Below are 57,671 nucleotides of genomic sequence, written 5' to 3'. Positions count from 1 at the left end.
TAAAATTAAAATTAGGTATCCTCGAAGCTTATCAGGGAGACACAGAAACAGCGATCGCCACTTGGTCAAGTTTAAGCAATAATGAAATAGCGACAATTCTCACTGATTTATGGCAAGAAAATAGCGATTATGTAGCAACGGATACAGACGCTCAAAAAGTCCAAGCAGAGTTGTCAGGTTGGTTTGAATATATAACTCTGACTAAACTTTATCAACAAACAGGCAATGAAACAGCTATAGCTAGTTTAGCAGCGACAGAACAAGAAGCCGCCAAGATAGCCCTAATTAAACTCGGTTTAATCGCTTTAACCCCGTTTTTAGGAGTAATTAGCGGTATCCTGTTATTGGTTTTATTACTGATTCAGTGGTTACAACAAGGTAAAGAAGCTTTACTTAGCCAACAACAAGGCTACAGATGGTCAGTCCCCTGGGGAGGAGAAACTATTTGGCAAGTTTTAATCGTTGGCTTTTTCTTCGTTGGTCAATTTATCCTACCATTTGCATTTAGTTTAACAGGATTAAACCCCACTAATGCAAGTGTCGAAATAAAAGCAGTTTATGTGTTGGTTTCTTACCTGAGTATGGCTTTTGCAGGTTTACTAGTACTATACCTTTCTATTCGTCCTTTTCGTCCCTTCCCTGAGAATTGGTTTAACTTCTCCTTACAAGATAATTGGATTCTTTGGGGTATTGGAGGTTATATCGCCGCTTTTCCCCTAGTCTTATTAGTATCTCTGCTTAATCAACAATTATGGCAAGGACAAGGAGGAAGTAACCCTCTAATTTTACTCGCACTAGAATCCCAAAATACCATCGCTTTATTAATCTTTTTTAGCACAGCAGCGATCGCTGCTCCCATTTTTGAAGAAATTATGTTCAGGGGTTTTTTACTAACTTCTTTGACACGCTATCTCAACAGTTGGAGTGCTATCTTATTAAGTGGTTTTATCTTCGCTGCTGTTCATTTAAGCTTATCAGAAGTGTTACCCCTAACTGTATTAGGAATAGTACTAGGTTTTGTCTATACACGTTCTCGTAATCTACTCTCTTCGATTTTACTTCACGCTCTTTGGAATAGTGGGACTTTGTTAAGTTTATATATCTTAGGAAGTTAATAACATGATTCAACAAGCAGTAGCAATTTTAAAACAATATAGCTGTACAAACATTAAACCCGTTGAGACTCCCGAAGCTAAACAAGAATTACAACAAGCAATTCTCCAAGTAGCTAAGTTATCAGAATACCAAAATCTCGGTATCTGTGCTGATAATCTTCAACAGGGTTTAGACGCTTTAGCTAATTATCTACAAGCTTTGGGCTATAATTTCCCCTTACCAAGCTTAGACAAGAAAAGTCTTACTCCGGTTTATCTCAAATTTAACACCAAAAAACAGAACTTTTATCTAGACGATTACGACGGAGACTATCGAGGAGTGTTAATCTCTTATCAAGGAGAAGATTTAGATATCATGGGAACTTATGGTTACTTTCCTTTGGATCTATTCTAAAATGAGTGGATAGAGTATCTGAGTTAAATTTATGACTGACGAAGAAGTAAAAGAAGCGATCGCCCTAGCTAAAAAAACCAGATCCATGGATTTTACCCTCTCTGGTGAAGGTTTAACCTCTCTTCCTCCAGAAATCGGGGAATTAACTCAAATCGCTAAACTTAACCTCAAAGATAATAAACTTACCGAACTACCTCCAGAAATCGGTAAATTAACCAACCTCAAGCGATTATCTCTTAGTAACAACAAGATTGCACAACTACCACCAGAAATTGCTCAACTACAAAATCTAGAGATTATTTACGCGGGTAACAATAAACTCACCACCATCCCTCCAGAAATAGGACAACTAACCAATCTACAAGGACTCTATCTTAACGATAACGGTTTAACTAGTTTACCACCAGAAATTGAAAATCTGACTAATCTGAGAAACTTTGATTTACGTAAAAATCATCTACCTATCCCCAAAGAAATTGTCGAAAAAATCCACCAACCAGCCAGCATAATTAAATACTATCTCGAATATCAATCAGCAGAAGCATCTTATCTCTACGAAAGCAAAATAATTATTATTGGTTCTCTAGGAGTAGGTAAAAGTTCAGTAGTTCAACAATTACTAGAAGGTAAATTTAATCCCTATCATATCAGAACCGTTGGTTTAAATAAACAAAATCTTCCCATAGAATATAACCAAAATCAAGCCAATATTCAACTCTGGGATTTTGGGGGAACAGCAAATATGCACCCTATTTATGATTGTGCTTTTTCGCAAAATTCTCTTTATTTAATAGTAACAGAAGGTGGAGAAGATCCAGCTAAACTAGACTACTGGTTTAAACGTATTGCTAGTATTAATAAAAAAGCACCTCTAGTTTTAGTCATTAATAAAATTGACCAAGGCTTAACTATTTTAGATAAAACTACCATATCGAGAAACTACGCTGAAGTAAAAACAATCAACGAGATATCCTGTAAAAAGCAACAGGGAATAGAATATTTAAAAACAGTAATTACTCAACAAGTAGAAGCCTTAATTAATCTTAATAGCGAAACTCCTCCCAATTGGATTGCTATGAAAGAAAAAATAGCAGCTTTAGAAACACCTTTTATTAGTTACGAAGAATATCAACAACTTTGTAAACAAGAAGTTATTTTAGAAGAAAAAGAACAACAAGACTTAGCTAATTTCTTAGCAGATATCGGGGTAATTATCTATCGACCAAATTATCTGATTAAACCCCAATGGTTTATTAATAATTTAGAGTTGATATTTAACGATATGGACTTTCAACAAGAAACTCTTGGTATCGTTAATGCTAATCACATTCAAACATTATTAGAATTACCCAACCTACAACAAGCTCGTTTTTTCCTAGACATAATCGAGAATCTAGAACTAGGTTTTAGTACAGAAACACCCGATACAATCATTATACCTAATCTGTTAAACCCTCAAGAACCAGCTACAGGAGATTGGGAAAACCCTAGTAAAGTAGAATATCAATACCCCGTCTTTTCTCCGCAAATTATCCCGCGTTTAACCGTAAGGATGAAAAAATATATCGAAGCTAACCTCTATTGGCGCGATGGAGTAGTATTTAATAATAGAGGCGATCGCGTTTTGGTAAAAGCAAATCCACAAACACAAATTATCTCTGTTACCAGTAACCCAGAAACCCAAACAGACTTTCTTAACAATGTTTGTAGTCAATTAGAAAAGGTTAATCAACTCACCCCAGGAATTAAAGCTAATAAACTCAAACCTAAATCTAAACAACAACCAATCAGTCAAACTCCACCACCCCCACCTATTAGGGAAGACAAGGGAGACAAGGGAGACAAGGGAGACAAGGGAGTTAGAGAAGAAAGGAGAGTTACAGAAAACAATAGAGAGAAGAAAAAAGGCAACAAATGGATACTCTATGGAAGCTTATTTGTTGGGACTATTGTCATAATAGTTATCATCTCTACTATACTATCCTGAGGTTTCCTCATCTTCAAAGAGAAGTTCATCAAAACAATCATAACCAACCTCTTCTTTAGCTTCTTGAGAGAGTTGTTCGTATTCCTCAAAGCTATATTGCGCTTGAAACTTATCAATTGTACATTGACAGAGAATATCCGCGTCTTCAGGAAGTAACCCCTCGGCGATCGCCAATTCTCGACAATCAGCTAGATAGTCTGTCACAAAATCCTCGGGATAGACATGGGGTGTAGGTTGACTTTCTTGAGCAAAAACCTTACCTGGAATAAACAGCAAGCAAAAAATACCGATATAGCGCAAGGCCAAAGGTAAAAGGGAGTTAAAAGCTTTGTTCATAGAGTTTTTGGTCATTTTTTCGCGCGCGAGAGTTTGTCAATATCTGACTGCTCATTGGCATGCTTGTATTATTAAACTACATAAGTAACCTTTAGGGTAGCCCTTAGCGCAAGGAAAGAGGGGAATGAGTTCGGAGTTATTCCAAATGCGCGAAAAAATAATTAATTCTTCATTCTTCATTTCCTCTTCCCCATTCCCTCTTCAAGTAGCGCTATAGTATCTAAGCTATTTAAACTAAGGAGCGGGAGCTACAGTATCAATGACTTCTAATGTACCATCTTCATTGACTCGCCAAACATCATAATTACCGATAACATCGCCATTCTCATCGATATCGACATTACCACTAGCACCTTGGTAATTAATTTCTTGTCCATCACGAATCAAGGCGATCGCTTCACAAGGATCGCTCACTTCCACACCAGGTGCATTAGCTACCTCACGGATTTTATCTCTGATACCCTCTCCCGTATTAGACTGAGCAGCTTCTGCGGCTAACATTAACAAGACAGTAGCATCCCAAGTATGGGGAACAAAAGCACTCACTTCCTTACCTGTACTTGCTTGCCAAAGAGCGGTAAAATCATCTAAACCAGTACCACTAGCACCGGGTACAGTTCCTAGAGAACCAGCAATAATTGATTTACCATCAGCAGTTTTACCCACTTGTTCCACAAAATCGGGACTAAACACACCGTCTGTTAAGAAAACGGTGACATTCTCACTCAAACCTTGTTTAAAAGCAGATTGTAATAAAATACTTCCTGTTTCTGCATAAAGTACAGCAGCCACACCCTCAGCATCACCACCAAAAGCCGCCGCCGCTTCTGTATCTAAACTAGTTGCTCTCGGTTCATAACGTACAGGGTTATCACGGTTAACTACTGTTCCCCCTAAACCTTCAAAAGATTCTACAAATTGTCGCTCAAAACCTACACCATAGTCATTATTAATCACTACTGTAGAGACTCGGGTTAAACCCTGTTGATTGACTAAAGCAGCTAAAGCTTGAGCTTGATAAGTATCGGGAGGAGCAGTACGCGCCCAAAAACCGTTAAAATCGCCATTTTGTGCTCTTTCGGTGAATACAGGACTAGTGCTACCAGGTGAAATTAACATTATTTGATTACGTACCGCAGTATCTACCGCAGCTGTAGAAACACTGCTCGCAAATGCACCCACTACCCCAGCGACGCGATCGACTTCAGCTAGTTTAGTCATTGCTGATGCACCAGCGGCTGGATCTGTTTGACTATCTTCGTGAACGATCGTAACTGGTTGTCCGTTAACTCCTCCACAAGCGTTAATCGTTTCAACGGCTAAATCAGCAGCTAAAGGCATATTTTGCCCAATTGAGGATAAATCTCCTGTGGTAGGGACTAATGTACCAATTTTTAAACCTTCTTGAGCTACAGCACTAGCTGTTGTATAAGTAGTTAATAGGCAACTAGTACTTAGGGTAGTTAGGGCTAAACTGACTATTTTTCGGTAATTTCTCTTCATTAACAATGCACTCCTCAACTTTTAACCGATTGAAAACAAATTATAACAATAAAATAAATTTTGGTTATGATTAAGTTAAGGTTACTTTGGATAACAAAAGTGCTTTAAAAAATAGGCTCTTTTAACCTTGGTATGATTGAACATAGTTACAATAGCATTGGTAGGTTAGAGAATCAAAACAGATAAAAATAACTCTTTCCAAATCTTGGTCATTAATTAAAAAATCATTAACTGTTTGAACCGCAATAGAGGTAGCAAATTCTAGCGGGAAACTATAAACACCTGTACTGATCGCCGGAAAAGCGATCGTTTTTAATTGTTTTTCTTTGGCAATAGTTAAACTATTTTTGTAACAACTAGCTAGTAATTCTGGTTCATTTTGTCTTCCCCCTCTCCAAATTGGACCCACTGTGTGTATAACCCATTTAGCTGGTAGTTTATAACCGAAGGTTATCTTAGCGTCTCCTGTATTGCAACCTTTGAGAGTACGACATTCGGCTAGTAAATCTGGTCCGGCAGCACGGTGAATTGCCCCATCTACACCTCCACCCCCTAGAAGAGAGTTATTGGCTGCGTTAACGATCGCATCTACTCTTAGTTGAGTAATATCTCCTTTGGTTACTTCAATCCTTAAATCCATAATTATTTCTTTGGGCTGTTTCCTAATTGGTTGCTTGTTGGGAGTCAAATAGCTCCAGAATTTGATAACATTTAGTAACAGAAAGACTTTTAAAATACACTTGAATTTTAATTAACTTAAATTTATACTAGGTGACAAAAATGAACCCAAAATATTCCTTTATCCTACTTGCGGGGTTAACTGCAATTCAATTATACTCTAGTCTAGCCTTAGCACAAACACCAGTAGATCAGACTAGAGAAGCTGAAGGGAAAAACGCAGTAGCTACCATTAATCGCTCTCAACAAGCTTATCATTTTGAGAGACAAACCTTTGCTACAGACATTAATCAACTTGGTGTAGTTATACCTGATAATCCTTACTACTCTCAACCGATAATTGCTTCAACAGATAATCTAGCTACAGTAATAGTTAATGCTCAACAAGATGATTTAAGAAGTTTCTCAGGTGCAATCACTTATAATGAAGGTACATACAATCAAATTATTTGTCAAAGTGACAATTCTGGTACTACCATTAATGCTCCTTCTCTAGAGAATAGTCAATTGATATGTCCTTCTGGTAGTAGTGAAAGTTTTCTAAATTAATCTTAAACAAGTTATGGCACTGGTTGTTTTATAAGTCATAAATAAGCAATTATTTAGCAATAATAGTTATGCCTGCTCGTGATTATTACCATGATGTTGTCAAAAAAGCCCTGGAAAAAAATGGCTGGACGATTACTCATGATCCTTATCCTATCAAACTAGCAAGGGGAAAGAATCTAGTTGTTGATTTAGATAAAATTATTCGTCTTTTCACCTTTAATGTCAATCAAACGGAGATAGTAACATGGATACCTTAAATAAAACTAATCTTAAACAAGCCATTATCAAAGTTTTAGAAGATTATCGAAATTTTTTAGGTTCAGATTCAGAAACTTAAATTCAATTACTTTTTTTCTCAGATCATATCTATCTTAATGGCGCGAGAGTATCAAAAATCTCAAGTAGAAAATCACATACTCTTTTTAATCATGGCAAAAAGATCACTATACGCCTCTCTAGAGGGCGCAAGATTGGCTAAACAGGCGTTTTCTCGCAAGGGTTGGACTCAAGAAAATTTAGCCTGGGAAATAAATCTCAAGACTCGTCAACCTATTTGGCGGTTTTTCTCTGGTCGTCCTATCGAACGAATTAATTTTATCGAAATTTGTAATATTCTCGACTTAAATTGGCGAGAGATTGCCGCTAACCCTCCTGCTGAAGTAGGAGATCCCATAGAACAAAGTTTACAAGATTTAGACCTCTTGGTCAAGGAAACGCGATCACAACGCCAAGACAAAATTCAGTCTCAATGTGGGACTCTACAACTATTAGATATTAACTATCCAGTAGGAATAGAAAATATTTATATCGATGTCAATTTTTTAGAAGAAATCAGTAGTCAAGAGATATTTAGCTTTAAAACACTCTCAAAGCTGCCACCTTCTGAATTAGACCGTTTCGGTTTAGGTGATGTCTCCCAAAAACAAATACCCGGGGTTGAAGCGGTGGAATCCCTCTTGAAAGTCAGGGTATTGGGTAAAGCAGGTTGTGGTAAGACTACCTTTCTCCAACATTTAGCTATTCAATGCAACCAAGGTGATTTTGCCTCGAATCGAGTTCCTATCTTTATTACCTTGAGAGATTTTGCCGAAGAATCTAGACAGATTCAGAACTATAGCCTATTAAGTTACATTAATGCTGAATTTGTTACTTCCGGCATCACTAATCCCTCCCTGTTAGAAACTTTACTAAGCCAAGGTCGTGTCTTACTATTGCTCGATGGGTTAGATGAAGTACTAGAAATAGATCGTAAAGCGGTTTTAAAAGAAATTCGTCGCTTCTCGGAAAACTATCAAAGTAATTTATTTGTAATAACTTGTCGAACAGCTGCCAAAACATTAACTATTAAGGGATTTACTGATGTTGAAATCGCTGCATTTACCCAAGAGCAAATTACAGCCTTTGCCATCAAGTGGTTTACTGCTTTAACCAAGACTAATGCTAGGGATGGAGGAGAAAAAGCGACTGAGTTTATAGAAAAGTTAAACTTACCTGAAAATTTGTCATTCCGTAAACTAACAGTCAGTCCCTTGTTTTTGCATCTCGCTTGTTGGATCTTTGATCGTCATGGTCAATTTCCCTTCAAAGAAACTGAGTTTTATAAACAATGTCTGGATCTACTTTTAGGTAAATGGGATGAAATTAGAGGTGTAGAAAGAGATGAGGTCTATCGAGGATTTATCTTACCTCAAAAAATTAAGTTGCTGAGTCAGATTGCAGCGGCGACTTTTGAACAGGGTTCTTACTTCTTTAAAAAACTAACCATCCAAGCATATATCGGGGACTACATTCGGTCTTTACCTAATGCTCCCACTGAACCAGAGGAATTAGAAATTGATAGTGAAGCTATTCTGCAAGCGATAGAATTACAGCACGGGATTTTAACGGAAAGAATGCACGGGATTTTCTCTTTCTCCTATTTGGCATTTCAAGAATACTTTACCGCTCGCAAAATTGTAGCTAGTTATAATTTACAACCTTTAGAAAAAGTTCTAGAAAGTTTAGTTGGTCACATTACTGAACCCAGGTGGAGGGAGATTTTTATATTGACATCAAGTATGCTACGCAGTGCTGATTCTTTGGTACAGTTAATGAAACAAAAGGTAGATTCTTTGGTAGCCCAAGACCCCCATCTGCAAGAGTTTTTAAGCTGGGCTAATCAAAAATCTCTGGCAACTCCTCCAACCCCATCGGCTACTCGTGCTTTTTACCTGGCTTTAGCCCGCTATCCTCACCTAACCTCTGACTTTGTCTTAGCTTGTGTCATCGACCAAGGAATATTTTTGGATGTGTTACTGGATAACTTGCTAATCAAGTGTTCTCAATTTGATAGTGATTTCGCTCACGCATATGTTTGTAGTGAGGCTCTTAGTAATGCTCTGAGTATTGTAGTCGATATCGGCTTTAAACAATCTTTGGAAGTGCTTAAAGACGAACTCCCTGAAGCTAAGACAAATCCAGAACAGTTTCAATCTTGGTGGCAGAAGAACCATCAACGCTGGAGTGAGCGGTTAAAAGAGGTGATCACTCAACACCAGAATATTCAACATGATTGGAATTTTAGCTCAGAGCAAGAATTAATTCTACAAAAATACTATAATGCTAATCAGCTATTGATGGATTGCCTAAATGGTGATTCTGAAGTAACTTCAGCTGTACGAGAAGAAATCAAAGCAGCTTTATTATTACCCCAAAAAGAAATAGAAGAGAGAGAGTGGCAATAGTTTAAGTTTTAGCAACTCTTTCTCTTAGGCAGGATTTTCACACATGAACTAACTTAAAGTTCTAGCTAACTGCAAAAGCAATAACTAAGATTGTGACTATAAACACAACTGCTCCTGCCCCCCAGAAAAGATAGCGCAACTGTTGTCTAGGATTGGGATAGGATGCTGCATAGGCTGCTGGTTCAACAGCATAATTATTGATTAATCCTTCGTCATCTTCTGTATAGCCTTTGACAAGTTCATCATTATCCTCAAGGTCAGAGTTTATTCCAGAGGGAATCAATTCAGTTCCATCACTATAATGGACAGAATTAGCACTTTTATTACTGGGAGTGGTTGTTGTTGTTACTGGTTGTTTTTTCATGATTAAATTATAACATATTTTCAAAAAACTTGTGATTAATGCTAAAATTTTGAAATCTTAAAATACATAGTGATGTTTGGTTATTTTCTGCCAAATAAACCATAAATTCAGATAGCGACTAATCATATACATTATATTTTATCCTGGAAAGATGCAATGGGGTGAAAGAGTGAAACCCTTTTGTTCCGTTGTGAGCGCTCTATACTTCTAATTCCATCATGGGAAAGGAATAGCAAGTTATAGGTGTGGAGAACATTTGTCCTGTTTGGAGCATTAGTTAGGAGAATCATAAGTACTCGCTATATATCTAGAGTAAGTTTATGTTGGTTGCTCATAATCTTTGTCTTCCTTGATTATTTACTTATAAACCAGTCTGACATATCCATGTTTTAAATAATGTATAACCAAAATTTGCCTATTGAATAAATTGTCTAAAATGTTTGAAAACGGTTTAATTTTTTGACAATGAAAGAGGGTATTAACTGCGTCTCATTAGCCACTTACTTAATTCCATCGCAAAAAATACAAATATACTTAATGCTAAACAGATTACCAAGTCCCTGACTGACAAGGGGGTTGTTTTAAAGACGTGTTGTAAAATAGGAACATATATAACTGCCATTTGTAAGCTAAAAGTTAGAGCAACAGCAGCCAACATAGGTTTATTAGATAACAGTCCAATCTGAAATAGCGAGTATCGTCCAGAGCGCATAGTTTCTGCCAATGCGATGCGAGAGAAGGCAAGGGTGGTGAAGACCATGGTTTGCCAATTAGGCAGGTTACTAGACCAATAATTGTAAGCAACAGCCAATAAAACTATACCCAGTAACAGTCCTACCCAGATAATATCTCGACCGACCCCACGACTAAAAATACTTTCATTGGGATGATGGGGACGGCGCTTCATGATTTGTCTTTCGGCGGGCTCGACACTCAAAGCCAAAGCTAATAAACCATCGGCTAAGAGATTAATCCAGAGAATTTGCACCGGAATCAACGGTAAAGGCATTCCTAAAAAAGGTGCTAGTAAAATAACCCAAAGTTCTCCCGCATTTCCAGTTAAGGTATATCTAATAAATTTGCGAATATTGTCATAGATAACCCGTCCTTCCTTAATAGCAGCAATAATCGTGGCAAAGTTGTCATCTAGTAACATCATATCAGCAGCTTCTTTAGCCACATCAGTACCAGTGATTCCCATCGCTATGCCAATATCCGCTTGCTTGAGAGCAGGAGCATCATTGACTCCATCTCCGGTCATCGAGACAATTTCACCTCGTTTTTGCAAAGCCTTGATAATATTTAACTTATGCTTGGGCGAAACTCTTGCGTAAACAGAAACTTGATCTACTTGGTTTTCTAATTCTTCTTGAGACAATTGTTCTAATTCTTGTCCAGTTAAAAAGCGATCGCTGAACTCTATGCCTAATTCCTGAGCGATGTGTTGAGCAGTAAGAGGATGATCTCCGGTGATCATGACCGGACGAATGCCCGCAGTTTGGCAAGTCTCTATGGCTTCTTTAACTTCGGGGCGAATCGGGTCAATCATGCCAATAATACCCAGGAAAATTAAATTTTGTTCCAGGCTTTTGAGATCTATACTATCATCGGGAATGTTTAGAGGTCGGCAAGCAACCCCTAAAACCCGCATACCGTCCTGTGCTAACCGGTCATTATCCCTTAAGATTTTTTCCTGCCAAGTTTTTTTGATAGGTTCTATTTTCCCGTTCACCCAAACTTGATCACAAATTGAGAGCAAGCCGACCACTTCTCCTTTAGTAAATACAAGGTGAGAGGATTCTGCTAATCCCAAAGCAGCAAAATCTATTGATTCCAATGTTTCGTTAAAATCACGCGATGCCTTGGTAATACTATGTACAGTACTCATCAGCTTCCGCTCAGGGTCAAAGGGAATCTCAGCAACTCGGGGAAAAGCTTTCTCTAAGCTAGTCTTTCTCAAGCCATAACGCGCCGCAACTACTACCAGAGCACCCTCGGTTGGGTCTCCCACGGTATGGAATTGGTGAGGGATAGTTGGATCTGCTTCTAAGATGGCATCATTACAAAGTAGCCCTCCTATAAGTAATAGGTTCAATATTGCTTGTTCTTTTAATACAGGCCAGGAATCTTCGTAGCTATTTAAACCCAAGGCGCTCGATCTCAGCGGGTTTGTTAAATTCACTTGATGACCAACCACAGAGAGCAAAATAACAGTCATCCGATTCTCAGTTAATGTCCCCGTTTTATCAGAACAGATTACCGTTACTGACCCTAAAGTCTCGACAGCAGGTAATTTGCGAATCAATGCCCGTTGTTTGAACATTCGTTGCGCCCCCAAGGCTAAGGCAATGGTGACCACTGCAGGCAATCCCTCCGGGACGGCCGCTACTGCCAAACTTACCGCAGCAAGGAACATAAAGGATAACTCCTCTCCTCGGAGAAGTCCTAGTGTAAAGATAATGGCTACGATTAAGAGAATGATCATAGCTAGCCTGACTCCGAGTTGGTCTAAGCGTTGCTCTAAAGGGGTTGGTTGAGGTTTGACAGTTTGGATAGCTGTAGCAATCTGCCCCAATTCAGTCTTGTTTCCTGTTTCTGTGACTACTCCTAAACCTCTGCCATAGGTAATTGTTGTACCCATATAAGCCATATTCAGGCGATCTGCTATGGGTAAATCACCTTGTACGGACATTTGAGCTTGTTTGTCCCTAGGGTCAGATTCTCCTGTCAGGGAGGCTTCCTGAATTCGTAAATTGAAACTCTCTAACAAGCGGTAGTCTGCCGATACTAGGTTGCCAGTTTCGAGTAAAACAATATCTCCCGGGACTAGCATGCGCGCTGAAATTTCCCTTACTTTTTTGCCACGATGTACTTTAACCATGGACACAGCTAACTTTTCTAGAGCGGCGATCGCTTGGCTGGCTTGATACTCCTGCCATACTCCTAAAAAGCTGTTGAAGACAACAATGGTCAGAATGGCACAAGCATCAATGTAATAACCTAAAGCCAGAGAAATAGCCGCCGCTACAATCAAAATGAGTACTATTACAGCGGTCAGTTGCTTCCAGAACATTTGCCAGATATTTTCTCCTGGATTCTTGGTTAATTCGTTAAAACCATATTCCTTTAAACGTTGCTCAGCCTCTGATAAGCTCAAACCCTGATTGGGATGGGTATCGAGTTTTTTTAATACTTCTACTGAATCGAGTTTATACCAGTTACTCATCTCTCACCTTAGATTAAATTTTGCGTAAATCTATGCCTTCTGAATTTCTAATATCAAATCCACAAATAAATGCTAATCATAATTAACTTTACTCTGATTTTATTTTAATAACTAGATTCTTGGATTTGATTATAGTAAAGATTTGTGAGATTTTAAGACAAATCAAGCAATTTATACAGTCACGAAACAATTGCTAAAACATGATTTAGAACAACCGAATGCCATAGTAATATTAGTTAGGAAAAATTTCCTATCTTAAGTACATAATAATATTGCCAATTAAGGAGCAAATCATGAGTTCTAAAGATAAAGCCAAGGCAACAGCTAAAAATATTGAAGGTAAAGCTCAAGAAGCTGTAGGTAACCTAACAGGAGACCCCCAAACTCAAGCCGAGGGTAAGAAAAAACAGGTGGAGGCAGAAGTTAGTCATGTTGCCGAAGATGTGAAGGATGCAGTCAAAAAAACAGTTGACTAGTCGGTTATTTTTCCAAACTCTCTCTATTAGGTAGGGCTAACAAATTTTCTTAGTATTTTGGGTAAAGTTACGTCATCCAGTACTAAGAAAGTTTTTCTTTTATCAATTTAGCAAATTCTTTGTTGGAGCTTAATTAAAATGATTTCAATAATGCAAAAGTTTCGTCGCTTTTTCCTCACCATCAGTTTAAGTATCTTGCTTATTACTGTCACTGCTTTTAGTTTTGGAACTATGGATAGTTGGGCTGCTAATTTACCCACGCAACTCGCGGCCAGGAATCCAGCTGAGATCATGACCAAAGATAACGAGAGCAATTCTAAAATGGTTCAAGAAGAAGAAGCCAACCGCTTTAAATCTGAATCGTTAGAAGGGATGAATGAAAGTATTCTTAATCCTAACTACCAACCTAATGGTAAAACTAAACAATCAGCAGGAGAAGATCGTCAGAATCTCAAAGATATCAAAACTCAGGCTAGTGACTCGATGGATTTATACGTAGATGAATAAACCCAAGAAAAATTTTTCTACAATAGCGATCGCCAAATGACGAAAATTTAATAAATAATATTATTCCCCTCCGCCATAAAGGTAGAGGGGTTGAGTATAGGGGTAACTCAAGTCTTAGAAAGGTTATTAGCGAAGGGTTCGCCCTGTCACTAAGTTATAGACAATGGCAATTAATGCTATAACCAAAAGTAAATGAATTAAGCTACCACCAATATTGATGGAGAATCCTAACAACCAAAAGATGATAAGTACAACAGCAACGGTCCAAACAAGATTAGACATAATTCCCTCCATTTAGTTAATAAATAATTGTTTGCCTGAATAAATATCCTTTGCTCAAGTAATTGAAATGCAATTCAAACAATGTTTAATTGAAAACATCTTGAACCTTATCTTTTACGTCTTCTAGGATATTTCTACCTTGACTTTCAACTTGTTTGCCTCTTCCTATCACCTGATCTTTGGGACTATTAGTTAGGTTACCAATTGCTTCTTGAGTTTTACCTTCAAGGTTTTTGCTAATAGCTTTAGCTCTACCTTTTAACTGCATTTTGTCTTTAAGATCTTCTGCTGCTTTTAGTTCCTCACTTTGGACCTGTTTGATTTTTCCCATCATCTGATCTTTGGGATCACCAGTCAGATTTCCCAGTGCTTCTTGAGCTTTGCCTTCAACATTCTTGGTCATGGCTTCGACTCGATTACTCGTTGCGAGTTGTGTGGGTAAATTGGCAGCCCAACTATCTGTAGTTCCAAAATCAAAAGCAATGGTAATAGCCAGCATAATAGTTAAAATTATGGTTACAAAAAAGCGACGAATTTGTTTAATTGACATTATCTTAAAAGCTCCAAAAATTTGATAGATTAACCTAGAATGAAATAACGTTGATTTTTATGGTTTGACGACAGCTTCGACCATAACGTTATTAACGCCTTTGATTTCCATGGCTAAGGGTTGAATTTTATCGAGTTCATTCTGTGTGGCTACTACACCCGATACGGTAATATCCGCGTCTTTAGCAATGACGGTGAGCTTACCACGAGGTATATTTGCCTCTAGTTTGCTACGTACTTCACTGGCTAAATCTGCATCATTACGAACCTCGGAATCTCCTACCATATCATTGCGTTCCTCCCGTGCTCGAATATCCGCATCTAGCTGACTTCTGCGCGTTGCACTTTCGGCATCATCTTGAGTAGATTGCAGATTTTCTGTTGTTGAAACTTGCTCGTTATTGTCTGTTGTAGGGGCATCGAATGCTGTTTTACTCTCAGTGCAAGCCGAGACAGTTCCTATGAGCAGAACACCAAACAATAAGGGCAGAATAGGTTTTATTCTGATAATTTTGTTCATTTTGTAATCCTTAACTGAATACAGTTGTTATTGGGATGAAAATATTTCTGGATTTTCTCTACACTATGGATCTAACCGATTGGCTCGATAAATCATAGATATACCAATCATGAATGTCATGTTTGTCAAAAATTGACTTAGCTAGTTTGATATCTACTTCTGACCCTTCCACTATGACCAGATAACCTCCCTTAGCAATGCGATCATCATATATTTTGGCGCGATCTTCGGGAATACCTAAGCCCACGAGTCCTCCTGTCAAGCTACCAGCTGCTGCCCCAATCACACCTCCTGAAATAGCAGTGGCGATCGCAGTAGCTGCAGCACCGGCTAACATCACAGGACCGACACCGGGAATAGCAAGAGCGCCCAAACCGACCAATAAACCGGCAAATCCGCCTATCGTACTACCCGCGATCGCTCCATCTCTGGCAGTCTCTTTGGCTTTATTTTCGTCAGTATCCAAGTTGACTGAGGGCTCTCTGGTTTTGTAAGTATCCAAGTTGCCTGCATCTACGAAGGGACCTCTGGTTTCGTCAGTATCCAAGTTACCTGTGTTTACTAAGCGATCGCTAGTATTAGCTCCTGTAAATTCGGGATAGTGATAGATATCAAGCCCTATAACTGAAACTTGCTCCATGAAAAAACCATGGTCTTTTAATTCATGTAAAGCGATATCGGTGGTTTTATGATCTGAAAATGTACCTACAGCCCTTTGTGTTAATCTGCTCATTATTTTCTCCTAAAACGCATTTATTTTTTGACTTCATTTTTTTATCTTTAATGGATGATGCGATACATTTTTTTATTTATCTCCTTTTTTTAAACTCAATTATTTGCTCACGTTTTCACTCTAATCTGACGTTGTTTGATTTCGTGATTGAATTAACTTAAAATTGTTTGAATTGATTGAATACGAAACAAAATGTCACAAACTCAAGAAGATTAACTGTAATTTAAATAATTCTTTAAAAATGAACGCTACACTCTACCACGGAATGCCGAAAGAGCCGCTTCTGAGTATGATATATAGGAATAATAGCACCTAAAACCTAAAACCTAAAACCTAATTTTTGAGAGTCAAATTGCTCCAAAATTTGATAACATTCAGTAACAGAGAGACTTTTACTCAGAGCATCTACTAGGAGATAATAAGACTCTTGATGTTGTTTAATTAACTCTTGAGCACGAATTAAGGCTAAATTGATTTTCTGTTGATGTTGTGAAGTGGGAATACCTGCTAAGTTTAAAGCTATGAGCACATTTTGCTTATCTGTTACTCCTCCCTCTGCTTTTTTATAAATAAATTTTTCTGCTGCTATTCCCCCTAACCAAACTGTACAAAAATTATCTAATTTGGCTTGTTCGATCTTCAACATTTCTAAATCAAAAACTATCCCTCCTCTGCCTGAATAACCACGACGCCAAGCATCCCAAGAGTTTAGGGTATAATCTTTAACAGGAATTCCTAAGTAATAAGCTACTAAAAAATGTCCCGCTTCATGATAAATAATTCGTTTTTTTTGTTCTTCGTCAGCCAAAATATCGAGGAGAATATTTGAACCTTGATTATTCCAAGCAAATGTATCCAGTACACCCAATCCTAATAATAACGCGGTAATGCTCGCGGGAAAAGTAGGAGAGAGATTGATTATAGGTGCAATTAGACTTAAAAAGGTGAGGCTAAATACTCCAATAGCAATAAGATTTAAACTGCTTTGTGACATTTCAATAGGTCTCTAATTTGACTAGGATTATTAACTAAAAGAATATCTGATTCGGTGAGTAAATCTTTTACTGTGGTTTCTAACTCTTGTATCGCTAAACCTGAGAATAATTGGTTAGCCATAATGTTAACAATATTGCTTAGATAGGTATGTCCTTTTTTCTGTAAGTCATAACCATAAATAATTACTGGTTTATTTAACTCTTTTTTGATATAGTTAATTAGCTCTAATTCGATTCTTTCCCATCGGGTAATTAGGGCGATCTCCTCGGTTTTTTCATGTTCATGCAGAAATTCTAACCAAAATTCAAAATTAGTCCCGAGGATAGCATCTTGACCAATACTAATAACTATTGACTCTCCTAAACCTTCTTTTTGTAAAGCTAATGCTACTTCATAACTTAAATTAGGACTATCTGTTAGTATTCCTATCCTTCCTGGTTGATAAAATTCAGTTGACCAAATTCCTAAAGATAATTCTCCAGGGATTAATATTCCTCCACTACCTGAACCTAAAATTAAAGTATCATGCTCTTTAGCTATGCGCAATAAGCGAATCATATCTAAAGGAGGTACTCCCTGGGAAAAGATGATTAGTTGTTTAATACCAGAGACGATCGCTTCTGTTGCTGCGTCTAATACCTTGTAGGGGTGGACAAAGATTAGACTAGTGCTAATCTCACCCACCTCGGCGATCGCTTCTTCTACGAGAGCAAAAATTGGTATTGCCTCGATTGTATCTTGTTCTTGACTCGGGTCAATTCCTGCGACAATCTTTGCTCCTTGTTCGAGCATTTGCGTAATATAACTGATTACCTCTATTCCTTTAAGTCCTTGTACTAAAATCTGACCCGAGATCTGCCAATTCATCTTTAGCTCCTTGTGTTAAAGAAATAGTTTGTGTTACTGCACTTTCTAAGTCTTCTGACCAGTATACAGGTAATCCTGTTAATAACTTTTGCCAGGGTTCAAAATCCTGAGTCAATAAACGTAACACTAGGGTTGGGGGTTTTATTTGAGGTTGAATCTGGACTTTGTGACGGTTGATTATTCCTGTTGGTCTTTCGTAGCGTTCATCGCTTTTAATTTTAGGTATATACAAAGATTGTAAATAATCAGCGATTACTCCGACTACTAACTCACTATAGTCTTGATTTTTGAGAATGTTAATTAAGATAACCTCTACCTCGGGGATACTTTCCCATTCTTTTAATCCTTGTTTTAAATCATCGAGATTATCTTTAATCACTAAACAACCCACGCTGAATTCTGAAGGGGTGATTAAATCTAAAGTCGCCATTCCTAAATCAACACTATTGCAGATAATTCCTATTTTGGCACTTTTGGGTTGAGAATGTAACCATAACAGAGGTTGAATCTCAGACTCTATCAACCCTTTAAGCTTAGGATGACGTTGGATACCCGCATCATTAGCACTAATTCTACCATCGAGAGCCATTACTTCACCTTCGGGACTAATTCCTAAGGGGTTAATTTCGATTAAGTCTAAGTCTTTAGATATAAATAAAGTGTACATCTTGGTGACAATTTCGCTCACCTCTTCGATGAGATTACCAGTTAACCCCATTTGACGACAGAGTTTTCTCCCGTGATAAGGGAAAAAGTCCCCTTCTAAGGGGATAACTTGTAGATTAGCTAAGAGAATATCAAGGTTTACTCCTCCCTGAATAGAACCTAGTAGCACAGGACAATTGCGTTGATAATCTAGAACTATCCCTAAAAATAGCTCTTGTTGCACGTTGTATCTCGCTTCTGCTAAGACAACTTCAGGAAATTGACCTAAAATCGGGAGATTGAAAATTATACTAGCCGCGGCGATCGCGTCTATGGTATTCTGTGCAAACCTTACCCCACCTGCTTTACCTCGACCTGAGGCTCTAACCTGAGACTTAACTACAATAGGGTAGGGTATCTCTAATTGTCTTAATTCTCTTGGTTCAGCAATCACCTGAGAAGGTAAAGTAGGAATACCAACCTGTTTAAATAACTCCTTCGCCTGATACTCTAATAAATCAACCATAAAAATTTAAAACCTATTATCTATTTAATATAGTAATCTCAAATGTTAGAAACTCGAAACGGCTTAATCTCTTTGTCTGAACTCGAACAATTCTTAACACAGTCTCTCTCTCATCATAATGTAGGGGTTGTTCCTCGTAAAATCTCCTGTTTGGTCAGAGAAAAGAATCTCATGATTATGCTACACTATGAACAGCCGGCGATGCCATACCCTCGCAAGCTTTTTGGTGTGGTTAAAGAACATTTAGCTCAATTAGTAGTTTCATCTGAGTATCAAATTTTACTCTATTTAGTAGTTCAAGACCAATATCAAACTAACTTATTACCCCCTTCTGTTAAAGTTGCATCACCACCCCCTCAAGCTTTACCTGCAACTCCTTCTCCTCAACCTAGATCTACTCAGTCAATCCAGTCATGGCGATTCCCGAAATTGCCTAAATTTGCTCTAGGAGGTGTAGGTGTAGTTACAGCTATCTTCCTCGGTTATTTAAGTCAACGTCACTGTCTATTTAGCAATAGTTGTGCTTTAATTCCTCAAGCTAATCGTTTAGCTAAACAAGCTGAGTTGATTATTGATTTTACTCCTACTGATTTATCTAAAGCATTGGTAGAATTAAATAACGCTCAACAATTACTGCAATCTATCCCCTCTGTTTCTCCTCATCATCGCGAAGCTCAACATTTAAGCCAAAATTATCAACAAAAATCTCAAGCTATTGAAAATCTCCTTCAAGCTGATACGATCAAAACAGAAGCATTATCTCTAACCCAATTACCACTGAATATAGAAACAGCTCAAGAAATAGAGTCTCTCTGGAATGGGGCGATCGCTCTGTTAGAGAGTATTTATAGTGACAGGAATCTTACAGAGTTAGCTCAAGCTAGATTAGCAGAATTTAACGCCGAAAAACAAGCAATTACTAGCTTAAAAACCGCTCAAGAAGCAGCAGAAATAGCTAAAGTCAGAGAAAGTGTCGCTCAAAGTCTGGAAAACTGGCAATTAGTCGCAGCAACCTGGCGCACAGCTTTAGAAAGATTAGCTAGTATCCCTAAAGATAGTAAAATAGCCCATGAACCAGAAATTAACCAATTAGCTACTATCTATCAATCTCGTTTAACTCAAACTCTCGATAGAGTACAACAAGAAACCATCGCTACACAATTTTTACAACAAGCTCAAGAACAAGCTAAATTAGCTCAAAATAACCTCGATAATAGAAATTGGCAAACCTCTGTAAGTTATTGGCGCCAAGCTGTAGAGATTCTTAATCAAATTCCCAGGGAAAGTTCTCTATTTACAGATGCTCAAATCCTGATGGGTAATTATCAACAATCTCTACAACAAGCACAATCTCAACAAGCTATAGCTCTTAATTTAGAACAAATCTGCAGCGCTAATATCAGGATTTGTAATTATCAGATTGATTCTGGTGTGATTAAGGTGGAGTTAACCCCCACCTATCAAGAGCAATTGCAGCAAGTAGCTTTAGCTACTAGTGTACAACCTAATGCACCTGCAGAAATGGAGTTAAGGCAACATCTCAGTGGGTTAGAAGCAATTTTCCAAAGTATTAGTAGCAATACGGGATTACCAGTAGAGATATATAACGCTCAACAGGTTTTAATTGTTACTTACCTACCTTAAGTGCATAATCTTTAAAACGCTCTAAATCAGCTTGTAAGGTTGATTCTACTATCTTCCCTAAAAATAGATTATCCATCAGTTGACCTAAAATACCAGGAATATCATAAGCAACGGTTAATCTGACTACACTACTGTTATGGCGATCGTAAAAACGCACCGCACCACGGTTGGGTAAACCATCCACCGACTCCCACTGGATAATCTGATTGGGTACTGTTTTTAAAATCCGCGATAACCAAGTAAACTTAAAGTTACCACTGGCTAATTGCCAACGGGATAAATCGGGATTGTCTGCTAAAATCTCTACAGAGTCAATCCATTTCATCCAACGTGGCATTTGTTCTAAATCAGACCATAACCCCCAGACTAAATCAATGGGAACATCTACTTCTACTTGTACGCTATGCTCTAACCAACCTTTCATATTACCTCGGTGTATCTTTGTGTGCTAAAATTGCTCTGGCTGCTTGACGCCCCGATAATGTTGCACCCTCCATGCTGTCTATATAATCTTGTTGAGTATAACTCCCCGCTAAAAAGAAGTTACTAATAGGTGTAGTTTGACTAGGGCGATAAACGTCCATACCTGGGGCTTCTCTATATAGGGATTGAGCTAATTTTACTACACTATACCAGGTCATGTTTAATTCCCGGGCTGAAGGAAATAGTTTCTGTACCTGTTTTAAGACGTGATTGGCGATCGCTTCGTTACTCTCCTTGATAAAAGGATCTCCTGGTGTTAAAACTAATTGTAACAGTGAACCCTCTCCTTGGCGATAATAATTCCCAGGACTAGTTAAGGCTAAATCCGCAAAACAGGAAAAGTCAGCATCGGCGGTATATAATAAATTATCCAGCCCTGCTGCTTCCTGCAAGGATTTACGCTTTTGTTCATCTTCTAACTCCGTTACCCAACCATCAAAGCGTAATTGTACCGTGGCTACAGGTACTGTATCTAAGCGATAAATCTTCTCAAATTCTTGCCATTGTCGCCAAGACTCGGGAATTAATCTCTGTATCCCGGGAACATCACAAGCACATAAATAATTGTCTGCTTTAATCTCCTCTACCGTCTCTCCTTGAGAGATTAATATTCCTGTTACCTTAGTTTCTTTCCCTTCCCCTGTATATAAAATCTCTTTGACACGTCTTCTGGTGTTAATTTTTGTCCCCCTTGCTTGGAGATAATTAATAATTGGTTCGTGTAAATAGGTATGGGGAGATCCTTCTAACATCCTTAATACCGAGGCTTCGGTTTTAGCGGCAAAAAACTGAAAAATAGTCAGCATACAACGGGCTGAGATATTCTCTGTATCAATGAATCCTAAAGCATAGGCGATGGGATTCCACATCCGTTGTAAACTACTATTATTGCCTCCCTGTTTTCTAAACCAATCGGCAAAACTAATCCCGTCTAAACCCCTAATCGTTTTCATCGCCCCTTCAAAATCCACTAATCCTCTGACAATTGGACTAGTACCTAAAGCTAAAGAATTGCGTAATTTATCAATAGTGGATAGTTGTGAGGTGGTAAAAAAAGCCTTTAAGCCATTAAATGGCGCACCCGTAATAAAACGAAAGTCTAATTCTCCTACTCTCCCTCCTTCGTTAATAAATGTGTGGGTATGCTCTTTGAGACGTAGGTTATCCCAAGCCCCCACCTTCTTCATCAGGTCAAATAACTCATAGTAACAACCAAAGAAAACGTGTAACCCCATTTCTATGTGATTGCCTTCGGTATCTACCCAACTACCTACTTTACCACCTACAAAAGGTCGAGATTCAAAGATTTCTACTTCTACCCCCGCATCGGCTAAATCAACCGCGGCTGATAATCCTGCTAATCCTGCTCCTACGATCGCAACACGCATCCCATCTTTACCTTCTTTGTTTTGTGAACTTATTTTAACAAATATTTTGTTAAGTTTTGTAAATTAATCCTGGAAATTGTCAATTAATCTATAGTTATAGGGAATTATTGGATTAATACATTGTAATAAGTGGAATCTAAGTATATGGATCTTATCGATAGAGCTAAAGTTATTGCTGAACAAGTTAAAAAGTTAAAAGACCAGATTCGGAACGAAGAAGCCACAAAAACAGCATTTATTATGCCTTTTCTCCAAGCTCTAGGATATGATGTTTTTAACCCTTTAGAAGTACACCCAGAATATACCGCTGATTTACCTGGTTTAAAAGGTGAAAAGGTAGATTATGCGATTTGTGTAGATAATCGTCCGATTGTTTTAATCGAGTGTAAAACTTGCACAGAAAATCTCACTAATGCTAAACATAGTTCTCAATTGCATAGATATTTTCACGCTACCGAAGCTAGGCTTGCCATTTTAACCAATGGAATTATTTATCGGTTTTATACTGATACTGATAAAAATAATGTGATGGATGATAAGCCTTTTTTTGAGTTTGATATTTTAAATTTTGATGAAAATTCAGTTAATGAGCTAAAAAGATTTACCAAAAGTCAGTTTAATATTAATGAACTAGAAGATGTAGCTCGTAATCTCCTTTATACTAGAGAGGTTAAAAGAGTTATAGCTGAACAACTATCAAATCCTTCTCCTGATTTAGTTAAATTATTAATTAGTGAAATTTATTCTGGAACTAAAACAGCTTCAGTTATAGAAAGATTTACGGAAATCACTAAAAAATCCTTACGTGAATATATAAATGAGAAAATCAAAGAAAAGTTAGAAACTGTCATTAATTCGGAAAATACTCTAGATACAAATTTAGCAACTGCAATAGATGTTAATGTTCAAGATAGTAACACTACTGCTAATGATTCAAGTCAGGAAACAAGTGAAAGAGTCACTACAGAAGAAGAATTACAAGCTTTTTATCTGATTAAGTCAATCTTACGAGAACAAGTAGATACCTCAAGAATTCAATATAAAAACACACAAAAGTATTTTGGGATAAATCTTGATGGAAAGGTACGACAGACTATTTGTCGTTTGCGTTTTAGTGAAGAAAGTGGTAAAAAATCCCTAGAAATTCCTGATAATAATGACTCCAAAAAAAGAGTAAAGACTTTATTAGAGAATTTAGACCAAATTTATGGAGTTGCTGAATTCTTAAAAGCAAGAGTTCAATTTTTAACTAAATATAATTATACTGCACAACCAGAAGAGTCTGAAGTGGTTTGACATCCTCCCCATCCTGCTCTGAGGGTGATTCTTTAAAACAATTAAGTGCGTTAACTGAACTGCTTTAAAGACGGTTGACGCGGTTCTGATACATTTATGCGGTATAAAACGATATATCATCGCACTGTACCACAAGAGCGCCATCGGGTTTAATGATGGTGGAGGTATCCCTCAAAGCTTTGAGCAATATACCCAAAGCACCGTTAAAGTCTCTTAAAAGCGTGTGTCCGCATTGAGGACATTTAAAGACTTTACTTCCGCCTAGTTTATTGTGCACGTTTTGCTGGTAAATTCTTCTGTCGTATCTATTACTTGACAGCCACTTAACTCAGCTTTATTTTTTAAGGTTTGCTTGAATCGGTAATGTGCCCACGTCAACATATTTCTAGCGGTTTTAGTGTTTATTTTCCGCTTGGTTTTATTTGTCATTTGGGAGGTTTCAAATTGGGGCAATAAGATAATCTGGTAGTTTTTGCTTAACCAGTTAGCAGCTTGCTTGTGACATTCATCTACTAGGTTTCTGATTTTAGTTCTTAATCTTGCTGCGGAAGAGCGCATTTTTTGACGTTGTCTGGATGATTTTGATTTGGCTATTTTACTCATCAGTTTGTCTAAATGTTGACAAAGCCTGGTTATTCTACCTAATTATGGGGTAAATTGTCTTTAAAGTTACACTTTCTTCACTTTTGCCTATGGCAAGATTGCAAGAGTGCTTATAACTGTTCTTGTGAAAGCTTATCACCATCGATACGGAAAATCCGTTAAATCTCCTCCAAAAGTAAATATATACAAAGAAAACTGAGTTAAACTAATATTATCTAGTTGGACATTAAAATCAGCTAAGCCAATCTTAAAGGGTGACTTAACTTCTTCGGTAGAACCTAATAAACTTTCTGCTAAAACTGAAGGTGCTTGTTCTTGTTCTTGACCTTCAGCTATAGATACCTCACCATTAGTCAGAATTAGTTCTCCACCGATAACAGGATTTAAAGCTGTTTGAGTTAAAACAATATTACCGTCAATTCCACCCTGATAGAGATCCCTTAGATCAACTTAAAAAAAGTTTCCATTCATGGTAATAACCGTTATTATCCCTGTTTTCAATGAAGCAGCTAATCTAACCCAGACTTTAGCTACCCTCATCGAGGGAGACAATTTAGAAATAATTGTAGTTGATGGGGGGAGTAGTGATGATACTCTGGCGATCGCTCTTTCTCATCAAGTCAAAGTAATTGAATGTAATCAACCAGGAAGAGCTAAACAAATGAATGCAGGAGCAGCGATCGCTACTGGAGAGATCTTATTATTTTTACATGGGGATACTCTCTTACCTCCTGACTACGCTAACGAGATTAGAGCAATTATGAGGGATACTAGCATTATTGGGGGTGCTTTTAGTTTAGCTATCTCAGGGACAAAAAAATTATTACCTTGGGTAGCTAAAATAGTTAACTGGCGATCGCGTTATCTCTCTCTTCCCTATGGAGATCAAGGTATTTTTCTGAGGAAATCAACTTTTCAAACCATGGGAGGATTTCCCGATTTACCGATTATGGAAGACTTTCAATTTATCTTAAATTTACGTAAAAAGGGAAAAATTGCCATTCTTCCCTCAACTGTAATTACTTCAGGACGTCGTTGGCAAAAATTAGGCATCTTCCCAACAACCCTTATTAATCAACTAGTTATTCTCGGTTATTTTGCAGGAGTTAAACCCGAAAAATTAGCCACATTTTATCGCCAGATTAAGTATAAATTATAACTAAAATTTTCCCAAAAATCAGCTATCTTCAATAAACCATTGAAAATAAAGTGTAAATTACAGCTGAATGCGCATCGAGCAATTACAAGCTTTTTTAGCGATTGTAGAAACGGGTAATTTTGGTTTAGCAGCAAAACAATGTCATTTAACCCAATCAACCATTAGTCGTCAAATACAAGCCTTAGAGCAAGATTTAGGCTTACCATTATTTCACAGAAGTTCTGTAGCTAAATTAACCATTGGGGGAGAACAATTATTACCCCACGCGCGCAAAATTTGTAAAGAATGGGAAACTGTACAAGACAAGTTTAACGAACTAAGATTGGGAAAACAACCAGAACTTTGTATCGCAGCGATTCACTCTGTTTGTGCTCACCATTTACCCCCTATCTTACAAAAGTTTTGTTTGGAATATCCCAATATACAACTAAGAGTAACAGCATTAGGCAGCGATCGCGCTTTAAAAGTCCTTAAAGATGGTTTAGTGGATTTAGCTATAGTTATGAATAATCCCTTTTTAACTAATAGCGTCGAAATGGCAATAGACGTACTCTATCGAGAAGAAATAGTGGTTTTAATGTCGGCTAATCATCCCTTAAGTCAGTTACTAGAAATTCCCCTAGCTGAATTAGTTAATTATCCTCAAGTAGTTTTTAAAGATGGTTATGGAATGCAGAGATTAATTCAAAATTGCTTTGATCGCTTACAAAAGCCAATTAAAATTATGATGGAATTAAATACCCTTGACGCTTTTCGAGGAGTTGTGAGACAGGGAAATGTTATCGCTTTGTTACCTAAATCTGCTTTGATTGAAACAGAAAAAGATCCTAGTTTAACTATTAAAAAAATTGCTTTATCTGGGAATATTTCCCCTTCAGACTTAACCCGAGAGGTAGTAGTAGTAACTACCAGCGATCGCCTCGCTATTCCCCCCATTGCTCATTTTTATCAACTCGTACAGCAATTTTTAAAAAAACACTAAAAAACCCCTATCTTATGACAAGATAGAGGTTTTCTGAGTCTGATTAATTAATCAGCAGCTTTTAACTCTGGTAACTTAATATTTTTAGCTAATCTGAAGAAAGCTAATAACTGAATAGTCATCCAGGTTAAATCTACTTCCCACCATTTTAAACCATGACGGGCTGAGTATTGATAAGCGTGATGATTATTGTGCCAACCTTCACCATAGGTTAATACAGCTACCCACCAACAGTTACGAGAATCGTCTCCAGAGTCATGACTACGATAGCCAAATTTATGAGTAGCACTATTAACAAACCAGGTGCAATGGAAAACTAATACTAAGCGGACAAAAATCACCCAAATTACGAATGACCAACCACCCAGATAATATAAAACTAATCCTAAAACAACTTGAATGGGAATAAAGAAGTTTTGGCAAAACTTATAAAAAGGATCGCTATTGATATCTTTGGTATAGCGCGCAATGTCTTTGTCAGCAGGTATCCTATGGAACATCCAACCTAGATGACTCCACCAAAAGCCCTTATTTGAATCATGAGGATCTAAAGGGGTATCAGAGTATTTATGGTGAATACGATGTAACCCAACCCAATGAATAGGACCTCCTTGACAAGCTAAAGTTCCACACAAAACAAAGAAATACTCGAGTATTTTAGGAGTTTCAAAACTTCTATGGGCAACTAAACGGTGATAGCCTAGGGTTATACCTAAAGCTGCTGTAATCCAATGGAATAATAGCATTAAGCCTACTGCTTGCCAACTAAAAAATTTTGGCAAAAAAGCTAACATGGCTACACCATGGATTAGAGCCATATAGATAATTGTACCCCAATCTAGAGGCAAACGGTCTTGATTTGATGTCGCAGTCGTCATGTAAACAATATGATAGAGAAGGCTAAAGGTACATTTTAAAGACAAAAAGTTTTAAAAAGCACTATTGATGATTTTGTCTGAATTTGAGACAGAGGTCAAGGAAATTTCCAAAAAATTTAGGATTTCATTCCCTAACTGGTAGTTTAATATTATTTGCTAAACCAAAAAGTGCTAATAACCGAATAGTGAGCCAAGTTAGGTCAACTTCCCACCACTGTAAACCATGACGGGCTGAGTATTGGAAAGCATGATGATTATTATGCCAACCTTCCCCATAGGTGAGTAAAGCTACCCACCAACAGTTACGAGAATCGTCTCCCGACTCATGACTACGATAGCCAAACTTATGAGTAGCACTATTAACAAACCAGGTACAGTGAAAGACTAGTACTAACCGTACAAAAATTCCCCAAATTACCCAAGACCATCCCCCTAGAGCGTAAAATATTAAACCGAGGACAACTTGAATAGGGATAAAATATTTTTGACAAAATTGATAAAAGCGATCGCTACTGATATCTTGAGTACAACGAGGTACATCTTGATCTGCAGGTATTTCGTGAATCATCCAGCCGAAATGACTCCACCAGAAACCCTGATGAGAATCATGAGGATCTAAAGGAGTATCAGAGTGTTTATGATGTAACCGATGTAAACCCACCCATTGGATTGGTCCTCCCTGACAAGCTAAAGTCCCGCAAAAAACCAAAAAGTACTCTACTATTTTCGGGGTAGTAAAACTACGATGAGCAACCAAACGATGGAAACCCAGAGTAACCCCCAATCCTCCTGTGACCCAGTGCATAAACACCAATAATACTACAGCATCGAGGCGAAAAAACTGTGGTAAAAAACCCAAAAGAGCGATCGCGTGGATACTGAACATATACCCAATCACGGGCCAATCTAATGATTTTTGTTGAGATGAACTAATAGTCATAAAGTAAAATGAATAACAAGAAATTACTAAGAGAAGCAGAAACAAAGCTATCATCAATCTTTACTGAAATCGACGCTCAGGTCAAGGAAAATCTCAAAAAAGTTTTAAAAGCATTTAAAGAACATAGAGTAGGAGTACACCATTTTAGCAGCGTCAGCGGTTATGGACATAACGATTTAGGCAGAGAAACCCTAGATCACTTATTCGCCCAAATCATGGGAACTCAAGCAGCATTAGTGAGAGTACAATTAGTATCAGGAACTCATGCGATCGCCTGTGCCTTATACGGTTTACTACGTCCTGGAGACGAACTAGTAGCAGTAATGGGTGCGCCCTACGACACCCTCGAAGAAGTCATCGGCAAAAGAGGAACAAAACAAGGATCACTGCAAGAGTTTGGCATTAAATACCGAGAAATAGAATTAACATCCCAAGGAAGCATCGATTGGCAAGCCTTAAGCCAAGGAATCAAACCAGAGACCAAAGTAGCCCTAATCCAAAGATCCTGTGGCTACAGTTGGCGAGAAAGCCTATCTATTGCGCAAATAGCCCAAATAGTAAGCCTAATCAAACAACAAAACCCCGAAACCATTTGTTTTGTAGATAACTGTTATGGCGAATTTATAGAATTACAAGAACCCACAGAAGTAGGAGCAGATCTCATCGCAGGTTCACTGATTAAAAACCCAGGAGGAACAATAGTTACAGCAGGAGGATACTTAGCAGGAAAAGCAGAACTAGTAGAAGCCGCAGCCTGTAGATTAACCGCCCCAGGAATCGGTAGTCACGGAGGAGCAACCTTTGACCAAAATCGTTTACTATTCCAAGGCTTATTTCTCGCCCCCCAAATGGTAGGAGAAGCCATCAAAGGAACTCATCTCATCGCCTACGTCTTCTCAGAATTAGGTTACCCCGTCAATCCCCTTCCCCTAGTCAAGCGTCAAGATATCATCCAAGCTATTAAATTCGGTTCAGCAGCCAAATTAATCGCCTTTTGTCGAGCTATACAGAATAATTCTCCCATAGGGTCATATTTAGAACCCATACCAGCCTCTATGCCAGGTTATGAAAGTGAATTAGTCATGGCGGGTGGAACATTTATCGATGGGAGTACCTCTGAATTATCAGCAGACGGACCATTAAGAGAACCCTATATAGCCTTTTGTCAAGGTGGAACTCATTGGACTCATATAGCGATCGCCCTAGAAGCAGTCTTAGAAATCCTACCGCACTAAATAAGGTTCGGAAAACTACACTACCAACAAAATCCAGTCCCCTGCACTATAGATATATAAGCAAAAAAATAAAATTAGGAGTAAAAATTCTATGGGAAAAGTTGTAGGTATAGATTTAGGAACAACCAACTCTTGTGTAGCGGTAATGGAGGGAGGTAAACCCACCGTTATTGCTAACGCTGAAGGTTTTCGTACCACCCCTTCAGTAGTAGCTTACGCTAAAAACGACGACTTACTAGTAGGTCAAATCGCCAAGCGTCAAGCAGTAATGAACCCTGGGAATACCTTTTATTCAGTTAAACGCTTTATTGGACGTAAATACGACGAAGTAACCAACGAAGCCACCGAAGTATCATATAAAGTATTACGAGATAATAATGGTAATGTTAAAATAGATTGTCCAGCTAAAAGCAGACAATTTGCACCAGAAGAAATCTCAGCACAAGTTTTACGTAAACTCGTAGAAGACGCTAGTAAATACCTCGGTGAAACCGTTACCCAAGCAGTAATTACCGTTCCCGCTTATTTCAACGACTCTCAACGTCAAGCAACCAAAGACGCAGGTAAAATCGCAGGTATCGAAGTACTCAGAATCATCAACGAACCCACCGCAGCTTCTCTAGCTTATGGCTTAGACAAAAAAAGTAACGAAACTATCCTAGTCTTTGACCTAGGGGGTGGTACTTTTGACGTATCTATCTTGGAAGTAGGTGATGGAGTATTCGAGGTGTTAGCTACCTCTGGAGATACTCACTTAGGTGGAGATGACTTCGATAAAAAAATCGTTGACTATCTCGCTAACGACTTCAAAGCTAAAGAAGGTATCGACTTACGTAAAGACAAACAAGCTTTACAACGTCTCACCGAAGCAGCCGAAAAAGCTAAAATCGAACTTTCTAGCGTTACTCAATCAGAAATTAACCTCCCCTTCATTACCGCAACTCCTGAAGGTCCAAAACACGTAGATTTAAGCTTAACTCGGGCTAAATTTGAGGAACTTTGCGCAGATTTAATCGATCGCTGTCGTTTACCCGTAGAAAACGCTATTCGTGACGCCAAAATCGATCTCAACCAAATCGATGAAGTCGTCTTAGTAGGTGGATCTACTCGTATTCCCGCGATTCAAGAACTAGTCAAACGTATCCTCAAAAAAGACCCCAATCAAACCGTTAACCCTGATGAAGTAGTTGCAGTAGGTGCAGCAGTACAAGCCGGAGTACTCTCAGGAGAAGTTAAAGATATTCTTCTGCTCGACGTTACCCCCCTATCTCTAGGTGTAGAAACCTACGGTGGTGTCATGACTCCAATTATTACTCGCAACACTACCATTCCTACTAAAAAATCGGAAGTCTTCTCTACCGCAGCTGACGGTCAAACCAACGTAGAAATTAAAGTACTACAAGGTGAGCGCTCTATGGCTCAAGACAACAAGAGTCTAGGAACTTTCCGTCTCGATGGTATTCCTCCTGCACCTCGTGGTATCCCCCAAATTGAGGTAACTTTTGATATCGATGCTAATGGTATTCTTAACGTTACTGCTAAAGACAAGGGAACAGGTAAAGAACAATCTATCAGCATCACCGGTGCTTCTACCCTACCTAATGAAGAAGTAGATCGCATGGTCAGAGAAGCTGAAGCTAATGCAAGTGCTGATAAAGAACGTCGCGAGAAAATCGAACGCAAAAACCAAGCCGAAGCTAGCGTTTATCAAGCCGAAAAACAACTAGAAGAACTCGGTGATAAAGTACCCGCTAACGATAAGAGTAAAGCTGAATCCTTGATTAGCGATCTCAAAGATGCTCTCGCTAAAGATGATGATCAACGTATCGCAACTTTAATGCCTGAATTACAGCAAACTCTCTACACTATTGGTAGTAATATCTATCAACAAGCAGGAGATGCTAACCCTGGCGCATATACTGACAGTACTAGCGATTCTGCAGGTGGCGCTACAGGTGGAGATGATGTCATCGATGCTGAGTTCTCTGAAACTAAAGAGTAATACTCATCAGGGTCATTACTTTTCACTTAACCAAATGTAGGGGTGCTTCTTAAGAGCACCCTATTCTGTCGAATTTACCTTACTCGATCTGATAAAATAAAAGAAGTAGAGAAAAACTACTATCATCTAGCGCGCGACTTTGCTAGATGAGTGTTGATTAGATAGGTGATTTAATCAAATTGGAATTAATTGAGATATCAAGATTGGTAATTCCTCCACTTGCAGGAGCGATAATTGGCTATTTTACCAATGATTTAGCCATTAAAATGTTGTTTCGTCCCTACAAGGCTCTTTATTTGGGCAAGAAGAGGTTACCATTTACTCCAGGATTAATCCCTCGTAATCAGGAACGCCTTGCTAAACGCGTGTCTGATACCATTATGGGGTCTTTGTTAACACCAACAGAGCTACAAAACTTAGCACGACGTTTGTTACAAACTGAACGAGTCCAAGGAGCGATTCTCTGGTTACTACAATCAGCAATCAAACAAGTTCGTAACGATAAAGAACAAAAAACAGCCAAAATATTAGCTGAAATTCTACGGGATTTGTTTAGTGAGTCTTTACCACGTGTGTTAAAGGCTTTATCTCGTCGAGAGGATTTTTTAGAAACTCAAATTAATCAAATTTTTGACCAGATTTTATTAGAATTTCAATTAACCGATCTACAAGCCAAACAACTTACAGAATGGTTATTAGACGTGGTCATCCCTCCAGAAACTCTGCGTCAAGTTTTAATCGAATTTTTGAGCGATCGCAATATCCAAGTCATTGATGATGGGTTTAGAGAGAAAACCAGTGGAACTTATTGGGTGGTTGCTAATTTATTTGGTGTACGTAATGCTTTAACTCGTTTGCGTAGTTTTTGTTTAGATGAAAAAGAAGTAGCCAATACTCGTTTACAAGAGTTGTTATTATCTTTAGAAGTACGCAATCATTTGCGATTGTGGTTTAAAACTTTATCTCTACAAAATTTACCCGTAGCTACAGTCAGACAATTACGCACCACCATTAGACAAACTGTACAGAGTTATCTACAAGACAAAGGTTCACAATTTATCCAAGGATTTGGTCAATCCATTGATTGGGATGGTGTCGCGGTAATTATTATCAATCGATTGCAAGCATCTTCTGCGGTTAATAGTTCTTTAGAATTAATTAGTCAAGAATTGGCTTTAATTTTAGAAAGATATCTCGAAGAAGATTTAGAGAAAATAGTAGCTCAAGCTATCCCCATTTTAGCCATAGATCAAGTCATTATCGATCGCGTTAAATCTACTTCGGCTGCTGATTTAGAATTAGCGGTGCAAGGAATAGTTAAAAATGAGTTACAGGCGATCGTTAATTTAGGAGGTATTTTAGGTTTTATAATTGGTTTATTACAGTCTGTCTTTTTTATTTTTAGTTAACGAGATTTTAGCTATTATGGAAGAAATATTAGAATTAAAAGAATTGCTACTCAAAGGAGATTTAAAAGGTTCATTAGTAATTGTTAGCGAACTAGAAGAAATGAGTAAAAGTGCTATCATTAGTACAATTCGGAGTTATGCAGTTATTTTATTATTACATTTAATTAAACAACAAGCCGAAAATCGTACTACTCGTTCTTGGGATGTATCTATCCGTAATTCAGTTCGAGAAATTCAACGTAAAAATAAACGTAAAAAAGCAGGAGGATATTATCTTAATGATCAAGAGTTACACGAAACCCTAGAAGAAGCTTATCTAAATGCATTAGATTTAGCATCTTTAGAAGTAGCAGAAGGAAGTTATTTACCAGAAGAAATTGAACAAAAAGTTAATCACCAAGAGTTAATTAATCAAGCTTTGGTTTTATTGAAAAAGATTAATTAATCTACTTGATTATCACTGGTTACCCGAACCAAGAATCTTAATGCTTCATTAACTGCATCTGCATAATGATCTCGATCGTAGAAGTCAATATATAAAGGATCATCAAAAACACTTTTAGCTTCCTCAAATGAAATACCGTGTTTGGCAAGATTCTTGGGGTGCCTTATTTGTGTCCTATTCATAATCCATAGGTTTATTTGATCATATCAATTAATCTGGGAAAATAACGCTTGAGTAAAGAGATACTTTGAGCGTAAGCATCGGGGAATATTTCTCGGCGATCGCTTTTTATCCCTTGAATAATATTCTTAATAACCTTAACGGGATTAGTAGCGATTTTATTGGGGAAATCTGGATCTCTTTCTTGAGCGAGTGTCCCGTAACGTTCTGATTGTAGTATGGGAGTTCGACTAAAAAAGGGATAAACTGTGCTTACCTTAATGTTATAGGGTTGAAGTTCAGCCCGCAATCCTTCGCTAAAACCCCGTAAACCAAATTTACTAGCACAATAGTGAGCTAATCCCGCGGGTGCGGTTAAACCTGCTACAGAAGATATATTAACTATATGTCCTTGTTTACGACTAATCATGTCGGGGATAAACAGAGAGGATAGAGTCATAGGTGCGAGGAGATTAACCATCATCAGTTGTTGCCATTTTTCTGGGGGTATTTCATCCATGCGTCCATATAATCCTATCCCCGCGTTGTTGATTAAAATATCTACGGGAGTATTGAGACTTTTAACTTGGTGATAAAGATGTTGACAACCTGTCGGGGTAGTTAAATCACTGCTAATATAGGCGAGGATTTTACCCCTGTTAACTTGATTTTGTTCAAGGTTATGAGTAGGATAGCAATCGCTCAAGATTAGATAACTATTAGCCGCTAAAAGTTGTTTAGTAAATTCTTGACCAAATCCTCCTAAAGCTCCTGTAAGTACAATTACTGCTTGATCTAAATTACTCATAAATTCTCAATGGCTAAGTAGTCCGACAAAATTAATGTTAACTGTGAAGGTAGGCAAGAGGCAATAGGCACTCTTGCAAGAGCAAGGATTTCAGCCTTATTAACAAAAATTAACTTAGTTACTTTTATAGTTGGTGAATCTAGCCTACATCTTAACTCCTTACTATTCCCTATCAAAATATGAGTGGAGATGACCTATAATAATAAACAATCAACTATAGTGGTAAGAATATGCCTCCTCGTTGGCCCCGTAAACCCGATCGCCAAGATCCCGCTTACCGTCGTTTAGACGATCGCATGAACTTTGCACTTCACGTTGCTATTTTTTTAGCGACTAACTCAGGGTTATGGTTTTTCCATAATTTTAAATATACTAACTGGTCATGGTTACCCTGGTTCAGTATCATTTGGTTAGTGTTATTATCACTGCACCTAATTTATATAACAGCGATCGCTGATTATACAGTTAAATCATGAGTAACTACAATTCAACCGAAGCTATCGAAAAACTAGCAGCTACTATTGGCGAGAATATCTATATCGAAATCGCCAAATGGAATCTCTATTTATCTGATGCTCATCTCCATACCTTAGTAGCTGAAAAAGCCTATAACCTGATTGAGAGTAAATCGGTAAGCGAAGCTAAAATCATCGCTTTATTAGAATCTATACCAGTGACATTAGGGGAAGGAAGAACACAATTAACCCTTAAAGACGTCATCCCGAGGCAATGTGAAACCAAACTAATCGATATACTAGAAGAATATCAAGATAATTAAAAAATTTTCTGCTTAATGACTATTGTAACAGCGCGATCGCTTAAAAAAGATTTTGGGATCAAAGAAATTCTCATTGATGCTAACTTCAGTCTCGACGAAGGAGATAAAGTTGGTTTAATTGGTACTAATGGCTCTGGTAAATCCACTCTCCTCAAGATGATCGCAGGAATTGAGCCTATTGATGGTGGTGAAATTAAAGTCAATCCAGGTTCTAAAGTCATTTATCTACCCCAAGAACCAGATCTTCAAGATGATTATACCGTCTTAGAGCAAGTTTTCGCTCATAGTAGTCAAGAAATGGGTTTAGTCAAAGAATATGAAGAAATCTCTACTCAACTTGGGGAAAATCAGGGAGATAACACCAATCTCCTGGCAAAACTTACCAATGTCAGTCAACGTATTGAAGCCGCGGGAGCTTGGGAATTAGAAACCAACGCTAAAATTATCCTAAATAAATTAGGGATAACAGACTTTCACGCTAGGGTAGGCAACCTCTCAGGAGGTTATCGTAAACGTATTGCTTTAGCTTCAGCATTACTATCTACACCAGATTTACTACTAATTGATGAACCTACTAACCATCTCGACGCCATAGCTATAGAATGGTTACAGAGTTATCTTAACCATTATCAAGGTGCACTGCTATTAATTACTCACGATCGCTATTTTCTTGATTGTGTAACCAATAGAATCCTGGAAATAGACCGAGGTAACTTTTATGCTTACGCAGGCAACTACGCTTATTACCTAGAAAAAAAAGCAGCAGCTGAAGAAATGCTCGCGAGTAGTCAACGCAAACACCAGGGAGTGTTACGAAGAGAACTAGAATGGTTACGAAGAGGTCCAAAAGCTCGCAGCACTAAGCAAAAAGCCAGAATTGACCGCATCAAGGCGATGCAGGAGCAAAACTTCCAACCAGCACTAGGAAAAGTAGGTATTTCTACAGCTAGTACTCGTTTAGGTAAAAAAGTCATCGAATTACATAATATTTCCAAAGCCTACGGAGAAAAAACCCTGATTAAAGACTTTACTTATATTTTCAATCCCGAGGATAGAGTAGGTATCATTGGTAGCAATGGTGCGGGTAAATCAACCTTAATGGATATCATTACTGCTAGAGTTACTCCTGATTCTGGCAGAGTAGAAATAGGCTCAACGGTAAAGATTGGCTATTTTGACCAACATTCAGAAAGTTTAATTGGTCATGAAGAGAAAAGAGTGATTGAATATCTCAAAAATATAGCCGAATTAGTTAAAACAGCAGACGGAAGTATTATCACCGCTTCTCAAATGCTAGAAAGATTCTTATTTCCACCGAATCAACAATACGCACCCATCCATAAACTTTCAGGAGGAGAAAAAAGACGTCTCTTTCTTTTAGAAGTACTTATGGGTGCTCCCAATGTACTAATTTTAGACGAACCCACCAATGATTTAGACGTACAAACCCTAGCGGTTTTAGAAGAATATCTCGAAGACTTTTTAGGTTGTGTCATCGTTGTTTCTCACGATCGCTATTTTTTAGATCGCACCGTTGACACTATTTTTGCTTTTGAAGGAGAGGGTAAACTACGTCAATACCCTGGTAATTATTCTGTCTATCTAGAAACGCAAAAAACAGCCAATCTAGAAACCAAAACCTCTAAAACAACCAGTAAAAAACCCCTTAAACCCTCTCAACCTGCTAACACTTATAATAAACTCTCCTTTAAAGAAAAACGGGAATATGAAACCTTAGAGCCAAAAATAGAGCAATTAGAGCAAGAAAAAAGCAAATTAGAGGCTATCCTTTACCAAACCCCCCCCGATGACTTCCAAGAATTACAACTTCTTAGTGCTAATTTAGCTAAAATCTTAACCGAAATTGAAACAGCCACAGAGCGTTGGCTAGAATTAGCCGAAAGAGATAATTAAGGCTACGCTGAAAAGCCAGAATCTCTAGTATCTATAGGGAAAATGTAAATAAATATAAACTTTTTGACAAAAAATACCTATTAGTGTATAATTAAATTAGTGTGAGGAGCGAACCAGAGAGGAAGCCGAGACGAAACATGGCAAGTCGTCGGCTTCTTTTCTGTGTTTAACTATATTGTGAAGTATAGGGAAGAATGAAGAATTAGGAATTAAGAATAAGCACTCATGTAGTAATTAGTTTTATATGTAGGAATAATAGCACCTAATACCAGATCCTGTTCTGAAAACATACTTATTTATGAGGTAAGGCAAGAGGCAAGAGGCAACAGGTTTTCAAGCCATTTTTGCTAAATTTAAAAAAGGGTTTTTGAAAACCGGATTTAGTATAAAACCTAACCCCTAAAACCTAACTCATATTAAGATAGGGCGCTTATAATAAGCGCCTAGGTTCTAAAAACAGTAGCTATCAACTACAATAGCAGTACACAAGAGCATCATGTAGAGTATAGAGTATTTAAACAGAGAGCGAGCTAAATCCTTATCATCGGGAGATTGCTTAAGTAACCAAGCTTTATAGAGAAAAATGAGGGCTAAGACAATAGCGGTTAGGGTATAAACAATCCCAACAGCATGGAGAGGATAAACCAAAATAAAGCTGGAGATTACCGCTAACCAAGTATAGAGCCAAATCTGGTTGACTGTTAAAGCTGCTCCTTTAATCACTGGTAGCATAGGTATTTCTACTTGGGCATAGTCATCGCGAATCATCAAAGCTAGAGACCAAAAATGAGGGGGAGTCCACAGGAAAATCATCACAAATAAAGTCCAAGCAGCTAGACTTAATTCTCCTGTAACCGCAGCCCAACCGACTAAAGGAGGGATTGCACCAGCTGCACCACCAATCACGATATTTTGGGTGCTATGACGTTTGAGCATATGGGTATAAATCAACAGATAGAAGACTATACCTGACATTGCTAACCAAGCGCTTAAGAGGTTGATCAAGAAAGCAAATAGACAAAAAGAAGCAATACCTAGGATAATAGCAAAAAAGAGAGCGTGACGGGGCTGTACTCTTCCCGAAGGAATGGGGCGAGCACGAGTCCGCAACATTTGATAATCGATATCTTGGTCATAGATACAATTAAAGGTTTGGGCGCTAGCTGCCGCGAGAGTTCCCCCCAATAGAGTAATACATACTTGTAAGGGGTTAACTTCTCCTTTGCCTGCTAACCACATTGAAGCTGCTGTAGTAATCAGGAGTAGGGGAATAATTCTCGGTTTAGTTAAGAGATAGTAACTTTTGATTACTTGTAGAAAGTTCTCGTTACGAGGAGATAAGGTAGTACCAATCATTATTTATACCAATTGTGTGATTTTTTTGTTATTTTGGGCTTTATCTCGGATAGCTAAGACAGTAAATGCCACTAAGCTACCTAAAAGAGTTGCTCCTACGGTTTGATGAGCTACAGTGAGTGGCTCAACCTGAAGATGTAAACGAAAAGTAGCCATACCCAAGACTATTTGGAAGATAACTAGACTACTAGCTAGATTCGCTAGTTGACGCAACAGGGGATGTAATCCGGGAGTTTGCCAAGCTTTGAAGGTTAAAATCAAAGTCAATAGAGTCGGAGGAATAATCCCCAAGATATGACTATTCATGACGAAACAGAGTTGAGAATTACCGAGACATTGATGTAAAGCCCAACGAGAGGCGACTAGAGCTCCTAGTAAACTCTGTAGATACACGAAAATAGCCGCGGTTGCGCTCAACCAAGGTAGATTATGGGCTGCATTTGTTCCCTGATAGGGGGTTAGCAAGATTGCCATAGTCAGAAGGGTACAGAAAAATAATAATGCTGTAGCTAAATGTGCGGTAACTATGTCAAAACGAAGTAATTCTGTCACGGTTAAACCCCCAAGGATACCTTGAAAGACGATGAGGAGAAATGCTGCTGTTGCTCCTATTGGTAACCAAGAGGGTAATTGTTGACGATACCACCAAGCCAAACCCATCAGAGCGATCGCCAGAACTCCGATTAAACTAGCGTCAAGACGATGAAACCATTCTAGGAACACTTGCAAATTCATTTGTGCTGTAGGTACTAGTTGACCATAGCACAAGGGCCAATCAGGACAAGCTAAACCCGCGTTCATTACTCGTGTGGCGCTACCAATCGCCATCAGTAACAAAGTAGCGATCGTCATCTTCCAAAGGAGGAGACGCAGCCATTTTTCTACTGTGGGTGCTTCTGTTTTAGCCAATATCTTAGTTTTTATTGCTGATTCTGTCATGACATTTTACATTATTACTATTTTTTATTGCCTATCGTCTCAATGTAAAAAATTTTTTTGATTGATGTGTATATTTTTAAGGAAAATTTAATTAATTTTTAATTTTTCGTAATTATAAAGAAAAGCTTAAAATTTCTGAAAATATCACTTACAGCACATTTTTTCCCAAAATTTTCTCTAATCTATTTAACTGGTAAAAACTAATCAACTCAGGGCAGAAATGCTTGACAATTTAAGCTCAAAAATATATTTTTGCCTTAAAATTGAAAAAGTACAAGCTCTGTTCGGAAAAACTGTGAATATTCCTAGTAACATTATCACTCTAGTAGCTGGTATCATCGTAACGATGATTAGTATCTGGTATGGACAAAATCATGGTTTAATGCCAGTAGCTGCTTCTGAAGAAGCAATACAAGTAGATGGTCTTTTTAACCTGATGGTGACTATCGCTTGCGGTTTATTTTTGATTGTGCAAGGAACTTTAGTTTTTTGTCTAATCAAGTTCCGCAGAAAACAAGGAGACACCACAGATGGACCACCTATAGAGGGGAATATACCCCTAGAAATAGTCTGGACTGCGATTCCCACTATTATCGTATTTATCCTATCTATCTATAGCTTTGAAGTCTATAACAACATGGGAGGACTCGATCCCATGGCGTCCATGGCTTCTCATCACTCCCCATCTCAACATCAACATCATCAACCCATGTTGGCGATGGCAAATCAATCCCAGATTAGCTTAGGAATTGGGGATAGTCCTGATGAAAATAGTAATTCTCCTGTTTACGTAGATGTCAATGGGATTCAATACGCCTGGATTTTTAACTATGCAGATTCAGGAATAATTAGTGGTGAGTTGCGCGTACCTGTGGAACACCCTGTACATCTGAATCTCAGAGCAGGAGACGTAATCCACGCTTTCTGGTTGCCAGAATTTCGCCTTAAACAAGATACGATACCAGGACAAGATGCAACCTTGGTCTTTACACCTACTCGCATCGGTGACTATCCTATTATCTGTGCTGAACTCTGTGGGGCTTATCATGGAGGGATGAAAAGTCGGTTATACGTGATGTCAGAAACCGACTATCAAGAATGGTTACAAGAGAATATCATTGCTCAAACCCAAGAGGGAGTTAATACCGTCGCTGTCAATACCTCTGAAATGTCAGATGGTGAATATTTAACACCCTACGCTCAAGAAATGGGCGTAAATCAAGAAATTATCGCTCAATTAAGACAAATACAGTAATTAATTCCATGACTGCAGCAATTAGCGCCACTAAACAACGTAAGTGGCAAGATTACTTTACTTTTTGTACTGACCACAAAGTTATTGGTATTCAATACTTGGTGTCTTCGTTTTTCTTTTACTTTATCGGTGGTATCTTCGCTGAGATTATGCGCACCGAATTAGCTACCCCAGAACCAGATCTAGTTAGTCCTGAGTTATATAATCAGTTACTAACACTCCATGGAACGATCATGATTTTTCTCTGGATTGTTCCTGCAGCGGCGGGATTTGCTAACTATCTGATCCCTCTAATGGTGGGGGCTGAAGATATGGCGTTTCCTCGCTTAAATGCTTTAGCTTTCTGGATTAATCCACCCGCAGGAGTACTATTATTGAGTAGTTTTTTTGTGGGTGCTCCTCAATCGGGTTGGACTTCTTATCCTCCTCTGAGTTTACTCAGTGGTAAATGGGGGGAAGAATTCTGGATTCTCAGTATCCTGTTGATCGGCACTTCTTCCATTTTAGGGGCGATTAATTTTATCACCACCATTCTGAAAATGCGGATTCCTGATATGGATATCCACAGTATGCCTCTATTTTGCTGGGCTATGCTCGCTTCTTCGGCTTTAGCTTTACTTTCTACCCCAGTTTTGGCGGCTGCACTAGTTTTGTTGTCCTTTGATTTGATTATTGGGACTAATTTCTTCAACCCCGCAGGTGGAGGAAATCCGATTGTCTATCAACATTTGTTCTGGTTTTACTCTCATCCCGCGGTATATATCATGATTTTACCGTTTTTTGGGATTATCTCAGAGGTGTTACCTGTACACTCCCGTAAGCCTATTTTTGGTTATCGGGCGATCGCTTATTCTAGTTTAGCGATTAGCTTTTTGGGGTTAATCGTCTGGGCACACCATATGTTTACTAGTGGTACTCCTGGTTGGTTGCGGATGTTTTTTATGGCAACTACTATGTTGATTGCTGTACCTACGGGTATTAAAATCTTCAGTTGGTGTGCGACTTTGTGGGGAGGTAAGTTAAATCTCAATACTTCTTTATTATTCGGGATTGGCTTTGTCTCTTCTTTCTTGATTGGTGGTTTAAGCGGTGTCATGATCGCTTCTGTACCTTTTGATATCCACGTTCATGATACCTATTTTATCGTGGCTCATTTTCACTACGTCTTGTTTGGTGGTAGTGTTTTGGGTTTATACGCGGGTGTGTATCACTGGTTTCCCAAAATGACTGGACGCATGGTCAATGAAACTCTTGGGAGAATCCATTTTGTGATGAGTTTTATTGGTTTGAATGTTACTTTCTTACCTATGCACGAATTGGGTTTAATGGGGATGAATCGTCGTATTGCTCTCTATGATCTAGAGTTTCAACCTTTGAATCTGATTTCTACCATTGGTTCTTACATTTTGGCTACTTCTACGATTCCTTTTATCATTAATGTGATTTGGAGTCTGAATAAGGGTACACAGGCTGAACGCAATCCTTGGCGGAGTTTGACTCTAGAATGGCAAACTTCCTCACCTCCTGCTATTGAAAACTTTAGCGAACCTCCCGTGTTGTGGTCAGGTCCTTATGAATACGGTATCGATTCTGAATCTATAGAGTCAGAGTCGGTGCAAGATTTACTAACAGAAGTCGCTTCAGAGGGTTAAGACAATCATGCAAATTTCAACTGATATCACTAGTTCTTCTGTGTCTGCTGAACAAGAACACCATGGACATCCTGATTTTCGTATCTTTGGGGTGGTTTTATTCCTAATCGCTGAGGGAATGATTTTTCTGGGTCTATTTTCGGCTTTTTTAATCTATCGCAGTATGATACCCGTTTGGCCCCCTGAAGGGACTCCTGAGTTAGAAACTCTCTTACCTGGAATTAATAGTATCATCCTAATCTCTAGTAGTTTTGTGATGCACCAAGGACAAGCAGCGATTAAGAAAAATGATGTTGCTGGTTTGCGTCTCTGGTTCGGTATAACTGCTTTAATGGGTGCTATCTTTCTCGCAGGACAGTTATACGAGTATTTCCATCTAGAGTTTGGTTTGACTACTAATCTGTTTGCGAGCAGTTTTTATGTACTTACGGGATTTCATGGTCTCCACGTTACGGTAGGGTTATTGTTAATCCTCTGTGTCTTGTGGCGATCGCAACGCCCTAACCACTATTCTAGTCAGAGTCATTTTGGCGTAGAAGCTGCAGAATTATACTGGCACTTCGTTGATGTTGTTTGGGTAATTCTGTTTATTCTGGTCTATTTACTTTAAACCAATTCCAATAGTCTTTTTAAGGAGGGGGGAACAAGAAAAAGTTTCCCCCTAACCTTTTAAGTCTAGTCTAGTAAATTAAGATTAGGCGAAATAACCCCATAATCGCGATCGCCCTTAGTGATTTTTTGAATTTCTTGTTTAATCTGTTCTAAATCGATATAGCGATCGGCGACATTAATCAAACAATCACTAGTCATGGAACGTAAACTAACTACTTCTACTCTAGCACCACGATAACTTACGGCGTCAACTGCATAGGCTAAATCACCATCTCCACTTACTAAAACCGCTGTATCATAAGTTCCTACTAAAGCCATCATATCAACGGCTATTTCTACGTCTAGGTTAGCTTTTTTTGAACCATCGGGTAATTGGACTAAGTCTTTAGATATAACACGATAACCATTGCGTCGCATCCACAATAAAAAACCTTGTTGTTTTTCGTTAGTGGGATCTACTCCTGTATAAAAGAAAGAACGCAGTAATTTAGAACTAGCGGTTAAACAGTGTAGCAATTTACTATAATCTATTTCTACACCAAGTTGTAAAGCTGCATAAAATAAATTAGAACCATCGATAAAGATAGCTACCCTACCGCGATTTTCTAACACCTGTTTAGGGGAGAAAATCGGGTCACTTTCAAAGTTATCCCACATTTTATTATTCCTCTTTTATTAAAAAAATTAAGTTGTTTTGTTTGATTAATTAGGGATTTCAATTCGGGCAAAAATAGGTTTAGGTTTACTCAAATTGTTGTTAACCTTAAGAGTTCCCCATCGGCTATGTTGTTCATAATTAGTAGATTGGTTTATTAAATTTTTGTCATTAAAGTCAATCAAAAAGCCAAGTTGTTGATAAATTGCGTTAGAAAGATTAGGGATAATTGGAGATAGTAAATAAGCGGCTAAGCGAATTGATTCTAAAACGCTATATAAGACTATTTCAACCTCTCGTTGTTCTCCCTGTTTATATAGTTGCCAAGGTGCGGTCTCGTCGATATATTTATTACTAGCACGAATTAGACTAAAAATCTGTTCACAACCTTGGTTAAAATTGAGAATTTCGTACTGTGTAAACACGGATTTACTTAAATCTAGCCCTAGTTGTTTTAACGGATTATTGTCTAAGATATCTTCACCTGTTACAGAGAGTTGTTTTTGCTGACAATATTTATTAAACATTCCTAGGGTTCGATTAAGTAAATTCCCTAAGTCGTTAGCTAAATCAGCGTTGACTATGTTAATAAAACGGGTTTCATTAAAATCCCCATCTTTTCCTAATTCTATCTCTTTTAGGAAATAAAAGCGTACTGCGTCTGACCCATAACGTTCTACTAAATCAAAAGGATCAAGAGTATTTCCCAAACTTTTGCCCATTTTTTGTCCATCTTTGGTTAAAAAACCGTGACCAAAGACTTTACCAGGAAGGGGTAAACCAGCAGAAAGTAACATCGCGGGCCAATAAATAGCGTGAAAACGCAAAATATCTTTACCAATTAGATGCAAATTAATGGGCCACCAAGAAGCTAAAGCGTTATCTAGGGTTGGTTCATCTTCGGGATTGAGTAAAGCCGTGACATATCCTAATAAAGCGTCAAACCAAACGTAGATAGTCTGTTGAGGATCTGTAGGTACAGGGAATCCCCACTCTAAATTTAAACGAGATATAGAAAAGTCTTGTAAACCTTGCTTAACAAAACTTAACACTTCGTTACGTCTGCTAACGGGTTGAATAAAATCGGGATGTTCTTGATAAAAATCTGCTAATTTTTGTTGATATTTGGAGAGTCGAAAAAAATAATTTTGCTCATCTCGCCATTCTGCTTGTTTATTGGTATGAATAGGACAATAATGACCTTCTAATAATTCTCGTTCTTCCTTGAACTCTTCACAAGCCACACAATACCAACCTTGTTGTTGATCCTGATAGATATCTCCTTGATCCCAAACTCTTTGGAAAAATTCCGTTACAATTTGATGGTGGGCTTGGGCTGTGGTGCGACTAAAGCGATCGTATTGTATATTTAACTTTGACCAAAGTTCTGTAAAACTAGCGATAATCTGGTCACAATGTTCTTGGGGGGGTATTCCTCTCTCTGCTGCTGTGCGTTGGATTTTTTGACCATGTTCATCTGTTCCTGTGATTAAGAGTACTTTTTTGCCTCTAAGACGTTGATAACGAGCCACAGCATCTGCTACTATAGTAGTATAAGCACTACCAATGTGGGGAACGTCGTTAACATAGTATAAAGGAGTGGTTAAAGCAAATTTCTGCATTGTAAGTTATTTTAAATTTTGACAATATTTATTGATTATCTCTCAAAAAGGTCTTTGTGATGTTCAACCCTAGCCCTGCGCTACCTTTGTCAGCATTAATTTTAGATAGTTTTCAGGTGAAAATGTTTGTTGAGCATCAAAACCGCATACCCCAAAACACTACTACTCTAGTCGTTAGTAATCATCGTAGCTTCATGGATGCTTTAATTTTAATGCAAGCTTTACAAAAGCCTCTACGCATTGCCTGTCACTATTATATGGGTCAAGTCCCCATTCTAAAAGAATTGGTATCTTCTTTGGGTTGTTTTCCTCTGGCTAAACCTAATCAACGCGGTAGAAGGTTTTTAAAACAGGGTAGTCAATTCTTAGAAAATCGTCAATGGTTGGGGATTTTTCCCGAAGGTGGTCAACCTATGGTTAAATTAAGTTCTCCTCGTCAGGTAGGAAAGTTTGAACCAGGTTTCGCTCATTTGGCTTTTACCGCGAAGGTTGAGGATTTAATGATTTTACCAGTGGCGATCGCTTCTAGTCAAGAAAGGGTTCAATGGTCTTTTCCTGTACAACTTCTGCAGCTATTTGATGCTGATGAACCTCTCTTTATCGGTTCTCATTGGCATCCTGTGGTGATGTATGAACGTGTTCAGATTATCATTGGTCGTCCCTATTGGATTACTCCAGGATTGCGCTCTACCTATCAAGGACGCGATCGCAAGGTTTTAGCTAATCATCTCTGTGATTATTGTCGTCAAGAAATTATGAGTCTGTTGTAAAGAAAATATGAAAAGTATTCAGTTAAAAACCTATATTGCCTCAGATGGTATCTTACAGGTACAAATGCCCCCTGAGGTTAAAGATTTAGAGTTAGAAGTGTTAGTGGTTGTTAGAGTCTATCTCTAGTGTTTCTACTTCCTCAGCTCTCTTATCTAATCTGGGTTGAAGATATTCCCGTATAATATATTTCAATAATTAATATGCCATAATGAGTAAAGGTTTTCATTTTTTCTCTCCTGTTATTGATCGACCTGATTTACCTTTATTATTTTTTTTACCTGGTATGGATGGTACCGGTAAATTATTACGTAAACAGGTAAAAGAATTGCAAAGGTTTTTTAATCTTCGTTGTCTTTCTATTCCTCATAACGATCGCAGTGATTGGGAAACTATGACTAAGACTGTGATTAATCTCATAGAAATCGAATCTCAAAAGCTTAATTATCCTGATATCTATCTCTGTGGGGAATCTTTTGGCGGTTGTTTAGCTTTATTAGTAGGTGTCACTATCCCTAATCTCCTTAAACGATTGATTCTGGTTAATTCTGCTTCTAGTTTCCCTAAATGTCCTTGGTTGAGTTGGGGAATCCCTCTAACTCCTTTGATTCCTTCTTTTGTCTCTGCTTATTCTAATTTGGCTTTTCTACCTTGGTTAGCTTCTGTAGATAGAATTGCTCATAGCGATCGCCAAGCTTTGTTAGCCGCGATCCAAAGTATTCCTGGAGATATCGTCAGTTGGCGTTTATCTCTGTTACGTGATTTTGCTCTTTTACCCCAACAGTTAAACTCTTGCACTACTTCTGTTTTACTGATTGCTGCTGCTCGCGATCGCCTTTTACCTTCTGTACAAGAATCTTTCTATCTCAAAACCCAATTCCCCAATGCTCAATTACGCATACTTCCCAACAGTGGTCACGCTTGTTTATTGGAACAATCAGTTAACTTAGCCCAATTACTAATGAAGGGGAATAGGGAATAGGGAATAGAGAATATATTATATAGAAATAATAACACCTAACACCTAAAACCGTTCCACCTACTTATTTAACTAACTGATTTTCTAGGGCAAAACGCACTAATTCAGTACGATTATTGGTCTCACTTTTTCTAAATAAACTGCTGACATACTTTTCTATTGTCCGAGGACTTAAATGTAATTTTTTGGCTATATCTATATTAGATAATCCCAAAGTTAACAAATTTAAGACCTCTTCTTCTCTTGGGGTTAAGGCTAAATTACTTTCTAGTTTTTTTACAGGTTTGTCACCTGGTTTATCGAAAGATTCTTTTTTTTCAAATTGCCATTCTGCCTGCACTATTTGTGTCCTTTCTAAAAGATTGCGCACTACTGCTTCTAGTTCTTCTAGTTCAAAGGGTTTAGGTAAATAAACATCACAACCTACTTTATAGCCATGTATTCTTTCTTGTGTACTATTGCGTTCTGTGAGAAAGATAACGGGAAGTAAGCGATATTCTGGACGTTGACGCACTTGTTTTACTAACTCATAACCATCTTTTCCTGGCATTTTGATGTCAGATATTAACAAGTGAGGATGATAGGTTTTTAACATCAACAGGGCTTCTTGGACGTTTTTAGCACTAATTACCGAATAACCAGCTAATTCTAGATAATCGCTGATTGCTAAACGTATTCCTGGTTCATCATCGACAATTAGGATGAGTAGTGCCATACTGAAGTTGAGTTTTGTTTAGGTTAAAGCTTGGAGTGTTCTAGCTAGTCTTGATTGTACTAGTTTTTGACTCGCTTTGTTTAATTCATAGGGGAAAGGTGGTTTGAGCGGTTGATAATCTTTAGCACAGGCTTGACCATGTCTTATAACCGCATTTACAAGTAAACAGTTTTCCGTGCTATTATTAATTGCGCCATGGGGTACACCTGGTGGAATAATCAAGACTTGGGGTTTATCTTCCGTTAGGTGTATATATTCGTATTGACGGTTAGAGAGGATTACTAAGGTTAAATTACCTTTTACTACTAATAATTGATCGGTTTGAAAATGATGCACGAATAAATCTTCTACAACCCCTGGACTAATATTGACTAACATGGTTTCGTCACTAGATTGAGGTGTATAAAAACGTGCTTTACCCGTTTCAAACGCTTCTAGAGAACGTATGGTAATTTTGTGTTTTAGTCCCATAATCCTTAATTTGATTGCATATTCTCATTATAACTAAACTCTTTGTAAAATAATGTAAAGATAATGACACAATGAAAATAAGATATGATATGAGAAGAAAAAGCTGGAAAGATTAACGATGAAAAAAACTCTATTATTAACGGTTATCTCGTTAAGTGTACCTATAGGGGTATTAGCTGAGAATTTAGCTGATCTGAGTCAATTATTATCAACTAAACAATGTCCTATGTGCGATTTGAGTGGCTCAGGGTTGGTGCTGAGTAATCTAGCAGGAGCTGATTTGCGCGGAGCTGATTTAAGTAATGCTAATCTGAGTCAAGCTAATTTGACTAATGCTAATCTCACTGGCGCAAATTTGACAGGAGCTTCTCTATACGGAGCTAATTTGACTAATGCTAATCTCACTGGCGCAAATCTACATGGTACTGATTTGAGGAAAGCCTATCTCCATAATTCTACTCTAGTGGATACTAATTTAACCACAGCTTACGTAGAAGGAGCAGTAGGAATACCAACTTATGCAGCTACTGTAGAACAATTTCAAAGTTGGGCGTTAGCTGAAACTCAAAAAGGTAATTATCAAAAGGCTATTGACCATTTTAACAGGGCTTTAAGTCTAGATCCTAATTTGCCTTCAGCTTATTTAGGGCGATCGCTAGCCCATTATTATTTAGGTAGAGAAACAGAAGCCAATCAAGACGCTTTAATAGCAGCTCAATTATATCAAGAACAAGAAAATACCCAAGGATATGAAGCAGCGATGCAGGTTATTCAAGGTATGGAAATGGCTCGCGCTTCAACCCAGCTTCAAGACCCTGGTCCTAATTATCTCAATTTATTTCAAGGAATTGCCGGGTTAGCTTTGCGCTTTTTAATTCCTTAAGTAGCAGTTATGCTAACATTGACCTAGTCTTAGGCTTGAGACTCTCTTAAAGCAAAGCAATAGAATTAAATGTCAAAGCAATCATGACTACTCCAATGACTCCACCTAAGTTTACAATTGGCTATTCTGATGATCATGAAGTCTCGATCATCACTTTACCTCCCCGTTTAAGTGCTGTAGAAGCGATCGCTTTTAAAACAACCTGTGATGAACTAATCAAACAGGAAGAATCCCTCAAAAAAATTATTCTAGATTGTGAACAAACTAAATTTATCGATAGTAGTGGTGTTGGCTCTTTGGTACACTTACTCAAAGGAACAATAGCTAAAAATATCGAACTGATTTTAACTAATGTAGGAACATCGGTACAAGGAGTACTAACTTTAACAGGTTTATCGGAAAGATTGATAATTCAACCTGCTACTTCAGTTGATCCTGCAAATAGTAATAACAATAATTCTAATCAGGATTTACCAGAAACTCACCCCTCAGTAAGATCTTGGATTAAAAGAGTTATAGATATAGTAGGTAGTTTAGTTGGCTTAGTTATTACAGGAATTTTACTTATACCGATAGCGATCGCTATTAAAATTGATAGTCCAGGTCCAATATTTTTTAAACAAATACGCTGTGGATGGTTAGGGAAAAAATTTTATATCTGGAAGTTTCGCTCAATGAAACAAGATGCGGAAAAATGTAAAGCAGAAGTTTTAGCTCTGAATAAGCTTAAAGATACTAAAATGTTTAAAAGCGAAGACGATCCCCGTATAACTAAAGTCGGTCGTTGGTTACGTAGGACTAGTTTAGACGAATTACCCCAATTTTGGAACGTTCTTAAAGGTGAAATGAGTTTAGTAGGAACAAGACCACCAACTCCCGATGAAGTAGAACAATACGAAGTCCCTGAATGGCAGCGTTTAAACGTTAAACCAGGAATGACCGGAGAATGGCAAGTAAAAGGAAGATCAACGATACGCACATTTGAAGAAGTGATTAAGTTAGACTTAGATTATCAGCATAACTGGAGTCTGATTTACGACCTTAAATTGATCATTGGTACAGTGTTGATTTTGTTTCGGAAAAATAGTGGCGCATACTAAAAAGAAGGACATTATCTTTAAGGGTAAAGAGCAGTTACAGAAACAATTCCGTCTTCAACAGAGGACGGATCTAACTGCCGCAACTACTGTACTACAATGGCTGGAGTTAACTCTGAAGCCATTGATACCAGAGAAGATCTACTGGCAATGTCAAGTAGCATTAATAGAAGCTTTTACTAATATTGTACGTCACGCCCATCAACATCTCCCCCCAAGTACCCCTATAGAAATGCAGATTAATCTGTATCAGAACTATTTGGAGATGTATATCTGGGATCACGGAGATCCCTTTGACTTATTTGAATACTTACAATCTATTAACCCTAAACAGTGTCAATCTCTGGATAAAGAGGAGGGAAGGGGATTATATCTAATTGACCAATTAATGGATGAGTTAGAACAAAAGCGGGTTACTCAGGAAAGGAATTGCTTAGTAATGCGTAAGTTACTAGATGTTTAATCCCAAAAAAGGGTAAGAGGATAACCTAAGTCTTGCAACATTTGTCTTAATAAGGGTAAACTCAAGCCAATGACATTACTATGACAACCTTCAAGGCGATCGACTAATAAACCTCCTTTACCCTCTAGAGCAAATGCTCCCGCACAATTGAGAGGCTCTCCGCTATCTACGTAAGCTTTAATAGTATCTAGGGCGATCGCTCCAAAATAAACCTGAGTTACGCCACAATGTAAGATTTGTTCTCCACCAGGAGCTATTAAACAATGACCAGTATATAGATTCCCCTGTTGACCAGTCATTTGTTGCCAACGGGCGATCGCCTCGGTTTTAGTCTCGGGTTTACCGTGGATTTCTCCACCTACTGATAATAAAGAATCACAACCTAAAACTAGAGCATCGGTAAATTGTTTGGCGACGATTTCAGCTTTACATTGAGCCAAAGTATTGACTAACTCCACAGGATCGTCATGATTAATGGTGGATTCGTCAAAACCACTTTTAGAGATGATAGGATCAATACCAACGCTTTGTAATAAACGTTTACGAGCAACAGAAGCAGAAGCTAAGACAAAATTAGGAGGTTTCATAGTACAATGGGACTAATCATTTTATTTATTGTCATTCTCAGTCTCAACTGGATATCTAACCTATTTGTTATTTTTATTCCGATTAACCTCCTAGACTTGATTGGTCAAGCTTTTTGGATTACTGTAGGTATATTGATACTTATGTTTGTGGTTTGGTGTTTTGACAATTAGCGCTATAAAATACCCACAAAATGCAAAGGACCATGACCACTAATTAACTCAATCAATAAAGCAATAAACCCAATCATTGCTAAACGACCATTCCAAACCTCAGCGGTGGTAGTCAATCCCCATTGCCAACGCTCTTGGGGGTACATTTTCATATTTTTAGTAGGCCTAATAACTTCTCTAAAAGTACAAGCATCTTTATTTAAAGCTTCGGTCACCAAACTAGCTAAGGCATTAATAAACTGAGCATCAGTATTTAAAGCAGGAACTCTAGCAAAATTATCTATACCCGCTTCTTCGGCGATTTCACGATATTCTAGATCAATTTCTTGTAAAGTTTCTATATGCTCAGACACAAAACTAATGGGAACAACTACTAAGTCTTTAATTCCTTGAGCCCCCAATTCTTGTAGAGCATCTTCTGTATATGGTTTAAGCCATTCTACTGGACCTACTCGACTCTGATAAGCTAAAGTATAGGGGTTAGAGCGATTGAGGGTTTTCATAATTAAACGAGTGCATTCTTCAATTTCCCTTTGATAGGGGTCACCTGCTTCCTCTACATAACTTTGGGGAACACCGTGAGCACTAAAGAAAACATGAACTTGTTCAGGATTGCTAAACTGATCTAATTCGGTAGCGATTAAATCAGCCATAGCTTGTAAATAGCCTGGGTGATCATACCAAGAGGGAATTAAGGTATATTCTAGATTGCCTAAACTAGGATCTTCTAACCACATTTCCTCAAGGACTCGAAAACTTGAGCCACTAGTACTGATGGAAAACTGCGGATACAATGGCAATATGACTAGATTAGTAATTTGGTCACTTTTAATTTTAGCGATCGCTTCTTCTGTATAGGGGTGCCAATAGCGCATACCCACATAGACTCTTACATCTTGACCTTGATTAGCCAAAACTTCTGCTAAAGCTGTTCCTTGAGCTTCAGTTATACGACGTAAGGGCGACCCTCCCCCGATTTCTAGGTAATTTTTTTGAGATTTTTTAGCTCTTAAAGTCGAAATCAACCAAGCTAGTGGTTTTTGCAACCAAGGAAAGGGTAAACGAATGATTTCTGGATCAGCAAAGAGATTATATAAAAAGGGGCGAACATCTTCTATTTGTTCAGGACCACCTAAGTTCAATAAGAGAACCCCAACACGGCTCATAATTTTAATAGTTTACTAAATTTATATTCTTTACCTAGTTTAACAATATTTTTGTTGTTAAGTTAATAATATCTATTTTTTTCAGGAGTTACTCATTGGCTACAATTTTGAGACGTTGGAGTTATCAATATCCGCCTCTATATGACGGTATCTCCCGTTTAGCAACTTTACCCCTTGGGGGTGAGAGACGGTTTCGCAGTTTAGCCTTACAAGGGTTATCACTAACACCGTCAACTCAAATTTTAGATTTATGTTGTGGTTCTGGACAAACTACAGCTATTTTAGCAGATTTTTCAGATCATGTAACTGGGTTAGATATCTCACCTGTAGCTTTAGAGAGAGCTAAAAGGAGAGTTCCTCAAGCTAACTATGTAGAAGGGTTAGCACAAAGTCTCCCTATTGCTGATGAGCAATTTGACTTAGTACATACTAGTGTAGCTCTTCATGAAATGACCCCTACAGAGTTAAAATTGATCTTTAGAGAAGTAGTGCGAGTTTTAAAACCTGGGGGAATTTTTACCTTTATCGACATACATCGTCCTGATAATTGGTTATTTTTTCCTCCTCTGGCTGTCTTTTGTTGGTTATTTGAAACGGAAACAGCGTGGATGTTATTAAATAGCGATTTAACTGTTAAGTTGGAATCTGCAGGTTTACAGGTTTTACGCGAACAATTTTATCTTGGTGGTAGTTTACAAGTGATTCAAAGTCAAAAAAATGGTTAATAGAAAGCTTTTTCGAGCTGATTTAGTTTTAAATGATAATATTATGGCTCTCAATCCCGAAATTTTAGCTAAATATCAGCTTAAGGGATTAATTTTAGACGTAGATGACACCTTAGTACCTTTTAACAGTGCACATATTGCTCCAGAAGTTATCACCTGGATAGAAACCATTAAAGAAAAAGCGGTTATCTATTTAGTTAGTAATAATCTGAGTCATAATCGTATTAAAAATATTGCTCAAACATTACAATTGCCTTATATTTTTGGCGCTCGTAAACCTTCCCGTCGTAAGCTTAAACAAGCTTTAAATATCATGCAGTTAAAACCTGAAGAAGTAGCTATGGTGGGAGATAATATCCTAACTGATGTTTTAGCGGGTAACCGTCTCGGTATGGTTACTATTTTAGTACAACCTGTTATTTATCACGATAGTCCAGCTAATCTCCTTGGCTTAGAAAAGCTGAAAGTTTTGTTTTTACATTTATTGGGGGTTGATGAACCAATCTCGCAACAAAACTTAACAAAACAAGATAAATCCTCATAAATCTAAATATTAAGAAAACATTACGAAATGAATTTATCTAAAAAAGTCATGCAATGATGATAATATAAATAATAATGAGGTCAGCTTAATAAAGACCTTAAACATAGTAAACTAATATAGACCGAGCGTTAGCCTTCTAGCGCTCTTTGTTTTTTTGAGAAAAAAGTAGTAAACATCAATGAGTCAGCCCCAAACTCTGGTAGTTAAAATTGGGACATCCAGTTTAAGTGACGTCAATACAGGTAAATTAGCCCTATCTACAATTGCCAATCTCGTAGAAAATCTCACCTCTTTACGTAATCAAGGACATCGAGTGGTTTTGGTATCTTCTGGAGCAGTAGGGATTGGCTGTAGTCGATTAAATATTAAAAGCAGACCTCGTAAAATAGCCCAAAAACAAGCAGTAGCAGCTGTTGGACAAGGACGTCTTATTCGTGTTTACGACGATTTGTTTAACAGTCTTGACCAACCTATTGCTCAAATCCTTCTGACTCGTCGTGATATCGTTAATCGCAATTCTTATGTAAATATTTTTAATACTTTTACGGAATTATTGGAACTCGGAGTCATACCTATAGTTAATGAAAATGATACCGTAGCCATTGAAGAGTTAAAATTTGGTGATAATGATACTCTCTCTGCTTTAGTAGCTAGTTTAATTAATGCAGACTGGTTATTTATCTTAACGGATGTAGATAGGTTATATTCAGCAGATCCGCGGGTTTTTCCCGGTGCTCAACCTATTATTCTAGTTAATAATCAAGATTTAGCCCAATTAGATGTAGATGCAGATAATAAAGGCTCTCAATGGGGTACAGGTGGGATGGCGACTAAACTTAGTGCAGCCCGTATAGCTACTAGTGCAGGGGTAAGAACGGTTATTACTCAGGGAAAATATCCTGAAAATATCTTAAAAATTCTTAATGGTGAAATGCTCGGTACTCAATTTGAACCTGCTAATTCCAGTGAAAATGCTCGTAAACGTTGGATAGCTAATGTGTTAATTCCGGCGGGCAAATTGTACCTCGATGAGGGAGCAGTACAAGCTATCACCAAGGGGGGAAAATCTCTGTTACCTGCGGGAATAACCGCAGTAGATGGTAATTTCTCAGGCAATGATGTAGTACGACTTTGTGACCAGACAGGAGCAGAAATAGCTAGAGGAATTGTTAATTATAGTAGTACTGAAATCCAACAAATCAAAGGACAAAAGTCCACACAAATTTCTTTACTTTTGGGTTATCTAGGTCCAGAAACTATTGTACATCGAGATAATCTAGTTGTAAAAGATTAAGATTTATTAAGAAAAGTTGGGGAAGAAAAATGATATGATGTTTATACATCTGTGCGTTTATATTCATAAAAGGTTAAATTATGGTGCGATGGTCTTTAGTGGTGTCTGAAGAAATAGATCGTGATGTGAGATCTTATTTAGGGGCGATTGGTGCTAAAAAAGGTGGACTATCCCATTTAGTCGAAGAAGCAGTACGTCGTTACCTAGTTGAGGAGAGCGCAACTACTAGACAACCAAATAATGGGGAATATTCCGAACAAGAAATTATGGATTTAATTGATGAGGCAGCAAGAGAAACTCTTGCCGCTCAAAAAAATAATTAATTGAGGTTAATCTTGATTCCAGCTATCGGGATAGTTACGGTGAATTTGTTCCGCTTCAGGACAGTCATCAGCGACATACAAATCAGAATTTAACTTGGATACAGATGCTAATTTTTGGGTTATAGAACCGATACTTTCGATACGGAACATTTCTTCCCAAGAACTAATTTCTTCGTCGTCTTCGGTTTCATAACGAATAGCCACTAAATCCCCTTCTAGAGAAATAATTTGAGCGTTTTCTATCCAACGCTGCTGATCCCGCAAGAAGATACTAACTTCGCGACCATCAGTACAGAATTGGTAAATCTTGCGGTGTAACATATCATTCTCCTACTATTTATTTTAAATTGTTTGATCTTAATCAACATTTGCTTGATCTGGCTATCTTGCCATACATCTTATTAGGTTTTTGCTAAGATTTGACTGTTTCTTTTAAGAGACCCAATATATACTTACTGACTAAAAATGGTTGTTCTAACATACCTAAATGACCACAATCAGGAATAGTTAAGACATTATTAGCATTAGCTTGAAATAATTGATGAAAACTAGCTAAATGTTGTACATATTTAAGTTCCATAATTTTATCTTCTGTTCCTGCTAAAAAGTAAACAGGTTGACTGAGACTAGCTACAACCTGTGGTAGAAGATGTACTTCTTGTTCTGTGGTACTATCCATTAAAGTAGCTAGGGCTGCTTGTTCATTGGCTTTAAGAAAATCCAATAAACGTTGACGTCCCCAATAACGAGACAAAGGACGAGCCACCATAGCTCTAGCAAATAATAAATCCAGCAAAGGTAGATAAGCTAACCAGGGTGGACGTCGTTTAACTAGTTTTGCTCCTGCGTTGCGAAAACGTTCAAACTCTTCTTTAAGGTAAATACCTCCTCCTGAGTTTAAACAAATTACTCCTTTTACTCGGTCAGGACAAGATTTAGCACCCCAAATAGCAATACTACCACCGAGAGAATGACCAATTAACCAGGCTTGTTCGATGTTTAATTTAGTTAAAAGCACTGAAATGTCTTGAGCATAGGATTGGAGGGTATAGGTTAGTGGTTTTTGAATGTCATCAATTTGAGAATCACCAAACCCTCTTAAATCATAACGCAAACAAGGATATTGAGGCGATAAAAGTTCGATCAGAGGTTGCCAGTAAGTCTTACTCAACAGCCAACCATGAATAAAAACCAGAACAGGTGCATCAGTTTGAGAGTCTTCTTTGGTAAAGTCGTAAACATGGGGAAACCCCAATATATCAATCTTCGCCATTTGGTCGCTAATTTACGCTTTTATTTCATTGTAACAAAATATTAGCTAGTTTAACTTGAAAGAAAAAACATTCAATCTGAGACTAGATTGTGCTAAATTTTGTATAGGTGAGTTGAGTTCTCAATCTTTAATTTTCTAGGGTAAAGTAAATGTTTCATGGGCTTTTGGAAAAGATTTTTTAATGATCAGGATCAGATGGTGACCTCAAATCAGACCCAATTCGAGGATGATAAGTTCGCAACTGAGGATGTTATTGGTCAATCTCGGATTATTTTTAGTACTGAACGTGATATTGATCTTTATGAACTTGAGGAACTCTGCGATCTAGTAGGGTGGGCACGTCGTCCTCTGCGTAAAGTTAAAAAAGCACTACAATATAGCTTTTTAGTCGTTTCAATGTGGGAAATTAATGGCAAAAGAAGACGTTTGATTGGTTTTGCTCGTGCTACTTCCGATCATGCTTTTAATGCCACTGTCTGGGATGTAGTAGTCCATCCTGATTTCCAAAAGCAAGGTTTAGGTAAAGCGATGATGAAATATATGGTTAAAAATCTGCGTAGTCAGGATATCAGCAATATTACTTTGTTTGCTGACCCGGGCGTGATAGATTTTTATCGTCGTTTAGGATTTATTCTTGACCCAGAAGGTATTAAAGGGATGTTTTGGTATCCTAATTAAGATTTTCTTGTCAAAAAACAAAATTTAGTGTATAGTAGATAAGGTTAATTCGGGATGTAGCGCAGCTTGGTAGCGCGCCTGCTTTGGGAGCAGGATGCCGCAGGTTCAAATCCTGTCATCCCGATTTTTTTATAGGCTAGAGTCCTCACCCCTAAAGAGTTTCGGGGATTTGCCCTAACTCTATCCTGCTCCAAAGCAAGCGCGGGTTTCCTGTAATCAGAGCTAGAAACGTGACATACTCCTACACCGAATCAAAGATTATGGTGTAGGCTTCTTGTCTTTCACCTTCAGAGATGATTGACCGTTTTTGAGTGAGGCGATGCCCATCCCCACTTTTTTAATTA

The 57,671-nt window shown here is 37.9% G+C and carries 59 protein-coding genes, 1 tRNA gene and 3 pseudogenes (1 of these 63 running past the window's edge); 34 read left to right on the top strand and 29 right to left on the bottom strand.

The window, feature by feature from the left end; all coding sequences use genetic code 11:
- The 3 genes in view from EA365_06410 to EA365_06400 are tightly spaced (at most 31 nt apart) and all read left to right on the top strand, a layout consistent with a single transcriptional unit that may run on beyond the window.
- Positions 1-1,115, top strand: partial view of a CPBP family intramembrane metalloprotease gene (locus tag EA365_06410; protein ID TVQ46111.1) — the 3' portion only. It extends 343 nt beyond the left edge of the window; only the last 1,115 of its 1,458 coding nucleotides appear in the window; its start codon lies beyond the left edge, outside the window; its stop codon occupies positions 1,113-1,115.
- A 4-nt stretch (positions 1,116-1,119) separates the two neighbouring features.
- Entirely contained in the window at positions 1,120-1,509 is a 390-nt protein-coding gene (locus EA365_06405) for a DUF1824 family protein (protein TVQ46110.1), read from the top strand.
- Between the two features lie 31 nt (positions 1,510-1,540).
- Entirely contained in the window at positions 1,541-3,496 is a 1,956-nt protein-coding gene (locus EA365_06400; protein TVQ46109.1) for a GTP-binding protein, read from the top strand.
- Here EA365_06400 and EA365_06395 read toward each other — a convergent pair.
- The 3 genes from EA365_06395 to EA365_06385 all read right to left on the bottom strand — a co-directional run bounded on the left by EA365_06395 (position 3,488) and on the right by EA365_06385 (position 5,975).
- A complete protein-coding gene (locus EA365_06395) occupies positions 3,488-3,847 on the bottom strand; it encodes a hypothetical protein (protein ID TVQ46108.1) in 360 nt (119 codons plus the stop codon). The two genes, EA365_06400 and EA365_06395, sit on opposite strands and share 9 nt — an antisense overlap.
- Positions 3,848-4,066: 219 nt before the next feature.
- Complete coding sequence (locus EA365_06390) at positions 4,067-5,335, bottom strand: amino acid ABC transporter substrate-binding protein (protein ID TVQ46107.1); 1,269 nt, start codon at positions 5,333-5,335, stop codon at positions 4,067-4,069.
- A 121-nt stretch (positions 5,336-5,456) separates the two neighbouring features.
- A complete protein-coding gene (locus tag EA365_06385; protein TVQ46106.1) occupies positions 5,457-5,975 on the bottom strand; it encodes an O-acetyl-ADP-ribose deacetylase in 519 nt (172 codons plus the stop codon).
- Between the two features lie 140 nt (positions 5,976-6,115).
- Here EA365_06385 and EA365_06380 point away from each other — a divergent pair, with 140 nt between their 5' ends.
- From EA365_06380 to EA365_06365, 4 genes and pseudogenes are all read left to right on the top strand, one after another.
- Positions 6,116-6,562, top strand: a complete 447-nt coding sequence (locus EA365_06380) for a hypothetical protein (GenBank protein ID TVQ46105.1) — start codon at positions 6,116-6,118, stop codon at positions 6,560-6,562.
- Positions 6,563-6,630: 68 nt separating this feature from the next.
- Positions 6,631-6,819, top strand: coding sequence for a hypothetical protein (locus tag EA365_06375; protein TVQ46104.1), 189 nt, complete (start codon positions 6,631-6,633; stop codon positions 6,817-6,819).
- Positions 6,807-6,896, top strand: a pseudogene (locus tag EA365_06370) (XisI protein). The gene EA365_06375 and the pseudogene EA365_06370 overlap by 13 nt, the downstream one beginning before the upstream one ends.
- 94 nt (positions 6,897-6,990) lie before the next feature.
- A complete protein-coding gene (locus EA365_06365) occupies positions 6,991-9,285 on the top strand; it encodes an NACHT domain-containing protein (protein TVQ46103.1) in 2,295 nt (764 codons plus the stop codon).
- Positions 9,286-9,346: 61 nt separating this feature from the next.
- On the opposite strand, the gene EA365_06360 is transcribed toward EA365_06365, so the two are convergent.
- Both EA365_06360 and EA365_06355 read right to left on the bottom strand, forming a co-directional pair.
- Positions 9,347-9,649 (bottom strand): ssl1498 family light-harvesting-like protein, encoded by a 303-nt coding sequence (locus tag EA365_06360; protein TVQ46102.1) that lies wholly within the window; start codon positions 9,647-9,649, stop codon positions 9,347-9,349.
- Between the two features lie 478 nt (positions 9,650-10,127).
- On the bottom strand, positions 10,128-12,875 hold the full coding sequence (locus tag EA365_06355) for a cation-translocating P-type ATPase (protein TVQ46101.1): 2,748 nt from the start codon (positions 12,873-12,875) through the stop codon (positions 10,128-10,130).
- A 293-nt stretch (positions 12,876-13,168) separates the two neighbouring features.
- Here EA365_06355 and EA365_06350 point away from each other — a divergent pair, with 293 nt between their 5' ends.
- The gene (locus tag EA365_06350) at positions 13,169-13,351 is read left to right on the top strand and encodes a CsbD family protein (GenBank protein ID TVQ46100.1); all 183 of its coding nucleotides are present in this window, start codon (positions 13,169-13,171) and stop codon (positions 13,349-13,351) included.
- A gap of 150 nt (positions 13,352-13,501) precedes the next feature.
- Positions 13,502-13,858 (top strand): hypothetical protein, encoded by a 357-nt coding sequence (locus tag EA365_06345; protein ID TVQ46099.1) that lies wholly within the window; start codon positions 13,502-13,504, stop codon positions 13,856-13,858.
- A 126-nt stretch (positions 13,859-13,984) separates the two neighbouring features.
- Here EA365_06345 and EA365_06340 read toward each other — a convergent pair whose 3' ends face one another.
- The 7 genes from EA365_06340 to EA365_06310 form a co-directional block, all read right to left on the bottom strand.
- Positions 13,985-14,140, bottom strand: a complete 156-nt coding sequence (locus tag EA365_06340; protein TVQ46130.1) for a lmo0937 family membrane protein — start codon at positions 14,138-14,140, stop codon at positions 13,985-13,987.
- Positions 14,141-14,225: 85 nt separating this feature from the next.
- Complete coding sequence (locus tag EA365_06335) at positions 14,226-14,690, bottom strand: CsbD family protein (protein ID TVQ46098.1); 465 nt, start codon at positions 14,688-14,690, stop codon at positions 14,226-14,228.
- Between the two features lie 57 nt (positions 14,691-14,747).
- On the bottom strand, positions 14,748-15,191 hold the full coding sequence (locus EA365_06330; protein TVQ46129.1) for a BON domain-containing protein: 444 nt from the start codon (positions 15,189-15,191) through the stop codon (positions 14,748-14,750).
- Positions 15,192-15,267: 76 nt separating this feature from the next.
- Complete coding sequence (locus EA365_06325) at positions 15,268-15,942, bottom strand: signal transduction histidine kinase (STHK), LytS (GenBank protein ID TVQ46097.1); 675 nt, start codon at positions 15,940-15,942, stop codon at positions 15,268-15,270.
- A gap of 319 nt (positions 15,943-16,261) precedes the next feature.
- Positions 16,262-16,936 carry an ATP-dependent Zn protease gene (locus EA365_06320; GenBank protein ID TVQ46096.1) on the bottom strand — a complete coding sequence of 225 codons (675 nt, stop codon included), beginning with the start codon at positions 16,934-16,936 and terminating at the stop codon, positions 16,262-16,264.
- On the bottom strand, positions 16,918-17,805 hold the full coding sequence (locus EA365_06315; protein ID TVQ46095.1) for a CoA-binding protein: 888 nt from the start codon (positions 17,803-17,805) through the stop codon (positions 16,918-16,920). Before EA365_06315 ends, EA365_06320 begins: the two co-directional genes overlap by 19 nt.
- Complete coding sequence (locus EA365_06310; GenBank protein ID TVQ46094.1) at positions 17,762-18,976, bottom strand: succinate--CoA ligase subunit beta; 1,215 nt, start codon at positions 18,974-18,976, stop codon at positions 17,762-17,764. Before EA365_06310 ends, EA365_06315 begins: the two co-directional genes overlap by 44 nt.
- Positions 18,977-19,018: 42 nt before the next feature.
- Here EA365_06310 and EA365_06305 point away from each other — a divergent pair, with 42 nt between their 5' ends.
- Positions 19,019-20,620: a hypothetical protein gene (locus tag EA365_06305; GenBank protein TVQ46093.1), complete on the top strand. Its 1,602-nt coding sequence runs from the start codon at positions 19,019-19,021 to the stop codon at positions 20,618-20,620.
- On the opposite strand, the gene EA365_06300 is transcribed toward EA365_06305, so the two are convergent.
- Both EA365_06300 and zds read right to left on the bottom strand, forming a co-directional pair.
- Positions 20,604-21,044 carry a hypothetical protein gene (locus tag EA365_06300; protein ID TVQ46092.1) on the bottom strand — a complete coding sequence of 147 codons (441 nt, stop codon included), beginning with the start codon at positions 21,042-21,044 and terminating at the stop codon, positions 20,604-20,606. The genes EA365_06305 and EA365_06300 overlap by 17 nt on opposite strands.
- A 1-nt stretch (position 21,045) precedes the next feature.
- On the bottom strand, positions 21,046-22,491 hold the full coding sequence (zds, locus tag EA365_06295) for a 9,9'-di-cis-zeta-carotene desaturase (protein ID TVQ46091.1): 1,446 nt from the start codon (positions 22,489-22,491) through the stop codon (positions 21,046-21,048).
- 144 nt (positions 22,492-22,635) lie between these two features.
- On the opposite strand from zds, the gene EA365_06290 reads away from it, so the two are divergent.
- On the top strand, positions 22,636-23,787 hold the full coding sequence (locus EA365_06290; protein ID TVQ46090.1) for a restriction endonuclease: 1,152 nt from the start codon (positions 22,636-22,638) through the stop codon (positions 23,785-23,787).
- Between the two features lie 94 nt (positions 23,788-23,881).
- Here EA365_06290 and EA365_06285 read toward each other — a convergent pair.
- Positions 23,882-24,345: pseudogene (locus EA365_06285) on the bottom strand (transposase).
- A 514-nt stretch (positions 24,346-24,859) separates the two neighbouring features.
- Between EA365_06285 and EA365_06280 the strand changes: the two are divergent.
- Positions 24,860-25,549, top strand: coding sequence for a glycosyltransferase (locus EA365_06280; protein ID TVQ46089.1), 690 nt, complete (start codon positions 24,860-24,862; stop codon positions 25,547-25,549).
- A gap of 67 nt (positions 25,550-25,616) precedes the next feature.
- A complete protein-coding gene (locus EA365_06275; protein ID TVQ46088.1) occupies positions 25,617-26,531 on the top strand; it encodes a LysR family transcriptional regulator in 915 nt (304 codons plus the stop codon).
- Between the two features lie 47 nt (positions 26,532-26,578).
- On the opposite strand, the gene EA365_06270 is transcribed toward EA365_06275, so the two are convergent.
- Together EA365_06270 and EA365_06265 are read right to left on the bottom strand one after the other, a co-directional pair.
- Positions 26,579-27,409: an acyl-CoA desaturase gene (locus EA365_06270; GenBank protein TVQ46087.1), complete on the bottom strand. Its 831-nt coding sequence runs from the start codon at positions 27,407-27,409 to the stop codon at positions 26,579-26,581.
- A 124-nt stretch (positions 27,410-27,533) separates the two neighbouring features.
- Positions 27,534-28,349, bottom strand: a complete 816-nt coding sequence (locus EA365_06265) for an acyl-CoA desaturase (GenBank protein TVQ46086.1) — start codon at positions 28,347-28,349, stop codon at positions 27,534-27,536.
- A gap of 8 nt (positions 28,350-28,357) precedes the next feature.
- Here EA365_06265 and EA365_06260 point away from each other — a divergent pair, with 8 nt between their 5' ends.
- The 4 genes from EA365_06260 (at position 28,358) to EA365_06245 (ending at position 33,440) form a co-directional block, all read left to right on the top strand.
- Entirely contained in the window at positions 28,358-29,584 is a 1,227-nt protein-coding gene (locus EA365_06260) for a methionine gamma-lyase family protein (GenBank protein ID TVQ46085.1), read from the top strand.
- A 91-nt stretch (positions 29,585-29,675) separates the two neighbouring features.
- Positions 29,676-31,586 (top strand): molecular chaperone DnaK, encoded by a 1,911-nt coding sequence (gene dnaK, locus EA365_06255; protein ID TVQ46084.1) that lies wholly within the window; start codon positions 29,676-29,678, stop codon positions 31,584-31,586.
- Positions 31,587-31,765: 179 nt separating this feature from the next.
- Positions 31,766-32,995: a DUF445 family protein gene (locus tag EA365_06250; GenBank protein TVQ46083.1), complete on the top strand. Its 1,230-nt coding sequence runs from the start codon at positions 31,766-31,768 to the stop codon at positions 32,993-32,995.
- Positions 32,996-33,011: 16 nt separating this feature from the next.
- Entirely contained in the window at positions 33,012-33,440 is a 429-nt protein-coding gene (locus tag EA365_06245; protein TVQ46128.1) for a DUF29 family protein, read from the top strand.
- Here the strand turns inward: EA365_06245 and EA365_06240 are convergent.
- Together EA365_06240 and EA365_06235 are read right to left on the bottom strand one after the other, a co-directional pair.
- Positions 33,437-33,629, bottom strand: a pseudogene (locus EA365_06240) (BrnT family toxin). The gene EA365_06245 and the pseudogene EA365_06240 sit on opposite strands and share 4 nt — an antisense overlap.
- A 4-nt stretch (positions 33,630-33,633) precedes the next feature.
- Positions 33,634-34,407, bottom strand: a complete 774-nt coding sequence (locus tag EA365_06235; GenBank protein TVQ46082.1) for an SDR family NAD(P)-dependent oxidoreductase — start codon at positions 34,405-34,407, stop codon at positions 33,634-33,636.
- A 230-nt stretch (positions 34,408-34,637) separates the two neighbouring features.
- Between EA365_06235 and EA365_06230 the strand changes: the two genes are divergently transcribed.
- Genes EA365_06230 through EA365_06220 form a run of 3 tightly spaced genes read left to right on the top strand, consistent with a single transcriptional unit; the run spans position 34,638 to position 37,099 of the window.
- Positions 34,638-34,883 carry a hypothetical protein gene (locus EA365_06230; GenBank protein ID TVQ46081.1) on the top strand — a complete coding sequence of 82 codons (246 nt, stop codon included), beginning with the start codon at positions 34,638-34,640 and terminating at the stop codon, positions 34,881-34,883.
- Positions 34,880-35,185, top strand: coding sequence for a DUF3181 family protein (locus EA365_06225; GenBank protein TVQ46080.1), 306 nt, complete (start codon positions 34,880-34,882; stop codon positions 35,183-35,185). Before EA365_06230 ends, EA365_06225 begins: the two co-directional genes overlap by 4 nt.
- A gap of 15 nt (positions 35,186-35,200) precedes the next feature.
- Positions 35,201-37,099: an ABC transporter ATP-binding protein gene (locus EA365_06220; GenBank protein ID TVQ46079.1), complete on the top strand. Its 1,899-nt coding sequence runs from the start codon at positions 35,201-35,203 to the stop codon at positions 37,097-37,099.
- Positions 37,100-37,549: 450 nt separating this feature from the next.
- On the opposite strand, the gene EA365_06215 is transcribed toward EA365_06220, so the two are convergent.
- Complete coding sequence (locus tag EA365_06215; GenBank protein ID TVQ46078.1) at positions 37,550-38,455, bottom strand: protoheme IX farnesyltransferase; 906 nt, start codon at positions 38,453-38,455, stop codon at positions 37,550-37,552.
- Positions 38,456-38,458: 3 nt separating this feature from the next.
- Positions 38,459-39,394: a heme A synthase gene (locus EA365_06210; protein TVQ46077.1), complete on the bottom strand. Its 936-nt coding sequence runs from the start codon at positions 39,392-39,394 to the stop codon at positions 38,459-38,461.
- A 295-nt stretch (positions 39,395-39,689) separates the two neighbouring features.
- On the opposite strand from EA365_06210, the gene EA365_06205 reads away from it, so the two are divergent.
- The 3 genes from EA365_06205 to EA365_06195 are packed head-to-tail and all read left to right on the top strand — an operon-like array spanning position 39,690 to position 42,911.
- Positions 39,690-40,649, top strand: a complete 960-nt coding sequence (locus tag EA365_06205) for a cytochrome c oxidase subunit II (GenBank protein TVQ46127.1) — start codon at positions 39,690-39,692, stop codon at positions 40,647-40,649.
- 8 nt (positions 40,650-40,657) lie between these two features.
- Positions 40,658-42,301, top strand: a complete 1,644-nt coding sequence (ctaD, locus tag EA365_06200) for a cytochrome c oxidase subunit I (protein ID TVQ46076.1) — start codon at positions 40,658-40,660, stop codon at positions 42,299-42,301.
- Positions 42,302-42,308: 7 nt separating this feature from the next.
- Positions 42,309-42,911 (top strand): heme-copper oxidase subunit III, encoded by a 603-nt coding sequence (locus EA365_06195; protein TVQ46075.1) that lies wholly within the window; start codon positions 42,309-42,311, stop codon positions 42,909-42,911.
- Positions 42,912-42,976: 65 nt separating this feature from the next.
- Here EA365_06195 and EA365_06190 read toward each other — a convergent pair whose 3' ends face one another.
- Both EA365_06190 and EA365_06185 read right to left on the bottom strand, forming a co-directional pair.
- Positions 42,977-43,570 carry an NYN domain-containing protein gene (locus EA365_06190; GenBank protein ID TVQ46074.1) on the bottom strand — a complete coding sequence of 198 codons (594 nt, stop codon included), beginning with the start codon at positions 43,568-43,570 and terminating at the stop codon, positions 42,977-42,979.
- Between the two features lie 45 nt (positions 43,571-43,615).
- Positions 43,616-45,190, bottom strand: coding sequence for a methionine--tRNA ligase (locus EA365_06185; protein TVQ46073.1), 1,575 nt, complete (start codon positions 45,188-45,190; stop codon positions 43,616-43,618).
- Positions 45,191-45,249: 59 nt separating this feature from the next.
- On the opposite strand from EA365_06185, the gene EA365_06180 reads away from it, so the two are divergent.
- Positions 45,250-45,960, top strand: a complete 711-nt coding sequence (locus tag EA365_06180; protein ID TVQ46072.1) for a 1-acyl-sn-glycerol-3-phosphate acyltransferase — start codon at positions 45,250-45,252, stop codon at positions 45,958-45,960.
- Between the two features lie 209 nt (positions 45,961-46,169).
- Entirely contained in the window at positions 46,170-46,940 is a 771-nt protein-coding gene (locus EA365_06175; protein ID TVQ46071.1) for an alpha/beta hydrolase, read from the top strand.
- Positions 46,941-47,001: 61 nt separating this feature from the next.
- Here EA365_06175 and EA365_06170 read toward each other — a convergent pair whose 3' ends face one another.
- Both EA365_06170 and EA365_06165 read right to left on the bottom strand, forming a co-directional pair.
- Positions 47,002-47,652, bottom strand: a complete 651-nt coding sequence (locus tag EA365_06170) for a DNA-binding response regulator (GenBank protein ID TVQ46070.1) — start codon at positions 47,650-47,652, stop codon at positions 47,002-47,004.
- Between the two features lie 18 nt (positions 47,653-47,670).
- The gene (locus EA365_06165; protein ID TVQ46069.1) at positions 47,671-48,123 is read right to left on the bottom strand and encodes a dTDP-4-dehydrorhamnose 3,5-epimerase; all 453 of its coding nucleotides are present in this window, start codon (positions 48,121-48,123) and stop codon (positions 47,671-47,673) included.
- Positions 48,124-48,241: 118 nt separating this feature from the next.
- On the opposite strand from EA365_06165, the gene EA365_06160 reads away from it, so the two are divergent.
- The 3 genes from EA365_06160 to EA365_06150 all read left to right on the top strand — a co-directional run bounded on the left by EA365_06160 (position 48,242) and on the right by EA365_06150 (position 50,566).
- A complete protein-coding gene (locus tag EA365_06160) occupies positions 48,242-49,006 on the top strand; it encodes a tetratricopeptide repeat protein (GenBank protein ID TVQ46068.1) in 765 nt (254 codons plus the stop codon).
- Between the two features lie 95 nt (positions 49,007-49,101).
- Positions 49,102-50,106 carry an STAS domain-containing protein gene (locus tag EA365_06155; protein ID TVQ46126.1) on the top strand — a complete coding sequence of 335 codons (1,005 nt, stop codon included), beginning with the start codon at positions 49,102-49,104 and terminating at the stop codon, positions 50,104-50,106.
- Positions 50,093-50,566 carry an anti-sigma regulatory factor gene (locus tag EA365_06150; GenBank protein TVQ46067.1) on the top strand — a complete coding sequence of 158 codons (474 nt, stop codon included), beginning with the start codon at positions 50,093-50,095 and terminating at the stop codon, positions 50,564-50,566. Before EA365_06155 ends, EA365_06150 begins: the two co-directional genes overlap by 14 nt.
- Here the strand turns inward: EA365_06150 and EA365_06145 are convergent.
- Positions 50,563-51,153 carry a septum formation inhibitor Maf gene (locus tag EA365_06145; protein ID TVQ46066.1) on the bottom strand — a complete coding sequence of 197 codons (591 nt, stop codon included), beginning with the start codon at positions 51,151-51,153 and terminating at the stop codon, positions 50,563-50,565. The genes EA365_06150 and EA365_06145 overlap by 4 nt on opposite strands.
- A 173-nt stretch (positions 51,154-51,326) precedes the next feature.
- Complete coding sequence (locus EA365_06140) at positions 51,327-52,490, bottom strand: ferrochelatase (GenBank protein ID TVQ46065.1); 1,164 nt, start codon at positions 52,488-52,490, stop codon at positions 51,327-51,329.
- A 95-nt stretch (positions 52,491-52,585) separates the two neighbouring features.
- Here EA365_06140 and EA365_06135 point away from each other — a divergent pair, with 95 nt between their 5' ends.
- The 4 genes from EA365_06135 (at position 52,586) to EA365_06120 (ending at position 55,376) form a co-directional block, all read left to right on the top strand.
- Positions 52,586-53,215: a class I SAM-dependent methyltransferase gene (locus EA365_06135; GenBank protein TVQ46064.1), complete on the top strand. Its 630-nt coding sequence runs from the start codon at positions 52,586-52,588 to the stop codon at positions 53,213-53,215.
- Complete coding sequence (locus tag EA365_06130; protein ID TVQ46063.1) at positions 53,208-53,759, top strand: YqeG family HAD IIIA-type phosphatase; 552 nt, start codon at positions 53,208-53,210, stop codon at positions 53,757-53,759. The genes EA365_06135 and EA365_06130 overlap by 8 nt, the downstream gene beginning before the upstream one ends.
- Positions 53,760-53,937: 178 nt before the next feature.
- On the top strand, positions 53,938-55,053 hold the full coding sequence (gene proB / locus EA365_06125) for a glutamate 5-kinase (GenBank protein ID TVQ46062.1): 1,116 nt from the start codon (positions 53,938-53,940) through the stop codon (positions 55,051-55,053).
- An 80-nt stretch (positions 55,054-55,133) separates the two neighbouring features.
- Positions 55,134-55,376, top strand: coding sequence for a hypothetical protein (locus EA365_06120; GenBank protein ID TVQ46061.1), 243 nt, complete (start codon positions 55,134-55,136; stop codon positions 55,374-55,376).
- A 6-nt stretch (positions 55,377-55,382) separates the two neighbouring features.
- On the opposite strand, the gene EA365_06115 is transcribed toward EA365_06120, so the two are convergent.
- Together EA365_06115 and EA365_06110 are read right to left on the bottom strand one after the other, a co-directional pair.
- Complete coding sequence (locus tag EA365_06115) at positions 55,383-55,697, bottom strand: hypothetical protein (GenBank protein TVQ46060.1); 315 nt, start codon at positions 55,695-55,697, stop codon at positions 55,383-55,385.
- Between the two features lie 91 nt (positions 55,698-55,788).
- Positions 55,789-56,649 carry an alpha/beta hydrolase gene (locus tag EA365_06110; GenBank protein ID TVQ46059.1) on the bottom strand — a complete coding sequence of 287 codons (861 nt, stop codon included), beginning with the start codon at positions 56,647-56,649 and terminating at the stop codon, positions 55,789-55,791.
- Between the two features lie 156 nt (positions 56,650-56,805).
- Between EA365_06110 and EA365_06105 the strand changes: the two genes are divergently transcribed.
- Positions 56,806-57,327, top strand: coding sequence for an N-acetyltransferase (locus EA365_06105; GenBank protein ID TVQ46058.1), 522 nt, complete (start codon positions 56,806-56,808; stop codon positions 57,325-57,327).
- Positions 57,328-57,377: 50 nt separating this feature from the next.
- A tRNA-Pro gene (locus tag EA365_06100) sits at positions 57,378-57,451 on the top strand.
- Positions 57,452-57,671 lie beyond the last annotated feature (220 nt).

Source organism: Gloeocapsa sp. DLM2.Bin57 (assembly GCA_007693955.1).
Lineage (GTDB): Bacteria > Cyanobacteriota > Cyanobacteriia > Cyanobacteriales > Gloeocapsaceae > Gloeocapsa.
This window is presented reverse-complemented; position numbering and strand designations above follow the sequence as displayed.

Coding starts and splice junctions, on each gene's coding strand:
- EA365_06405 (TVQ46110.1), top strand. CDS start 1,120: ATGATTCAACAAGCAGTAGCAATTTTAAAACAATATAGCTGTACAAAC.
- EA365_06400 (TVQ46109.1), top strand. CDS start 1,541: ATGACTGACGAAGAAGTAAAAGAAGCGATCGCCCTAGCTAAAAAAACC.
- EA365_06395 (TVQ46108.1), bottom strand. CDS start 3,847: ATGACCAAAAACTCTATGAACAAAGCTTTTAACTCCCTTTTACCTTTG.
- EA365_06390 (TVQ46107.1), bottom strand. CDS start 5,335: ATGAAGAGAAATTACCGAAAAATAGTCAGTTTAGCCCTAACTACCCTA.
- EA365_06385 (TVQ46106.1), bottom strand. CDS start 5,975: ATGGATTTAAGGATTGAAGTAACCAAAGGAGATATTACTCAACTAAGA.
- EA365_06380 (TVQ46105.1), top strand. CDS start 6,116: ATGAACCCAAAATATTCCTTTATCCTACTTGCGGGGTTAACTGCAATT.
- EA365_06375 (TVQ46104.1), top strand. CDS start 6,631: ATGCCTGCTCGTGATTATTACCATGATGTTGTCAAAAAAGCCCTGGAA.
- EA365_06365 (TVQ46103.1), top strand. CDS start 6,991: ATGGCAAAAAGATCACTATACGCCTCTCTAGAGGGCGCAAGATTGGCT.
- EA365_06360 (TVQ46102.1), bottom strand. CDS start 9,649: ATGAAAAAACAACCAGTAACAACAACAACCACTCCCAGTAATAAAAGT.
- EA365_06355 (TVQ46101.1), bottom strand. CDS start 12,875: ATGAGTAACTGGTATAAACTCGATTCAGTAGAAGTATTAAAAAAACTC.
- EA365_06350 (TVQ46100.1), top strand. CDS start 13,169: ATGAGTTCTAAAGATAAAGCCAAGGCAACAGCTAAAAATATTGAAGGT.
- EA365_06345 (TVQ46099.1), top strand. CDS start 13,502: ATGCAAAAGTTTCGTCGCTTTTTCCTCACCATCAGTTTAAGTATCTTG.
- EA365_06340 (TVQ46130.1), bottom strand. CDS start 14,140: ATGTCTAATCTTGTTTGGACCGTTGCTGTTGTACTTATCATCTTTTGG.
- EA365_06335 (TVQ46098.1), bottom strand. CDS start 14,690: ATGTCAATTAAACAAATTCGTCGCTTTTTTGTAACCATAATTTTAACT.
- EA365_06325 (TVQ46097.1), bottom strand. CDS start 15,942: ATGAGCAGATTAACACAAAGGGCTGTAGGTACATTTTCAGATCATAAA.
- EA365_06320 (TVQ46096.1), bottom strand. CDS start 16,936: ATGTCACAAAGCAGTTTAAATCTTATTGCTATTGGAGTATTTAGCCTC.
- EA365_06315 (TVQ46095.1), bottom strand. CDS start 17,805: ATGAATTGGCAGATCTCGGGTCAGATTTTAGTACAAGGACTTAAAGGA.
- EA365_06310 (TVQ46094.1), bottom strand. CDS start 18,976: ATGGTTGATTTATTAGAGTATCAGGCGAAGGAGTTATTTAAACAGGTT.
- EA365_06305 (TVQ46093.1), top strand. CDS start 19,019: ATGTTAGAAACTCGAAACGGCTTAATCTCTTTGTCTGAACTCGAACAA.
- EA365_06300 (TVQ46092.1), bottom strand. CDS start 21,044: ATGAAAGGTTGGTTAGAGCATAGCGTACAAGTAGAAGTAGATGTTCCC.
- zds (TVQ46091.1), bottom strand. CDS start 22,491: ATGCGTGTTGCGATCGTAGGAGCAGGATTAGCAGGATTATCAGCCGCG.
- EA365_06290 (TVQ46090.1), top strand. CDS start 22,636: ATGGATCTTATCGATAGAGCTAAAGTTATTGCTGAACAAGTTAAAAAG.
- EA365_06280 (TVQ46089.1), top strand. CDS start 24,860: ATGGTAATAACCGTTATTATCCCTGTTTTCAATGAAGCAGCTAATCTA.
- EA365_06275 (TVQ46088.1), top strand. CDS start 25,617: ATGCGCATCGAGCAATTACAAGCTTTTTTAGCGATTGTAGAAACGGGT.
- EA365_06270 (TVQ46087.1), bottom strand. CDS start 27,409: ATGACGACTGCGACATCAAATCAAGACCGTTTGCCTCTAGATTGGGGT.
- EA365_06265 (TVQ46086.1), bottom strand. CDS start 28,349: ATGACTATTAGTTCATCTCAACAAAAATCATTAGATTGGCCCGTGATT.
- EA365_06260 (TVQ46085.1), top strand. CDS start 28,358: ATGAATAACAAGAAATTACTAAGAGAAGCAGAAACAAAGCTATCATCA.
- dnaK (TVQ46084.1), top strand. CDS start 29,676: ATGGGAAAAGTTGTAGGTATAGATTTAGGAACAACCAACTCTTGTGTA.
- EA365_06245 (TVQ46128.1), top strand. CDS start 33,012: ATGGAAGAAATATTAGAATTAAAAGAATTGCTACTCAAAGGAGATTTA.
- EA365_06235 (TVQ46082.1), bottom strand. CDS start 34,407: ATGAGTAATTTAGATCAAGCAGTAATTGTACTTACAGGAGCTTTAGGA.
- EA365_06230 (TVQ46081.1), top strand. CDS start 34,638: ATGCCTCCTCGTTGGCCCCGTAAACCCGATCGCCAAGATCCCGCTTAC.
- EA365_06225 (TVQ46080.1), top strand. CDS start 34,880: ATGAGTAACTACAATTCAACCGAAGCTATCGAAAAACTAGCAGCTACT.
- EA365_06220 (TVQ46079.1), top strand. CDS start 35,201: ATGACTATTGTAACAGCGCGATCGCTTAAAAAAGATTTTGGGATCAAA.
- EA365_06215 (TVQ46078.1), bottom strand. CDS start 38,455: ATGATTGGTACTACCTTATCTCCTCGTAACGAGAACTTTCTACAAGTA.
- EA365_06210 (TVQ46077.1), bottom strand. CDS start 39,394: ATGACAGAATCAGCAATAAAAACTAAGATATTGGCTAAAACAGAAGCA.
- ctaD (TVQ46076.1), top strand. CDS start 40,658: ATGACTGCAGCAATTAGCGCCACTAAACAACGTAAGTGGCAAGATTAC.
- EA365_06195 (TVQ46075.1), top strand. CDS start 42,309: ATGCAAATTTCAACTGATATCACTAGTTCTTCTGTGTCTGCTGAACAA.
- EA365_06190 (TVQ46074.1), bottom strand. CDS start 43,570: ATGTGGGATAACTTTGAAAGTGACCCGATTTTCTCCCCTAAACAGGTG.
- EA365_06185 (TVQ46073.1), bottom strand. CDS start 45,190: ATGCAGAAATTTGCTTTAACCACTCCTTTATACTATGTTAACGACGTT.
- EA365_06180 (TVQ46072.1), top strand. CDS start 45,250: ATGTTCAACCCTAGCCCTGCGCTACCTTTGTCAGCATTAATTTTAGAT.
- EA365_06175 (TVQ46071.1), top strand. CDS start 46,170: ATGAGTAAAGGTTTTCATTTTTTCTCTCCTGTTATTGATCGACCTGAT.
- EA365_06170 (TVQ46070.1), bottom strand. CDS start 47,652: ATGGCACTACTCATCCTAATTGTCGATGATGAACCAGGAATACGTTTA.
- EA365_06165 (TVQ46069.1), bottom strand. CDS start 48,123: ATGGGACTAAAACACAAAATTACCATACGTTCTCTAGAAGCGTTTGAA.
- EA365_06160 (TVQ46068.1), top strand. CDS start 48,242: ATGAAAAAAACTCTATTATTAACGGTTATCTCGTTAAGTGTACCTATA.
- EA365_06155 (TVQ46126.1), top strand. CDS start 49,102: ATGACTCCACCTAAGTTTACAATTGGCTATTCTGATGATCATGAAGTC.
- EA365_06145 (TVQ46066.1), bottom strand. CDS start 51,153: ATGAAACCTCCTAATTTTGTCTTAGCTTCTGCTTCTGTTGCTCGTAAA.
- EA365_06140 (TVQ46065.1), bottom strand. CDS start 52,490: ATGAGCCGTGTTGGGGTTCTCTTATTGAACTTAGGTGGTCCTGAACAA.
- EA365_06130 (TVQ46063.1), top strand. CDS start 53,208: ATGGTTAATAGAAAGCTTTTTCGAGCTGATTTAGTTTTAAATGATAAT.
- proB (TVQ46062.1), top strand. CDS start 53,938: ATGAGTCAGCCCCAAACTCTGGTAGTTAAAATTGGGACATCCAGTTTA.
- EA365_06120 (TVQ46061.1), top strand. CDS start 55,134: ATGGTGCGATGGTCTTTAGTGGTGTCTGAAGAAATAGATCGTGATGTG.
- EA365_06115 (TVQ46060.1), bottom strand. CDS start 55,697: ATGTTACACCGCAAGATTTACCAATTCTGTACTGATGGTCGCGAAGTT.
- EA365_06110 (TVQ46059.1), bottom strand. CDS start 56,649: ATGGCGAAGATTGATATATTGGGGTTTCCCCATGTTTACGACTTTACC.
- EA365_06105 (TVQ46058.1), top strand. CDS start 56,806: ATGGGCTTTTGGAAAAGATTTTTTAATGATCAGGATCAGATGGTGACC.